The 56,367-nt window shown below is 67.2% G+C and carries 52 protein-coding genes and 1 tRNA gene (2 of these 53 cut by a window edge); 32 read left to right on the top strand and 21 right to left on the bottom strand.

Translation table 11 applies throughout. The features are described from left to right. On the bottom strand, positions 1–1,323 hold the 5' portion of the coding sequence (locus GV161_RS16210; protein WP_152016669.1) for an ABC transporter substrate-binding protein. Its footprint begins 57 nt before the window's first position; 1,323 of the gene's 1,380 nt are visible here — the first part of the coding sequence; it begins with the start codon at positions 1,321–1,323; its stop codon lies beyond the left edge, outside the window. A gap of 300 nt (positions 1,324–1,623) precedes the next feature. Here GV161_RS16210 and GV161_RS16205 point away from each other — a divergent pair, with 300 nt between their 5' ends. The 3 genes from GV161_RS16205 (at position 1,624) to GV161_RS16195 (ending at position 5,881) form a co-directional block, all read left to right on the top strand. Further along, complete coding sequence (locus tag GV161_RS16205; RefSeq protein ID WP_152016668.1) at positions 1,624–2,610, top strand: ABC transporter substrate-binding protein; 987 nt, start codon at positions 1,624–1,626, stop codon at positions 2,608–2,610. 35 nt (positions 2,611–2,645) lie between these two features. Continuing rightward, positions 2,646–4,391, top strand: coding sequence for an iron ABC transporter permease (locus GV161_RS16200; RefSeq protein ID WP_152016667.1), 1,746 nt, complete (start codon positions 2,646–2,648; stop codon positions 4,389–4,391). A 185-nt stretch (positions 4,392–4,576) separates the two neighbouring features. After that, complete coding sequence (locus GV161_RS16195) at positions 4,577–5,881, top strand: diguanylate cyclase (protein WP_152016666.1); 1,305 nt, start codon at positions 4,577–4,579, stop codon at positions 5,879–5,881. A 1-nt stretch (position 5,882) separates the two neighbouring features. Here GV161_RS16195 and GV161_RS16190 read toward each other — a convergent pair whose 3' ends face one another. Further along, the gene (locus GV161_RS16190) at positions 5,883–6,821 is read right to left on the bottom strand and encodes a LysR family transcriptional regulator (protein ID WP_152016665.1); all 939 of its coding nucleotides are present in this window, start codon (positions 6,819–6,821) and stop codon (positions 5,883–5,885) included. Between the two features lie 121 nt (positions 6,822–6,942). On the opposite strand from GV161_RS16190, the gene GV161_RS16185 reads away from it, so the two are divergent. The 6 genes from GV161_RS16185 (at position 6,943) to hpxZ (ending at position 13,281) form a co-directional block, all read left to right on the top strand. After that, positions 6,943–8,439, top strand: a complete 1,497-nt coding sequence (locus tag GV161_RS16185; protein ID WP_152016664.1) for a CoA-acylating methylmalonate-semialdehyde dehydrogenase — start codon at positions 6,943–6,945, stop codon at positions 8,437–8,439. A gap of 25 nt (positions 8,440–8,464) precedes the next feature. Then, positions 8,465–9,613 carry an isobutyryl-CoA dehydrogenase gene (locus GV161_RS16180; RefSeq protein ID WP_152016663.1) on the top strand — a complete coding sequence of 383 codons (1,149 nt, stop codon included), beginning with the start codon at positions 8,465–8,467 and terminating at the stop codon, positions 9,611–9,613. A 12-nt stretch (positions 9,614–9,625) separates the two neighbouring features. Next, on the top strand, positions 9,626–10,612 hold the full coding sequence (mmsB, locus tag GV161_RS16175; protein WP_152016662.1) for a 3-hydroxyisobutyrate dehydrogenase: 987 nt from the start codon (positions 9,626–9,628) through the stop codon (positions 10,610–10,612). 93 nt (positions 10,613–10,705) lie between these two features. Next, a complete protein-coding gene (nudC, locus tag GV161_RS16170; RefSeq protein WP_152016661.1) occupies positions 10,706–11,662 on the top strand; it encodes an NAD(+) diphosphatase in 957 nt (318 codons plus the stop codon). A 45-nt stretch (positions 11,663–11,707) separates the two neighbouring features. Continuing rightward, positions 11,708–12,880 (top strand): amidase, encoded by a 1,173-nt coding sequence (locus tag GV161_RS16165; RefSeq protein ID WP_152016660.1) that lies wholly within the window; start codon positions 11,708–11,710, stop codon positions 12,878–12,880. Beyond that, positions 12,877–13,281 carry an oxalurate catabolism protein HpxZ gene (gene hpxZ, locus GV161_RS16160; protein ID WP_244624233.1) on the top strand — a complete coding sequence of 135 codons (405 nt, stop codon included), beginning with the start codon at positions 12,877–12,879 and terminating at the stop codon, positions 13,279–13,281. Before GV161_RS16165 ends, hpxZ begins: the two co-directional genes overlap by 4 nt. Positions 13,282–13,323: 42 nt before the next feature. On the opposite strand, the gene GV161_RS16155 is transcribed toward hpxZ, so the two are convergent. Continuing rightward, the gene (locus GV161_RS16155; protein ID WP_152016659.1) at positions 13,324–14,178 is read right to left on the bottom strand and encodes a prephenate dehydratase; all 855 of its coding nucleotides are present in this window, start codon (positions 14,176–14,178) and stop codon (positions 13,324–13,326) included. Positions 14,179–14,187: 9 nt separating this feature from the next. Beyond that, the gene (locus GV161_RS16150) at positions 14,188–14,931 is read right to left on the bottom strand and encodes a 3-deoxy-manno-octulosonate cytidylyltransferase (protein ID WP_152016658.1); all 744 of its coding nucleotides are present in this window, start codon (positions 14,929–14,931) and stop codon (positions 14,188–14,190) included. A 173-nt stretch (positions 14,932–15,104) separates the two neighbouring features. On the opposite strand from GV161_RS16150, the gene GV161_RS16145 reads away from it, so the two are divergent. The 8 genes from GV161_RS16145 to GV161_RS16110 all read left to right on the top strand — a co-directional run bounded on the left by GV161_RS16145 (position 15,105) and on the right by GV161_RS16110 (position 23,489). After that, on the top strand, positions 15,105–15,650 hold the full coding sequence (locus GV161_RS16145; protein WP_152016657.1) for a cytochrome c family protein: 546 nt from the start codon (positions 15,105–15,107) through the stop codon (positions 15,648–15,650). A gap of 291 nt (positions 15,651–15,941) precedes the next feature. Beyond that, positions 15,942–17,810 (top strand): extracellular solute-binding protein, encoded by a 1,869-nt coding sequence (locus GV161_RS16140; protein WP_152016656.1) that lies wholly within the window; start codon positions 15,942–15,944, stop codon positions 17,808–17,810. A gap of 48 nt (positions 17,811–17,858) precedes the next feature. Further along, positions 17,859–18,149, top strand: a complete 291-nt coding sequence (locus GV161_RS16135; RefSeq protein ID WP_152016655.1) for a nucleotidyltransferase family protein — start codon at positions 17,859–17,861, stop codon at positions 18,147–18,149. Then, positions 18,146–18,385: a hypothetical protein gene (locus GV161_RS16130; RefSeq protein WP_152016654.1), complete on the top strand. Its 240-nt coding sequence runs from the start codon at positions 18,146–18,148 to the stop codon at positions 18,383–18,385. The genes GV161_RS16135 and GV161_RS16130 overlap by 4 nt, the downstream gene beginning before the upstream one ends. Continuing rightward, a complete protein-coding gene (locus GV161_RS16125; RefSeq protein WP_152016653.1) occupies positions 18,379–19,470 on the top strand; it encodes a microcin C ABC transporter permease YejB in 1,092 nt (363 codons plus the stop codon). The genes GV161_RS16130 and GV161_RS16125 overlap by 7 nt, the downstream gene beginning before the upstream one ends. Positions 19,471–19,540: 70 nt before the next feature. Further along, positions 19,541–20,647, top strand: coding sequence for an ABC transporter permease (locus tag GV161_RS16120; RefSeq protein ID WP_152017485.1), 1,107 nt, complete (start codon positions 19,541–19,543; stop codon positions 20,645–20,647). After that, positions 20,644–22,272, top strand: a complete 1,629-nt coding sequence (locus tag GV161_RS16115) for an ABC transporter ATP-binding protein (protein ID WP_152016652.1) — start codon at positions 20,644–20,646, stop codon at positions 22,270–22,272. Before GV161_RS16120 ends, GV161_RS16115 begins: the two co-directional genes overlap by 4 nt. Next, complete coding sequence (locus tag GV161_RS16110; RefSeq protein WP_152016651.1) at positions 22,272–23,489, top strand: phosphopentomutase; 1,218 nt, start codon at positions 22,272–22,274, stop codon at positions 23,487–23,489. Before GV161_RS16115 ends, GV161_RS16110 begins: the two co-directional genes overlap by 1 nt. Here the strand turns inward: GV161_RS16110 and GV161_RS16105 are convergent, their stop codons facing one another. After that, positions 23,490–24,947 carry a methyl-accepting chemotaxis protein gene (locus tag GV161_RS16105; protein WP_152016650.1) on the bottom strand — a complete coding sequence of 486 codons (1,458 nt, stop codon included), beginning with the start codon at positions 24,945–24,947 and terminating at the stop codon, positions 23,490–23,492. Then, a complete protein-coding gene (locus tag GV161_RS16100) occupies positions 24,944–25,117 on the bottom strand; it encodes a hypothetical protein (RefSeq protein ID WP_159650273.1) in 174 nt (57 codons plus the stop codon). The genes GV161_RS16105 and GV161_RS16100 overlap by 4 nt, the downstream gene beginning before the upstream one ends. A 371-nt stretch (positions 25,118–25,488) precedes the next feature. On the opposite strand from GV161_RS16100, the gene GV161_RS16095 reads away from it, so the two are divergent. Next, entirely contained in the window at positions 25,489–25,917 is a 429-nt protein-coding gene (locus GV161_RS16095) for a TadE/TadG family type IV pilus assembly protein (protein WP_152016649.1), read from the top strand. Between the two features lie 34 nt (positions 25,918–25,951). Further along, entirely contained in the window at positions 25,952–27,631 is a 1,680-nt protein-coding gene (locus GV161_RS16090; protein WP_152016648.1) for a pilus assembly protein TadG-related protein, read from the top strand. A gap of 3 nt (positions 27,632–27,634) precedes the next feature. Here GV161_RS16090 and GV161_RS16085 read toward each other — a convergent pair whose 3' ends face one another. The 6 genes from GV161_RS16085 to GV161_RS30935 form a co-directional block, all read right to left on the bottom strand. Then, positions 27,635–28,042 carry a low molecular weight phosphatase family protein gene (locus tag GV161_RS16085; RefSeq protein ID WP_152016647.1) on the bottom strand — a complete coding sequence of 136 codons (408 nt, stop codon included), beginning with the start codon at positions 28,040–28,042 and terminating at the stop codon, positions 27,635–27,637. A gap of 46 nt (positions 28,043–28,088) precedes the next feature. After that, positions 28,089–28,562, bottom strand: coding sequence for a UPF0262 family protein (locus tag GV161_RS16080; RefSeq protein WP_152016646.1), 474 nt, complete (start codon positions 28,560–28,562; stop codon positions 28,089–28,091). Between the two features lie 46 nt (positions 28,563–28,608). Further along, complete coding sequence (gene hisD, locus GV161_RS16075) at positions 28,609–29,901, bottom strand: histidinol dehydrogenase (protein ID WP_152016645.1); 1,293 nt, start codon at positions 29,899–29,901, stop codon at positions 28,609–28,611. Positions 29,902–29,927: 26 nt separating this feature from the next. Further along, positions 29,928–30,368, bottom strand: a complete 441-nt coding sequence (locus GV161_RS16070; RefSeq protein WP_152016644.1) for a DUF2948 family protein — start codon at positions 30,366–30,368, stop codon at positions 29,928–29,930. Positions 30,369–30,464: 96 nt separating this feature from the next. Beyond that, complete coding sequence (murA, locus tag GV161_RS16065) at positions 30,465–31,754, bottom strand: UDP-N-acetylglucosamine 1-carboxyvinyltransferase (protein WP_152016643.1); 1,290 nt, start codon at positions 31,752–31,754, stop codon at positions 30,465–30,467. A gap of 52 nt (positions 31,755–31,806) precedes the next feature. After that, on the bottom strand, positions 31,807–31,971 hold the full coding sequence (locus GV161_RS30935) for a hypothetical protein (protein ID WP_193219584.1): 165 nt from the start codon (positions 31,969–31,971) through the stop codon (positions 31,807–31,809). 508 nt (positions 31,972–32,479) lie between these two features. Between GV161_RS30935 and GV161_RS16060 the strand changes: the two genes are divergently transcribed. The 4 genes from GV161_RS16060 to GV161_RS16045 all read left to right on the top strand — a co-directional run bounded on the left by GV161_RS16060 (position 32,480) and on the right by GV161_RS16045 (position 39,002). Beyond that, positions 32,480–33,442 (top strand): enoyl-CoA hydratase-related protein, encoded by a 963-nt coding sequence (locus tag GV161_RS16060; protein ID WP_152016642.1) that lies wholly within the window; start codon positions 32,480–32,482, stop codon positions 33,440–33,442. Between the two features lie 176 nt (positions 33,443–33,618). Next, complete coding sequence (locus tag GV161_RS16055) at positions 33,619–35,970, top strand: EAL domain-containing protein (protein ID WP_159650272.1); 2,352 nt, start codon at positions 33,619–33,621, stop codon at positions 35,968–35,970. A 123-nt stretch (positions 35,971–36,093) separates the two neighbouring features. After that, positions 36,094–37,536 (top strand): NAD(P)/FAD-dependent oxidoreductase, encoded by a 1,443-nt coding sequence (locus GV161_RS16050; RefSeq protein WP_152016640.1) that lies wholly within the window; start codon positions 36,094–36,096, stop codon positions 37,534–37,536. Between the two features lie 11 nt (positions 37,537–37,547). Further along, positions 37,548–39,002: a HAMP domain-containing sensor histidine kinase gene (locus GV161_RS16045; protein WP_152016639.1), complete on the top strand. Its 1,455-nt coding sequence runs from the start codon at positions 37,548–37,550 to the stop codon at positions 39,000–39,002. Between the two features lie 186 nt (positions 39,003–39,188). Here the strand turns inward: GV161_RS16045 and GV161_RS16040 are convergent, their stop codons facing one another. Further along, the gene (locus tag GV161_RS16040) at positions 39,189–39,815 is read right to left on the bottom strand and encodes a helix-turn-helix transcriptional regulator (protein WP_152016638.1); all 627 of its coding nucleotides are present in this window, start codon (positions 39,813–39,815) and stop codon (positions 39,189–39,191) included. Positions 39,816–40,010: 195 nt separating this feature from the next. Between GV161_RS16040 and GV161_RS16035 the strand changes: the two genes are divergently transcribed. Continuing rightward, the gene (locus GV161_RS16035) at positions 40,011–40,352 is read left to right on the top strand and encodes a DUF952 domain-containing protein (protein ID WP_152016637.1); all 342 of its coding nucleotides are present in this window, start codon (positions 40,011–40,013) and stop codon (positions 40,350–40,352) included. Next, complete coding sequence (locus tag GV161_RS16030; RefSeq protein WP_152016636.1) at positions 40,349–41,437, top strand: quinone-dependent dihydroorotate dehydrogenase; 1,089 nt, start codon at positions 40,349–40,351, stop codon at positions 41,435–41,437. Before GV161_RS16035 ends, GV161_RS16030 begins: the two co-directional genes overlap by 4 nt. 3 nt (positions 41,438–41,440) lie before the next feature. Here GV161_RS16030 and GV161_RS16025 read toward each other — a convergent pair whose 3' ends face one another. The 4 genes from GV161_RS16025 to GV161_RS16010 form a co-directional block, all read right to left on the bottom strand. Then, a complete protein-coding gene (locus GV161_RS16025; protein WP_152016635.1) occupies positions 41,441–41,713 on the bottom strand; it encodes a DUF6460 domain-containing protein in 273 nt (90 codons plus the stop codon). Positions 41,714–41,797: 84 nt separating this feature from the next. Continuing rightward, the gene (locus GV161_RS16020; protein ID WP_091833927.1) at positions 41,798–42,466 is read right to left on the bottom strand and encodes a response regulator transcription factor; all 669 of its coding nucleotides are present in this window, start codon (positions 42,464–42,466) and stop codon (positions 41,798–41,800) included. 112 nt (positions 42,467–42,578) lie between these two features. After that, a complete protein-coding gene (locus GV161_RS16015; protein WP_152016634.1) occupies positions 42,579–44,213 on the bottom strand; it encodes a cisplatin damage response ATP-dependent DNA ligase in 1,635 nt (544 codons plus the stop codon). Continuing rightward, positions 44,210–45,265: a ligase-associated DNA damage response exonuclease gene (locus GV161_RS16010; protein WP_152016633.1), complete on the bottom strand. Its 1,056-nt coding sequence runs from the start codon at positions 45,263–45,265 to the stop codon at positions 44,210–44,212. The genes GV161_RS16015 and GV161_RS16010 overlap by 4 nt, the downstream gene beginning before the upstream one ends. Before the next feature lie 60 nt (positions 45,266–45,325). Between GV161_RS16010 and GV161_RS16005 the strand changes: the two genes are divergently transcribed. Further along, positions 45,326–46,264 (top strand): methyltransferase, encoded by a 939-nt coding sequence (locus GV161_RS16005; RefSeq protein WP_244624232.1) that lies wholly within the window; start codon positions 45,326–45,328, stop codon positions 46,262–46,264. Between the two features lie 14 nt (positions 46,265–46,278). Here GV161_RS16005 and GV161_RS16000 read toward each other — a convergent pair whose 3' ends face one another. Beyond that, positions 46,279–47,208 carry a LysR family transcriptional regulator gene (locus GV161_RS16000; protein WP_152016631.1) on the bottom strand — a complete coding sequence of 310 codons (930 nt, stop codon included), beginning with the start codon at positions 47,206–47,208 and terminating at the stop codon, positions 46,279–46,281. A gap of 105 nt (positions 47,209–47,313) precedes the next feature. On the opposite strand from GV161_RS16000, the gene GV161_RS15995 reads away from it, so the two are divergent. The 4 genes from GV161_RS15995 (at position 47,314) to GV161_RS15980 (ending at position 51,519) form a co-directional block, all read left to right on the top strand. Further along, positions 47,314–48,012 carry a L,D-transpeptidase gene (locus GV161_RS15995; RefSeq protein WP_152016630.1) on the top strand — a complete coding sequence of 233 codons (699 nt, stop codon included), beginning with the start codon at positions 47,314–47,316 and terminating at the stop codon, positions 48,010–48,012. Between the two features lie 46 nt (positions 48,013–48,058). Then, positions 48,059–50,545, top strand: a complete 2,487-nt coding sequence (locus GV161_RS15990; protein ID WP_152016629.1) for a ligase-associated DNA damage response DEXH box helicase — start codon at positions 48,059–48,061, stop codon at positions 50,543–50,545. Positions 50,546–50,589: 44 nt separating this feature from the next. Then, the gene (pdeM, locus tag GV161_RS15985) at positions 50,590–51,252 is read left to right on the top strand and encodes a ligase-associated DNA damage response endonuclease PdeM (RefSeq protein WP_152017484.1); all 663 of its coding nucleotides are present in this window, start codon (positions 50,590–50,592) and stop codon (positions 51,250–51,252) included. A 192-nt stretch (positions 51,253–51,444) separates the two neighbouring features. Next, positions 51,445–51,519, top strand: a tRNA-Thr gene (locus GV161_RS15980). Positions 51,520–51,613: 94 nt separating this feature from the next. Here GV161_RS15980 and GV161_RS15975 read toward each other — a convergent pair. Genes GV161_RS15975 through fepB form a run of 3 tightly spaced genes read right to left on the bottom strand, consistent with a single transcriptional unit; the run spans position 51,614 to position 54,608 of the window. After that, positions 51,614–52,645 carry an iron chelate uptake ABC transporter family permease subunit gene (locus tag GV161_RS15975; RefSeq protein ID WP_152016628.1) on the bottom strand — a complete coding sequence of 344 codons (1,032 nt, stop codon included), beginning with the start codon at positions 52,643–52,645 and terminating at the stop codon, positions 51,614–51,616. Then, complete coding sequence (locus GV161_RS15970; protein ID WP_152016627.1) at positions 52,642–53,646, bottom strand: iron ABC transporter permease; 1,005 nt, start codon at positions 53,644–53,646, stop codon at positions 52,642–52,644. Before GV161_RS15970 ends, GV161_RS15975 begins: the two co-directional genes overlap by 4 nt. Further along, the gene (gene fepB / locus GV161_RS15965; RefSeq protein ID WP_152016626.1) at positions 53,643–54,608 is read right to left on the bottom strand and encodes a Fe2+-enterobactin ABC transporter substrate-binding protein; all 966 of its coding nucleotides are present in this window, start codon (positions 54,606–54,608) and stop codon (positions 53,643–53,645) included. The genes GV161_RS15970 and fepB overlap by 4 nt, the downstream gene beginning before the upstream one ends. 258 nt (positions 54,609–54,866) lie before the next feature. Between fepB and GV161_RS15960 the strand changes: the two genes are divergently transcribed. Then, positions 54,867–55,685 (top strand): ABC transporter ATP-binding protein, encoded by an 819-nt coding sequence (locus GV161_RS15960; protein WP_152016625.1) that lies wholly within the window; start codon positions 54,867–54,869, stop codon positions 55,683–55,685. Continuing rightward, on the top strand, positions 55,682–56,367 hold the 5' portion of the coding sequence (locus tag GV161_RS15955; RefSeq protein ID WP_152016624.1) for an NtaA/DmoA family FMN-dependent monooxygenase. It continues 595 nt past the right edge of the window; 686 of the gene's 1,281 nt are visible here — the first part of the coding sequence; the start codon lies at positions 55,682–55,684; its stop codon lies beyond the right edge, outside the window. The genes GV161_RS15960 and GV161_RS15955 overlap by 4 nt, the downstream gene beginning before the upstream one ends.

Here is a 56,367-nt window from a genome sequence, read left to right as displayed (position 1 = left end):
GATCTTGTCCTGGACGACGCGGTTGATCGCCTTGGCCCAGACGTTCTCGGCATTCACCGCGGTGAACTTGTAGTTGTAGACGAACTGGAACGGCACGGTGCCGTCCGTGTACTGCTTGTAGACGATCTTGCGATGCGGATCGGCGCCCGTCCAGAACTCGGCCTTCGCCGCCTCGATCGTTGTCGGGAACCAGCGACCGACCGAGCCCTCGACGAAGGGACGCAGGTTCTCGTCCTTCATCATGAAGGCCATGAACTCCTTGCCGCGCTTCTTGTTCTTGCCGTCCGCGAAGACGACGGCGGTCTTGACCGCGGCGAGGTTGGTCATCGGCGAGCCGTCCGGCTTGTTCGGGAACTCGGCCGTGCGGATGTTGTCGTAATAGTTCTTCTTGGCCTGGTCGCGCTGCTCCTGGGTGAGCGCCTGGTTGTTCATGTCGTCGAGATGCTTGGCCGCGATCGAGATCGTGGCGTTGTGGGTCAGCACCGTCGTGCGGTTATGGAACGCGACGTTGTTGTCGGGGTCGAGCCAGTTCACCGAGGAGGGCGGCGTGCAGCCGCGCTGGGCGATATTGGAATAGTCCTTCACCGCCTTGACCATCGCCGCCTTGTTGGCCGGCTCGTCGAGCACGATCTTGCCGTTCTCGTCGACGACCTTGGCGTTGAAGGCGTTGGCGAAGGTCAGGAAGGAGTAGAAGGTGTCGGAAGCGGCGACGCCCATCGGATGGCCGACGGCGTAGATGCGCTTGCCCTTGGCGCGCAGCGCGCCCTGGACCTTGTCGCACCAGAAATCCCAGTAGCCGTCCCAGCCCTTGGGGATGTCGCTTTCCTTGAAGCCGGCCTCTTCCAGCATGTCCTTCCAGTAGGTGATGTGCATCATCTGCTGCTGGACCGGGAAGGCGTAGTAGGCCTTCTTCTTGGTCTTGTCGTTCATCAGGAAGGTCGTCGCCAGCGCCTGCGGCTGGATCTGATCCTTGATCGGCGTCAGCACGTCGGTGACGTCCTCGAGCTTGCCCTCGAAGGCCCACTGCCCGGTGGTGCGGAAGTCATAGGTGGTGCAGAATCCGACATCCGGCGGCGTGCCGGCCTGGACGGCGCCCACCGACTTGGTGACGCAGTCCTCGGTCGCATAAAGGGAGAGGTCGACCTTGACGCCGGTCGCCTTCTGGAACTTGTCTACGACGGCGAGCAGCGCGTCGTCCTCGCCCTTGTAGAAGCCCTTGGTGAACCAGACGGTCACCGTCTCCTGGGCAAGCGCCGCTCCGGACCAGCCGGCGGCGATTGCGGCCAAGGCTGCGCCGGCAGCCAGAGAGCGCACGAATTTCATGGTATCCTCCCATTTAAAACGTTTAGATTGAGCTTTTTTGCCCTGCTCCTCATAAACACTAGTCGATGAGCCATGCAACTCACAAGCGGCTGGGTTGCACGATTTTCATGCGACGCTCGATCGGACGTATCCTCGATCCCTTCCGCCGAACCTACGTGAATCGGCTTTGACGGCGTCGCCCGCTCGCGTCAAAGAGGACGATGTCACGGATGTGTCACGAGTGCAGCTTACCCCGCGCCACACGATCCATGTCCTGACGTTCGCGCGCTCTCGCCGCGCGGCAGACCTGCGGAGTTTCATATGCGCGCCCTCGCAACCACCGCCGTCCTCGCGCTCGGCCTGGCCCTGCCGGCGATCGACACCGCCGGCGCGGTCGAAGGCAAGCTCGTGCTCTATACCAGCCAGCCCAACACCGACGCCCAGCAGACGGTCGACGCTTTCAAGGCCAAGTACCCAAAGGTCGAGGTCAGCTTCGTCCGCGACGGCACGCCGCGCGTGATGGCCAAGCTCCGGGCCGAGATCGAAGCCGGCGCGCCGCAGGCCGACGTGCTGCTGATCGCCGATGCCGTGACCATGGAAGGCCTGAAGAAGGAAGGCCGCCTGCTCGCCCATGACAAGGCCGACGTCTCGGCCTTTCCCGCCGGCGTGCACGACCCCGCGAAGATGTGGTTCGCGACCAAGCTGATCACCACCGGCATCGTCTACAACACCAAGGCGGCGCTGAAGCCGGAGAGCTGGCTCGACCTTGCCAAGCCGGAGGCCAAGAACCAGCTCGCCATGCCGAGCCCGCTGAATTCGGGCGCCGCGATGATCCACACGATCACACTGACCGGCAACCTGCCCGGCGGCTGGAGCTTCTACGAGAAGCTCAAGGAGAACGGCACGCTCGCCGCCGGCGCCAATGGCGACATCCTGCGCCAGGTCGCCACCGGCGAGAAGCTCTACGGCATGATCGTCGACTTCATGCCGATCCGCGAGAAGGCCAAGGGCGCGCCGGTCGAATTCGTCTTCCCGAAGGAAGGCGTCTCGGCGGTGAGCGAGCCGGTCGCGATCCTGAAGAGCAGCAAGAATCCCGAAGCCGCCAAGGCCCTGGTCGATTTCCTGATCTCCAAGGACGGCCAGGAGCTGGCGCTGAAGCAGGGCTATGTCTCGGCCCATCCGGATGTCGCCCTGCCGGCCGGCTATCCGGCCCGCGGCGCGATCAAGCTGATGCCGTTCGACGCTGCCAAGGCGCTGGCCGACGAGCCGGCCGCGCGCAAGCGCTTCAGCGCGATCTTCGAAGGCTGAGCCCGGACGAAAATCCAGCCCCAGGCGCCGACACGATGACGCTCGCAGCCCCCGCTGAGCTCAGGCAGACCGGCATCCGCCCGGTCCTGCCCGGCTTGACCTTGCCGGCCGGCCTTGGCCTGCCGGCGCTGGTGCTGCTCTGCGCGATCCTGTTCGGTGCCCTGCCCTTCCTGCGGCTGCTCGTCGCCGCCTTCGCGCCGGGCTGGCAGTTCGCACCTGAGGGCGCGCTGGCCGAGATCACCAGCCGCGCCGCGGTCAACGCGACCCTGCATACCTTCGAGACGGCCGGGCTTTCAGCGCTTGGCGCGCTGCTGATCGGCGGCGCGGCGGCGATCTTGCTCGCCGTCACCGATGTCCGCGGCAAGCGCCCGCTCGCCTTCGCGCTGGTCTTCTCGATGATGGTCGCGCCGCAGGTGGCGGCGCTGGCTTTCCTCAGCCTGTTCGCGCCGAACTCGGCTCTCCTCGGCATGCTCGGGCTGGCGCCGGCGCCCGGCACGCCCAATCCGCTGCTCGGACGCGGCGGCATCATCCTGGTGATGGCCCTGCATCATGCGCCGCTGGTCGCGATCACGCTCTGGACCGGCCTGCGCAGCGTGCCGCATACGCTGGTCGAGGCCGCGCAGATGGAGGGGGCGGCGCCCGCCACCATCGTCGGGCGCATCCTCTTGCCGGTTCTGCGGCCGCAGATCATAGCCGCGGCCCTGCTCGCCTTCGTCGCCGGCATCGGCAATTTCGGCATCCCGGCTTTGCTCGGCCTGCCGGTGAACTACCTCACCCTGCCGACACTGATCTATCGTCGGCTGTCGAGCTTCGGTCCGGCCGGGCTGCCGGACGCAGCCGCGCTCTCGCTGCTGGTCGTGCTCGTCGCCGGCCTCGGCATCGCCGCCGGCCTGCTCGCAACCCGGCGCGGCGGCGGCAAGGTCGAGATCGAACGGCCGCTGCAGCCCTTCTGGCAGCTGGGCGCCGCGCGCCCCTTCGTCGCCGCCGGCCTCTGGCTGCTGATCGCGCTCAAGCTCGGCCTGCCGCTGCTGGCGCTGCTCGGCGAGGCGCTGACGCCGGCGCTCGGCGTCGCACTCACCTGGCAGAACCTCACCTTCGACAAGTTCGCCGAAGTGCTGCTGCGCCAGGACGTGACGGTGCGCGCCTTCCGCAACTCCTTCCTCTTCGCCGGCTCGGCCGCGGTGCTGCTGGCCTTCCTCTCGATCGCCTTCGCCTATGGGTTGGAGCGGCGCATGGGCAAGCTCCGGCGCGTGGTCGAGGTGGTGATCGAGCTGCCCTATGCCCTGCCCGGCGTCGTGCTGGCCATCGCTTGCATCCTGATGTTCCTGAAACCGCTGCCGCTGATCGGCGTCAGCATCTACGCCACGCCTTTCATCATCCTGTTCGCCTATGTCGCGCGCTTCCTGCCGCTGGCGCTGAAGGCGCCGGTCGCCGCGATGGCGCAGATCGAGGCGCATCACGAGGAAGCGGCCAAGCTCGACGGCGTCACGCTCTGGCAGATGCTGCGCTTCATCGTCGCCCCGATCCTGGCGCCGGCAGCCGCCGTCAGCGGGCTGATGGTCTTCCTCGTCGCCTTCAACGAGCTCACCGTCTCGGCCCTGCTCTGGTCCTCCGGCACCGAGACGCTCGGCGTCGTGCTGTTCAGCCTGAAGGAAGCCGGGCTCGCCGGCGAGGCAGCGGCGGTGGCGATCAGCGCCTGCGCGGTGATCCTCGCGGTTATGCTCGGGCTCGACGCGCTCGGCCGCAAGCTGCCGGCCAACATCCTGCCCTGGCGGATCTGAGCAGCAGCGCTCCCGCAACACGGATAAGCGCCCCCTATCACCCTCCGGACGACAGGGGGCTGGTTAAACCCAAATTAACGTTGCGGCAGGATGGTCTGCCGCATGGAGTTCGCCTTTTCATCGCAAAGCAGAGCTCAAAACCTGCCGCAAACCCTGCCGGCACCCACCAGGGACTCGTGAGCTCAATGGCCTATCGCGCAACCGGACGCCGTGAGAGCGAACCCATCGCCGAAGAGCTCAAGGTCCTTCTCGTCGAGGATTCACGGACCTATGCGTTGGCGCTCTCGCGCCGCCTCGAAGCCGACCTTCAGCTCCCCATCGTCGTTTGCCAGTCACTCAACGAATTGCACGAGGTCGTCACCGAGGATCGCGCCGCCTTCACCCTGGCCGTGGTCGACCTCAACCTGCCCGACGCGCCACGCGGTGAGGCGATCGACTTCACCGTCCAGCGCCGCATTCCGACCATCGTCCATACCGGCAGCTTCGATCTCGAGACGCGCAACCGGATCATGGAGCGCGACGTCATAGACTATGTCCCCAAGGACAGTGCCTTCACGCTCGAAACGGTGGTCGCCACCGCCAAACGCGCTCTCGCCAACCGGGAGACCCGGATCCTCGTCGTCGACGACACCGCCGCGACGCGCAAGCTGCTCGCCCATATGCTGAAGGTCCAGCAATACGAGGTGATCGAGGTCGCCTCCGGGGACGAGGCGCTGGCCCTTCTCAAGGACAATCCCGACATAAAGCTGGTCGTCAGCGACTATTACATGCCTGACATGGATGGTTACGAGCTGACGCGGCGCATCCGCCGCGAATTCGCCTCCGACCGGCTGCGCCTGATCGGCGTCTCCTCGTCGAGCGACCGCATGGTCTCGGTCGGCTTCCTCAAGGCCGGCGCCAACGACTTCATCTCGATGCCCTTCATCCCGGAAGAGCTGCAATGCCGGATCGCGAGCAATGTCGAGACGCTCGAACAGCTCGAGCAGCTCCATAGCCTCGCCTCGCGCGATGCGTTGACCGGCCTGTTCAATCGCCGCCATTTCTTCGCCAATGCCGGCAGGCTGATCGAGGAGGCGCAGGCCAAGAAGCGCAAGAGCACTGTCGCCATCCTCGACATCGACGACTTCAAGCAGCTGAACGACAACCACGGTCATGATTTCGGCGACCAGGCGCTCGCCAGCGTGGCGCGCTGCCTCGCCCAGTCCGTGGAAGGCAGCGGCCATCTGCTCGCCCGCATCGGCGGCGAGGAATTCGCCATCCTGTTTCCTGGTATCGACGCCAAGGCGGCGATGCGGCTCAGCGATCACATCCGGCTCGACGTCTCGCACGAGACCCTGACCGTGGGCGGTCAGCAGGTCACGCTGACGGCTTCGATCGGCGTCGCCGAGATCGATGGTGCCGGCAATTTCGACCAACAGCTGATTGCCGCAGACCGGGCGCTCTATGCGGCCAAGCGCGAGGGACGCAACTGCGTGCGCCTCGCGGGGTAGTTCAGCCTGCCGCGGCCAGGCGCGCGCCGCCGGCTGCCGCCAGCTCGCCCATCAACAATGCGCGGCTGGCCTTCGACTCCCGCACGATGAAGTCGACGACCGCCCGCACCCGGGCCACGTCCTTGAGATCGGCATGGACGAGCAGCCAGAAGGAGCGCGTGATCGAGACGCTCTCGGGCAGCACCGGCACCAGCCTGGGCTCGTCGACCGCCATGAAATGATGGATCACGCCGATGCCGGCACCGGCCGCCACGGCATTCATTTGCGCCAGCACGCTGGAGCTCTGGATATGGGCGCGCAAGCCCTTGGCGACCTCGTCGAGATAGTCGAGCTCAGGCGTGAAGATGAGATCGTCGATATAGCCGACGATGCGATGGCCGAAGAGATCCTCGGCCGCCGTGATCGGAGGCATGGTGTCGAGATAGTCCTGCGAGGCGTATAGGCCGAGCCTGTAGTCGCAGAGCTTGCGGGCGACGACCTTGCCTTCCTTGGGCGGAGCCAGCGTGATCGCAACATCGGCCTCGCGCTTCGACAATGAGAGCAGGCGCGGCATCGCGATGAGCTGCAGCTCCAGCCCGGGATAGGACCTGGCGAGACCGGCGAAACGGGAGGCGAGGAAAGTCGAGCCGAAACCATCGGGCGCGCCGATCCGGACCGTGCCGGAGAGCGCCATGTCGGCGCCGCCGATCTCGCTCTGGATCGCCAGCGCCTCGGTTTCCATGCTCTCGGCCTTGGCCAGCAACTGCTCGCCATGGCCGGTCAGCGCGTAGCCCTGCGGTCGCCGCTCGAACAGCTTGGCCTTGAGCGATTCCTCCAGCGAGGTGATGCGGCGCGAGACGGTGGCATGGTCGGCACCAAGGCGCCGCGCCGCCGCAGTCAGCCGCCCTGAGCGGGCGACGGCAAGGAAGAAACGCAGGTCGTCCCAGTCGAACCGTTCCATGGCGCTCCTCCCGTATCTGTGTTTTTGCACGACGCCGGCTGATATCCGCCTATAGCCGTGCGCAAACGATAATGATAGGGGTAGCTCAAATCAGCGTCACACGACTTTAGGGGAGGATGCCATGCGTCAGATCGGTCACTTCATCGGCGGCAAGCACGTCGCTGGCACCTCAGGCCGCACGGCCGACGTCTACCAGCCGATGGACGGCTCGGTGATCGGCAAGGTCGCGCTCGCCTCCGCCGCCGAGATGCGCGCCGCGGTCGAGAACGCCGCCGAAGCCCAGCCTAAATGGGCAGCGGTCAATCCGCAGCGCCGCGCCCGCGTGCTGATGAAGTTCCTCGACCTGATCGCGCAGAACAATGACGAGCTCGCCGAACTGCTCGCCCGCGAGCACGGCAAGACCATCCCCGACGCCAAAGGCGACATCCAGCGCGGCGTCGAAGTCGTCGAGTTCTCGCTCGGCGTGCCCAACCTGATGAAGGGCGAGTTCACCGACGGCGCCGGCCCGGGCATCGACATCTATTCGCTGCGCCAGCCGCTCGGCGTCGTCGCCGGCATCACCCCGTTCAACTTCCCGGCGATGATCCCGCTCTGGAAGCTCGGCCCCGCCATCGCCTGCGGCAACGCCTTCATCCTGAAGCCGTCCGAGCGCGATCCCGGCGTGCCGATGCGTCTCGCCGAGCTCTTCATTGAAGCGGGCGGGCCTCCCGGCATCCTCAACGTCGTCAATGGCGACAAGGAGGCGGTCGACGCCATCCTCGACGATCACGACATCAAGGCCGTCGGCTTCGTCGGCTCCACGCCGATCGCCGAGTACATCTACGCTCGCGGCTGCGCCAATGGTAAGCGCGTGCAGTGCTTCGGTGGCGCCAAGAATCACATGATCATCATGCCGGACGCCGACATGGATCAGGCGGTCGACGCGCTGATCGGCGCCGGCTACGGCTCGGCCGGCGAGCGCTGCATGGCGATCTCGGTCGCCGTCCCCGTGGGCAAGGCCACTGCGGACGAGTTGGTGAAGCGGCTGATCCCGCGTGTCGAGAGCCTGAAGATCGGCCCCTCGACCGACACCTCGGCCGATTACGGCCCGGTCGTCACCAAGGCGGCGATGGAGAAGATCAAGTCCTATGTCGACATCGGCATCGGCGAGGGCGCCAAGCTCCTCGTCGACGGCCGCGACTTCAAGATGCAGGGCTATGAGAACGGCTTCTATGTCGGCGGCTGCCTGTTCGACAACGTCACCAAGGACATGCGCATCTACAAGGAGGAGATCTTCGGACCGGTCCTCTCCGTGCTGCGCGCCGACAGCTATGACGAGGCGCTGAAGCTGACCAACGACCACGAATACGGCAACGGCACCGCGATCTACACCCGCGACGGCGACGCTGCCCGCGACTTCGCCTCGAAGGTCCAGGTCGGCATGGTCGGCATCAACGTGCCGATCCCGGTGCCGCTTGCCTACTACACCTTCGGCGGCTGGAAGCGCTCGGTCTTCGGCGATCTCAACCAGCACGGCCCGGACTCGATCCGCTTCTACACCAAGACCAAGACCGTGACGGCGCGCTGGCCGTCTGGCATCAAGGACGGCGCCAGCTTCGTCATCCCGACGATGGGCTGAGGCCGACGGCGAAGGAGACCAGGGCATGTTCTCCCTCACCGAAGACCAGATCGCGATCCGCGACATGGCCCAGGGTTTCGCTGCCGAAACCCTGGCGCCTCATGCCGTGCGGTGGGACGAGGAGAAGCACTTCCCGGTCGATGAGATGCGCCAGGCGGCGGCGCTTGGCATGGGCGGCATCTATATCCGCGACGATGTCGGCGGCTCCGGCCTGTCGCGTCTCGACGCTGCGGTGATTTTCGAGGCGCTTTCGACAGGCTGCCCGACGGTCGCGGCGTATATCTCGATCCACAACATGTGCGCCTGGATGATCGACCGCTACGGGTCGGACGAGCAGCGGCAAAAGTACCTGCCGAAGCTCTGCAGCATGGAGCATCTGGCGAGCTACTGCCTGACCGAGCCCGGCGCCGGCTCGGACGCCGCGGCCTTGAAGACCAAGGCGGTGCTCGACGGCGGCCATTACGTCCTCGACGGCCAGAAGCAGTTCATCTCCGGCGCCGGCGTCTCCGACGTCTATGTCGTGATGGTCCGCACCGGCGAGGCCGGCCCGTCCGGCATCTCGACCATCGTCGTCGAGAAGGGCACGCCCGGCCTCTCCTTCGGCGCCAACGAAAAGAAGATGGGCTGGAACGCCCAACCGACACGCGCCGTGATCTTCGAGAATTGCCGCGTGCCGGTGGCGAACCGGATCGGGCCGGAAGGCATCGGCTTCAAGATCGCCATGGCCGGGCTCGACGGCGGGCGGCTCAATATCGGCGCCTGCTCCATCGGCGGCGCGCAGGGCGCGCTCGACAAGGCGCTGTCCTATGCACAGGAACGCAAGGCCTTCGGCTCACGCATCGCCGATTTCCAGGCGCTGCAGTTCAAGCTCGCCGACATGGCGACCGAGCTGGAGGCGGCCCGCACCTTCCTCTGGCGCGCAGCAGCGGCGCTCGACGAGAAGACGCCGGATGCGAGCAAGCTCTGCGCCATGGCCAAGCGGGTCGCGACCGATACCGGTTTCGAGGTCGCCAACCAGGCCCTGCAGATCCATGGCGGCTACGGCTATCTCGCCGATTACGGCATCGAGAAGATCGTCCGAGACCTCAGGGTCCACCAGATCCTGGAGGGGACCAACGAGGTGATGCGGATGATCGTGGCGCGTTCGCTGGTCGGGCGCGCGAAGGGGAATTGAGGCTAAGACGTCATTCTCGGGCGAAGCGAAGCGCAGACCCGAGAATCTCCTGAGAGAGATGCTCGGGTCAGGCCCGAGCATGACGCCAATGACAGCGGGAAGGACACGACCATGAGCACCATCGCCTTCATCGGGCTCGGCAATATGGGCGGGCCGATGGCCGGCAACCTGGTCAAGGCCGGGCACAAGGTCTCCGCCTTCGACCTGTCGCAGCCTTCCAAGGATGCGGCCGCGGCACTCGGCGTCGGCATCGCCGCCTCGGCCAAGGAAGCGGTCGCAGAGGCCGAGATCGTCGTCACCATGCTGCCGGCCGGCAAGCATGTGCTGAGCGTCTGGGCCGACATCCTCCCTGTGGTGAAACCGGGCACACTGCTGATCGATTCCTCGACCATCGACGTTGAGAGCGCCCGCAAGGCGCATGCGCTCGCCACCGAGCGCGGCTGCCTCTCGCTCGATGCGCCAGTCTCCGGCGGCGTCGGCGGCGCCCAGGGCGCGACCCTGACCTTCATGGTCGGCGGCAGTGCCGATGCTTTCAACCGCGGCGAGCCGATCCTCTCCGCCATGGGCAAGAAGGTCGTGCATTGCGGCGACGCCGGCAACGGCCAGGCGGCGAAGATCTGCAACAACATGATCCTCGGCATTTCGATGATCGGCGTCTCGGAAGCCTTCGTGCTGGCCGAGAAACTCGGCCTGTCGCATCAGGCGCTGTTTGACGTCGCCTCGACCTCCTCCGGCCAGTGCTGGTCGTTGACGACCTATTGCCCGGTGCCGGGGCCGGTACCGACCTCGCCGGCCAACAACGACTACAAGCCCGGCTTCGCCTCGGCACTGATGCTGAAGGACCTGAAGCTGGCGCAGGAGGCGGCGCAGGCCGCCGGCGCCTCGACGCCGCTCGGCTCGGCGGCGGCGCAGGTCTACGGTCTGCACAATGCCTGGGGCGAAGGTGGCACCGACTTCTCCGGCATCATCCATCTGCTGCGCGGGCGCGGAAACACCTGAGCCAGCATCCCGCCGCCGGCGAACGTTCGCATACGTATAATTCTGCTTTCGACCCGGTTCCGATCGGAACGAAAGCGGAGTAGGACGGGAGGCATGAACGACGCCTCCCGCCGCACCGAACGCTCAGCCCAGACCGGCTTCGCCACCAGCTCGCTCGACCGACGCGCCGATCTGCGCGACAAGCCGGACGAGGTCGCCGCCTTGCGAGCGCGCAGCGACACGCGCTTCACCGTCGTCGCCGGCGAGACGCCGATCCTGCTGCGGACCGGCGCAGAAACCCAGACGGTCTGGTTCGACGAGAGTGGCGCCGATGGCTTGGGTTCGGCGCAAGAAGAGGTCTTCCTCGGGCTCGCTCCGGATGGCGCACCGCGCTTCGGCCGGCTGATCGACCGCGATCTGCTCGACGGCCTGCGGGAGCAGGCCGTGCTCGTTGTCACCGACCTGCGCAGCGTCGCGCTGAAGCGTCTGGTGCCGAAGGAGGAGGTCGGCCCGCTCGGCGAGGCCAAGGCCCTGCTCGACTGGCATGCGCGCCATCGCTGCTGCGCCCAATGCGGCGCGCCGACCAAGCTCGGCTCGGCCGGCTGGAAGCGGCAATGCGAGGCCTGCGGCGCGCAGCATTTTCCGCGCACCGACCCGGTCGTGATCATGCTGGCGGTGCGCGGCGACAACTGCCTGCTGGCGCGCCAGTCTCGTTTCGCGCCCGGCATGTATTCCTGCATCGCCGGCTTCGTCGAGCCGGGCGAAACCTTCGAGGACGCGGTCAGGCGCGAGACCTGGGAGGAAGCGGGCCTGCGCACCGGCACGGTGCGCTACATCGCCTCGCAGCCCTGGCCTTTCCCCGGCTCATTGATGATCGGCTGCATCGCCGAGGCGCTGAACGACGACATCGTGCTGGATGGCACCGAGCTGGAAGCTGGCCGCTGGTTCAGCCGGGCGGAGGCACTGCAGATGCTGGAGGGCAAGCACCCCGACAACCTGTTTTGCCCGCCGCACATGGCGATCGCCAACACGATCCTGAAGGCGTGGGCGGTGGACGGCGAGGAGCCCTGACCCGTCGCGCGCCTCCCCGACGATGACATCTTTGCGGAGCCCTGGATGACGGACCCGGTCAACGCCTTCGTCCCCGGGCCACGCGCCCAGATCGCCGGCACTCCGGGCGGGCCACTCTCGGGGCTGACCTTCGCCGTCAAGGACCTGTTCGATGTCGCCGGCCTGCCGACCGGTGGCGGCAACCATGACTGGGCCAAGGCGAACCCCATCCCAACCCGCCATGCCTGGGCAGTGCAGACCTTGCTGGATGCCGGCGCGGAATTCGTCGGCAAGACCATCACCGACGAGGTCTCGCTCGGCATTCTCGGCGAGAACGCCTTCGACGGCACTCCGCTCAACAGCGCCGCGCCCGAGCGCGTGCCCGGCGGCTCGTCCTCCGGCTCGGCGGCAGCCGTCGCCGCCGGGCTCTGCGATATCGCGCTAGGCACCGATACCGGCGGCTCCATGCGGGTCCCGTCGAGCTTCTGCGGGATCTACGGCATCCGGCCGACGCATGGCCGGCTCGACGTCACCGGGCTGATGCCGCAGGCGCCGAGCTCGGACACCGCCGGCTGGTTCGCGCGCGATGCCGGGACCTTCGCGAAGGTCGGCACGGTACTGCTCGGTGAAGCGCCCGGTCCGCTGCCGACAAGGCTGCTGATCGCGGTCGACGCCTTCGGCTTCGCCGATCCCGAGGTCGCCGCGGCCCTGCAGCCGATGGTGCGGAAGCTGGAGCGGATCGTCGGCCCGGCACGCGAGGAGATCATGGCGCCGCAAGGACTTTCGGTCTGGGCGCGGGCGCAGCGCAGTCTGCAGCCGGTCGAAGCCTGGCAAACCTTCAGGCCCTGGATCGAGCGACATAATCCGCGCATGGCCTTCAGCGTCGCCGCCGGGCTGATCGCCGGCTCGCAGGTTCCCGCGAGCGAGCGCAACTGGGCCGCGCTGATGCGCGAGGAAGCACGGGCGCGGCTGCGCCATCTCCTGCCGGCGGGCACGATCCTCTGCCTGCCGACGACGCCCTTCCCGGCGCCGCTGCGCGGCCTGCCGACACCGGAGCAGCAGCCGCTGCGCGATCGCATCACTTGTCTCTGCGCCCAGGGCGGCCTCACCGGCTCGCCCCAGCTCAACCTGCCCGGTGCCACGGTGGACGGCGCGCCGGTCGGCCTGTCGATCATCGGCGGACGCGGCACCGACGCCAGCCTGATTGCCGTCGCCCAAGCCATGGAGGCCCTTTCGTGAGCGACCTGACCCCGAACCTGCCCGATGTCGTCGCCGAGATCAGCGCGCTGTTCGAGCGCTACGAGCAGGCGCTGATCGACAAAGATGTCGATGTGCTCGACGCCTCCTTCTGGGCCAGCCCCTTCACGATCCGCTACGCGCTAGGCGAGAACGGCTACGGCTTCGACGAGATTCACGCCCACCGCATCGCCCGTCCGCCAGGGCCTGGCATCAAGGAGAAGCGGATACGCCTGGAGATCCTGACGCTCGGCCGCGATCTCGCCACGGTGAACCTCGAATTCAAGGTGCGCGGGCGCGAGATCGTCGGCCGCCAGAGCCAGATCTGGGTGCGCTTCCCCGATCTCGGCTGGAAGGTGGTCTCAGCCCATGTCTCGACGATGGAAGGGCCGCGTCCCTGGTGAGGGCGTGGGACTGCCTTCTCCCCTCGGGGAGAAGGAAGCAGCTTACTCCCCCGGCTCCGGGAAGCTGTCACGGAACTCGTGCGCGGGATAGACGCCGAGGATCTTCATCTCCTTGGAGAAGAAGGCGAGTTCGTCGAGCGCGCGACGCAGCGCCGCATCGTCGGGATGGCCCTCGACGTCGCTGTAGAACATCGTCGCCGAGAAATGGCCATCGACCATGTAGCTTTCGAGCTTGGTCATGTTGACGCCGTTGGTGGCGAAGCCGCCGAGCGCCTTGTAGAGCGCCGCCGGCAGGTTGCGGACCTGGAAGATCAGCGTCGTCACCGTCTTGCCGGCCCCCTGACGGGCGAATTCCGGATATTTCGAGAGCACGACGAAGCGCGTGGTGTTGTGCTTCTCGTCCTCGATGTCTTCCATCAGGATGTTGAGGCCGTAGACCTCGGCGGCGATGTGCGGCGCGATCGCGGCACGCGTCGGATCGCCGGCCTCGGCGACCTGGCGGGCGGAGCCGGCCGTGTCGGCCGCGACCTCGGCCTTGAGGCCGAGTTTGCGGATGATCTTGCGGCACTGGCCGAGCGCATGGATGTGGCTCTGCACCGTCTTCAGCGTCGCCAGCGTCGCGCCCTCGACCGCCATCAGATGGAAGCGGATCGGCAGGAAATGCTCGCCGATGATGTGAAGCCCGGAGCGCGGCAGCAGATGATGGATGTCGGCGACGCGGCCCGCGATCGAATTGTCGATCGGAATCATGCCGTAGCGGGCAGCGCCGTCCGAGACCGCGGCGAGCGCGTCCTCGAACGTCCGGCAAGGCAGCAGCTCGCAATCCGGGAAGACCTGGAGGGCGGCCTGCGAGGAGAAGGCTCCGGGCTCACCCTGATAGGAAACGACGACTGACATTTTAGGTCTTCAGGCTCCGGCACTGGATGTCAGGAACGCGCGGGCGCGGTCCAGATCGGGGGGCGTATCGACGCCGCGCGGGACGTGATCGATGATCATCGCGTCGATGCGCATGCCGTCCTCGAGCGCCCGCAGCTGCTCGAGCTTCTCGCGCAGTTCGAGCGGCGATTGCGGCAGCGAGACGAAACGGTCGAGCGCACGGCGGCGGTAAGCGTAAAGGCCGACATGGTGATAGAGCGGGCCGTCGCCATAAGGCGCGGTTGCGCGGGTGAAATACAGCGCGCGCATCCGGCCGGGCGAAATCTCGCTGCCGATCAGCTTGACCACGCTCGGCGCGGTCTTCTCCTCGTCTTCGGTAATCTCGCCGGCAAGTGTCGCGATGTCGACGGCCGGATCGGCCAGCGGCTCGACCGCAGCCGCGATCGCAGCCGGCGCCAAGGTGGGGAAGTCGCCCTGGACGTTGACGATGATGTCGTGCTCGCCCTTCGGATCGACGATGTCGGCGGCTTCCTTGATCCGGTCGGAGCCGGTCTGGTGCGCGGGGCTGGTCATCACCGCACGGCCACCAGCCTGCTCGATCGCCGCGAGGATGCGCTCGTCATCGGTCGCGACCACGACATCGCCGACGCGCGCCTCGATCGCACGGCGCCAGACGCGGACGATCATCGGCTCGCCCAGAATGTCGGCAAGCGGCTTGCCCGGCAGGCGCGTCGCCTGCATGCGGGCCGGGATCAGGATCAGCGGATTGGGCATTGGCTGGGGAAAGCTCGCAGGGCGGCAAAAGGTCTCAAAGCGGTGCGTGCTTATACGAGTTGCAATGCAGCGCGCAAAGCGGTTAAGCAGCGCAGACGTGCCGGCTCCCGCAAGGGTCCGGCCGCAGCGCTGTCTTGCTTCGCCGACGGGCGGGCCGGGGGTTGTGAGAGACGATGAATATCGAACTGAACAAGATCGCTGGCGCGGGTCTGTCGACCCTGCTCGTCGTGATGGCCCTGAACATGGGCGCCGGCATCGTCTTCGCCCCGAAGAAGCCGGCTGTCCCGGGCTATGACCTGCCGAGCCTCGAGCCGGCGGCTGCGGGTGGCGCGGGCGCCCCGGCGGCTGCGGTCGAGGAGCCGATCGCGGTGCGCCTCGCCAAGGCCGACGTTGCCAAGGGTGAGAAGGCCGTCGGTGCCTGCAAGGCCTGCCACACCTTCGAGAAGGGCGGCGCCAACAAGGTCGGCCCGCATCTCTATGACGTCTACGGTCGCAGCGAGGGCTCGGTCGCCGGCTTCGGCTATTCGGCCGCCATGAAAGGCCGCAACGACAAGAGCTGGGACGCCGACGCGCTCGACCACTTCCTGAAGAACCCGAAGGCCTACGTCCCCGGCACTGCCATGGCCTTCGCCGGCATCGCCCGGCCCGAGGCCCGCGCCGATGTGGTCGCCTATCTCAACAGCCTCGCCGATTCGCCGAAGCCGCTGCCGAAGCCCTGATTTGGCAGCGCGTCTCGCGCCGATGTGACGTCATGAGCCGGGCCGAAAGCCCGGCTTTTGCTTGTCGGCGCCATGCAATTGCCGTCACCATCGCTGTGAATGCCGGTTGCTCTGGCTTTAGCGAGAGCCGGATGCTTTCATACGAAATCGCCGGGCGATTGCGTATGAAAGCTGAATCCGTCTCTCATCTAGGAGTTAGAGCAGGATCAATGCGAAAAACCGGTTCCCACTTTTTCGCATCCTGCTCTGGCGCAACGACATAATCGGACGACGAATCGCAAGGGGTATCGCATGGCGATCCGGATCACTCGCCGCAGGCTGCTCGAAGCCGGCGGCGCGCTCGCAGGCGCGGCCGCACTGCCGGCCTCGCTCACGACGGTGCTGGCGCAGGAGAACGAGGCCCATGGCCTCTCGACCTTCGGCGAGCTGGCACTGCCGCCGGACTTCCCGCATTTCACCTATGTGAACCCGAAGGCGCCGAAAGGCGGTTCGATCACCATCCAGATCAAGCGTGCCGGCGGCAATCAGAGCTTCGACACCTTCAACACGCTGAACACCTATGTGCTGCAGGGCGACGGCGCGGCCGGTATGGATGCCTGCTTCGACAGCCTGATGGCCGGCTCTGGCGACGAACCCGGCGCGCTCTACGGACTGATCGCCAGGAGCGTCGTGGTCTCCCAGGACAAGTTGACCTATCGCTTCCGCCTGCGGCCGGAGGCGAAGTTCCATGACGGCTCACGGGTCACCGCCGGCGACGCCGCCTTCTCGTTCAACCTGCTGAAGAGCAAGGGTCACCCGACCTACCGGCTGATCCTTGGCGAAATGGAATCGGCAGTCGCCGAAAGCGACGACATCCTCGTGGTCAAGCTCACGCCGAAGCGCAGCCGCGACCTGCATCTCGTCGTCGCCGGCCTGCCGGTGTTCTCGGAGAAATACTGGTCGACCCGCAATTTCGAGGCCTCGACACTGGAGCCGCCGCTCGGCTCGGGCGCCTACAAGGTCGGCAAGTTCGAACAGGGCCGCTTCATCGAGTTCGACCGGGTGCCGGACTACTGGGCGAAAGACCTGCCGGTGACTATCGGCCAGAACAATTTCGACCGCGTCCGCTGGGAGTATTTCCGCGATCGCCAGGTCGCGTTCGAAGCCTTCAAGAGTGGCGTCATCACCTTCCAGGAGGAATTCACCTCGCGGATCTGGGCGACGGGCTACGACTTCCCGGCCATCCACGAAGGCAAGGTCAAGAAGGAAGCCCTGCCGAAGACCGAGCCGATCGGCAGCCAGGGCTGGATCTACAATCTACGCCGCGAGAAATTCGCCGACCCGCGCATCCGCGAGGCGCTCGGCCTCGCCTTCGACTTCGAGTGGACCAACAAGAACATCATGTTCTCGTCCTTCTCGCGGGCGACCTCCTATTTCGAGAACTCGGATTCGAAGGCGGTCGGAAAACCCTCTCCGGAAGAGCTGAAGCTGCTGGAGCCGTTCCGCGGAAAGGTACCCGACGAGGTCTTCGGCGAGCCTTTCCTGCCGCCGGTCTCGGACGGTTCGGGCAGCGATCGTGCCCTGCTGCGCCGCGCCGACGAGATGTTGCGCGCCGCCGGCTGCAAGCGCGACGGCAATGTGCTGAAGCTGCCGAACGGCCAGCCCTTTGAGATCGAGTTCCTCGACTCGACCCCCGCCCTGCAGCCGCATACCCAGCCCTTCCAGGCCAATCTCAAGCGGCTCGGCATCAACGCGACCTCGCGCATCGTCGACGGCGCCCAGTACCAGCGCCGGCTCGACGAGTTCGACTTCGACGTGATCAGCCGGGCGATGACCGGCAGCTCGATCCCGAGCGACACGATGCGCGTGATCTACGGCTCGGAAGCGGCCAAGACGCGCGGCTCGCGCAATGTCGGCGGCATCGCTGATCCGGCGATCGACGCGATGATCGAGGCAATCGGCCAAGCCAAGAGCTATGCCGACGTGGTCGTCGCCGCCAAATGTCTCGACCGGCTGCTGCGGGCCGGGCGCTACTGGATCCCGATGTGGTGGAACGCCAGCGAGTGGCTGGCCTATTGGGACATGTACGAGCGCCCGCAGACCAAGCCGAAATTCAGCTCCGGCGCGCCAGGGACATGGTGGTACGATCCCGAAAAGGCCAAGCGGATCGGGAAGGCATAAGCGATTGCGGAGCGTTACGCGTAGACATCGAAGCGAGTAGAAGCCGTCATGAAGCCATCGACAGCCCTTGCTCTGAACCGCGACGCGGTGCGCGAAGCGATGGGCCGTTTCCGGGCCAGCAATCCTCGCGTCTTCGGTTCCGTCCTGCACGGCACGGATCGACAGGGCAGCGATCTGGACATACTGATCGACCCTCTGCCAGGGGCCACCCTGTTCGACATCGGCGGTCTGCAGGTTGCACTGGAGGAATTGCTCGGCGTCAACGTGGATGTCCTGACCGCCGAAGATCTGCCGCCCAGCTTCCGCAATCACGTGCTGGCCGAGGCGCGGCCGGTATGAATCGCCATCAGAGGCTGGCTGACTATTTGCGACATATGTTCGATGCAGCGCGGAAGTCGGGCGTTTATATCGACGGCATGGAGAAAGCCGACTTCATGGCCGATCGTCGCGCGCTTGCCGGAGGTCATTGCCGCCGCCGAGGAGAAGCCATGATCATCATCACGCGGCAACCAGATTCGCCCCTTTCCACGTTGCAATTTCCCACCCTTGTCTCCAGCATCTGCCGCTCATGCTGAACTACATCGCCCGGCGTCTGGCGCTGATGGTGCCGACCCTGTTCGGCATCCTGCTGATCTCCTTCGTCATCGTGCAGTTCGCCCCGGGCGGGCCGGTCGAGCGGATCATCTCACAGCTCAACAATCCCAACAGCGGCGCGGCCGAACGCGTCGGCGGCGGCTCCGGCGGCGATGCCGGCGCACAGGCGATGGATTCAGGCTCGGCCTATCGCGGCGCGCAGGGGCTCGACCCCGCCTTCATCAAGGAGCTGGAGAAGCAGTTCGGCTTCGACAAACCGGCGCATGAGCGCTTCCTGAAGATGCTGAAGGATTATGCCACCTTCGATTTCGGCCGCAGCTATTTTCGCGACGCCCCGGTGCTGCAGCTGATCAAGGAGAAGCTGCCGGTCTCGATCACGCTCGGCCTGTGGATGACCCTGCTCTCCTATGCGATCTCGATCCCGCTCGGCATCCGCAAGGCGGTCAAGGACGGCTCGCGCTTCGACACCTGGACCAGCGCGGTCGTGATCGTCGGCTATGCGATCCCGAGCTTCCTGTTCGCGATCCTCCTGATTGTGCTCTTCGCCGGCGGCTCGTTCTGGCAGATCTTCCCCTTGCGCGGCCTGACCTCGGAGAACTGGGCGCAGCTCAGCCTGATAGGGAAGATCGGCGACTATTTCTGGCACATCGCCCTGCCGGTGCTGGCGATGGCGCTTGGCGCCTTCGCGACCTCGACGCTGCTGACCAAGAACTCCTTCCTCGACGAGATCCGGAAGCAATACGTGCTGACGGCGCGGATGAAGGGGTTGTCCGAGCGCGGCGTGCTCTATGGCCATGTCTTCCGCAACGCCATGCTGATCGTAATCGCCGGCTTTCCCGGCGCCTTCGTGCATGCGCTGTTCGCCGGCTCGCTCTTGATCGAGACGATCTTCTCGCTCGACGGGCTCGGCCTCCTGTCCTTCGAGGCGATCGTCAACCGCGACTATCCCGTCGTCTTCGCCAATCTCTACATCTTCTCGCTGATCGGCCTCCTCGTGCACCTGATCACCGACCTGACCTATGCCTGGGTCGATCCGCGCATCGACTTCGAATCGCGGGAGGCCTGAGGTGAGCGACACGCTTCTCGCCCCTCCGCCGGCCTTGCGCTCCGCCGAGCCCGTCGCCGCGCCCCCGCAGATGAAGCAGGGCTGGCTCAAGCTCTCGCCGATCAACCGGCGCCGGCTCGACAGCTTCAAGGCCAACAAGCGCGGCTGGTGGTCGTTCTGGATCTTCCTGACGCTGTTCGTCCTCTCGCTCTTCGCCGAGTTCATCGCCAACGACCGGCCACTGATCGTCCGCTACAAGGGCGAGACTCTGTTCCCGGTCGCGGTGAACTATCCCGAGGAGAAGTTCGGCGGCTTCCTCGCCACCACCGATTACCGCGACCCGACCATTGCCCGGGAGATCGCCGCGAATGGCTGGGCCTTGTGGCCGCTGATCCGCTACTCCTACCGCACCCATAATCTCGACCTGCCGGTGCCGGCCCCTGCCCCGCCGACCTGGATGCTCAAGGACGAGCAGTGCCGGCCGATCGCCGAGCGCACCGGCGGCATGACCTGCCGCGAGCTCGAATGGAACTGGCTCGGCACCGACGACCAGGGCCGCGACGTGGTCGCGCGCCTGATCTACGGTTTCCGGATATCGATTCTGTTCGGTTTGATCCTGGCCTCGATCTCCTCGGTGATCGGAATCGCCGCCGGGGCGATCCAGGGCTATTTCGGCGGCTGGACCGACCTGATCTTCCAACGCGTCATCGAGATCTGGACTTCGATTCCCGCGCTTTATCTGCTGATCATCGTCGCCGCGATCATCACGCCCAGCTTCTTCGTGCTGCTCGGCATCCTCCTCTTGTTCTCCTGGGTGGCGCTGGTCGGCGTGGTCCGCGCCGAGTTCCTGCGGGCGCGCAACTTCGAATATGTCCGCGCCGCCCGTGCGCTCGGCCTTTCCAACCGGGCGATCATGGTCAAGCACCTGCTCCCCAACGCCATGGTGGCGACGCTGACCTTCCTGCCCTTCATCCTCAACGGCTCGATCACCACCCTGACCTCGCTCGACTTCCTCGGCTTCGGCCTGCCGCCCGGCTCGCCCTCGCTCGGAGAACTGCTGGCGCAGGGCAAGGCGAACCTGCAGGCGCCCTGGCTCGGCCTCTCCGGCTTCTTCGTGATCGCGCTGATGCTCTCGCTGCTGATCTTCATCGGCGAAGCCGTCCGCGACGCCTTCGACCCGAGGAAGACCTTCGCGTGACCGCTCCCCTCCTCTCCGTCCAGGACCTCTCCGTCGCCTTCCGCCAGGGCGGGCAGGAGACGCTCGCGGTCGACAAGGTCTCGTTCGAGATCGCCAAGGGCGAGACGCTGGCGCTGGTCGGCGAATCCGGCTCGGGCAAGTCGGTCTCGGCGCTGTCGATCCTGAAGCTCCTGAACTATCCGGCAGCTCATCATCCGACGGGCAAGGTGCTGTTCAATGGCCAGGACCTGATCGCGGCCGACGAAGACGCCATGCGCAAGGTCCGCGGCAACGACATCACCATGGTGTTCCAGGAGCCGATGACCTCGCTCAACCCGCTGCAAACCATCGCGCGGCAGATCGGCGAAATCCTCGAACTGCACAAGGGCCTGCGCGGCGAGAAGGCGCGCGCCCGCACGCTCGAACTGCTCAACCTTGTCGGCATCCGCGATGCGGCGAGTCGGCTCGACGCCTATCCGCACCAGCTCTCCGGCGGCCAGCGCCAGCGCGTGATGATCGCGATGGCGCTCGCCAACGAGCCCGACCTTCTGATCGCCGACGAGCCGACAACGGCGCTCGACGTCACCGTGCAGGCGCAGATCCTGACGCTGCTGAAGGAGCTGCAAGCGCGGCTCGGCATGGCGATCCTGTTCATCACCCACGATCTCGGCATCGTCCGGCGCATTGCCGACCGGGTCTGTGTCATGCTGAAAGGCAAGATCGTCGAGCACGGGCCGGTCGCCGAGATCTTCGGCAATCCCCAGCACGCCTATACGCAGCGCCTGCTCGCTGCCGAGCCGAAGGGCCGGCCGGAGCCGGTGCCGGAGGGCGCGCCGATCCTGCTGGAGGCGGGGCCGGTCAAGGTCTGGTTCCCGATCAAGACCGGGCTGCTGCGCCGCACGACCAGTCATGTGAAGGCGGTCGACGGCATTTCGGTCAAGGTGCGCGAGGGCGAGACGCTCGGCATCGTCGGCGAATCCGGCTCGGGGAAAACCACGCTCGGCCTCGCCATCCTCAGGCTGATCTCCTCGGAAGGGCCGATCGTCTTCCTCGGCGACCGCATCGACGGGCTGAAGAGCAAGGCAATCCGGCCGAAGCGCCGGAATCTCCAGGTCGTCTTCCAGGACCCTTACGGCTCGCTCTCGCCGCGCATGTCGGTTGCCGACATCGTCGCCGAAGGTCTGACAGTCCAGCAGAAGGGCCTGAGCTATCTGCGCCTGCGCGAGATTGTGGCACAGGCGCTCGCCGATGTCGGGCTGGATCCTGCGACCATGGACCGCTATCCGCACGAATTCTCCGGCGGCCAGCGCCAGCGCATCGCCATCGCACGCGCCATGGCGCTCGACCCGAAATTCGTCGTGCTCGACGAGCCGACCTCGGCGCTCGACATGTCCGTGCAGGCACAGATCGTCGACCTGCTGCGCGGGCTGCAGACCCGGCGCAAGCTCGGCTATCTGTTCATCAGCCACGACCTCAAGGTGGTCAGGGCGCTGTCGCACCGGGTGGTGGTGATGCAGAACGGCAAGGTGGTCGAGGAAGGGCCGGCGGAGGAGATCTTCCAGCGTCCGCGCGAGGCCTATACGCAGGCGCTGCTCGCGGCCGCCCTCAACCTCGAGCCGGCGAACAGCGCCGCGGTGCGCGACTGATGGCGCGCGCCATCCTGATCGTGCTCGATTCCGTCGGCTGCGGCGGCGCCGAGGATGCGGTCGCCTATGGCGACGAAGGTTCCGATACGCTCGGCCATATCGCTGAAGCCTGCGCGGAGGGGCGCGGCGACCGCGACGGCCTGCGCAGCGGACCGCTCCACATCCCCAATCTCGCGCGGCTCGGCCTCAGCCATGCCTGCGAGGCCTCGACCGGCAAGCCGCTCGCCGGCGTGGCGCGGCCAGAGGCACCGCAGGGGCGATACGGCTATGGCGTCGAGATCAGCCAGGGCAAGGACACGCCATCGGGCCATTGGGAGATCGCCGGCTGTCCGGTGCCGTTCAAATGGGGCTATTTCACCGCGCTGGAGAACACCTTCCCGCCCAATCTCATTGCGGCGATCATCCGCGAGGGCGCCCTGCCCGGCATCCTTGGCAACAAGCATGCCTCGGGCACGGCAGTGATCGACGAACTGGCCGAGGAGCATATCAGGACCGGCAAGCCGATCTGCTACACCTCGGTCGACTCGGTACTGCAGATCGCGGCGCATGAGGAGCATTTCGGCCTGGAACGGCTCTATGCGCTCTGCAAGAAGGTCCGGGTGCTGGTCGACCCGCTGCGGATCGGCCGCGTCATCGCCCGGCCTTTCGTCGGCACGACCGAGACTGGCTTCACCCGGACCGGCAACCGCAAGGACTTCGCGATCCCGCCGCCGGACGAGACCATCCTCGACCGGATGGCGGCCAAGGGCCGGCCGATCGTCACCGTCGGCAAGATCGGCGACATCTTCGCCCATCGCAACACCGGCGAGGAGATCAAGCCCTTCGGTAACGCCGCCATGTTCGCGGCGGCGCTGGAAGCGTTCGAGCGCCTGCCCGATGGCGGCTTCTGCTTCGTCAACCTCGTCGATTTCGACACCGAATATGGCCATCGCCGCGACATACCCGGCTATGCGGCGGCGCTCGAAGCCTTCGATCGCGAACTGCCCAGGCTGGAGGCCCTGCTGCTGCCGGGCGACCTTGCCGTCATCACCGCCGACCATGGCAACGATCCGAGCTGGCCCGGCTCCGACCATACGCGCGAGCATGTGCCGATCCTGGCCTTCGGGCCGGATGTGTCGGCCGGTTTGCTTGGCCGCCGCGAGAGCTTCGCCGACATCGCGGCGACGCTCGGAGATTGGCTGAAGCTTGGTGCGACCGGCCCCGGCCGCGCCTGGTAGTCAGGCTGCCGCGACGCGCTCGCAGAACTCGGCGACTTCGCGGCGGATGCGCTGGGCCTGCGTCGCCAGATCGCTGGAAGAGCTCTGCAGGCTGTCGGCAGCGGCATAGGTGCGCTCCGTCACCGTCTCGAAGCTCTGCAGGCTCTGGGCACTGCGACTGACGCCGTCGGAGGAAATCTGGACCTCCTTGGCGATCTCTGCCGTGGCGCGATCCTGCTCGCCGACCGCATAGGCGATCGCGACCGAGACCGTCTCGACCTCGCCGATCGCCGCGACGATCTCGCGGATCGACTTGAGCGAGCGTTGCGAGGCGGTCTGGATCGCCTCGATCGAGCGCGCGACCTCGTCGGTTGCGCTCGCGGTCTGGGCCGAGAGCGTCTTCACCTCGCTGGCGACGACGGCAAAGCCCTTGCCCATGGCGCCGGCGCGGGCCGCCTCGATCGTCGCGTTCAAAGCCAGCATGCTGGTCTGCGCTGCGATGCCGCGAATGATCTCGACGACCGCACCGACGCTTTCGCCGGTGCGCGCCAGCGCCTCGATCTCGGTGCTGGCAGCACGCGCCAACCTTGCCGCCGACTGCGAGCTGTCGGCGGTCTGCGAGACGTTGCGGCCGATCTCAGCGATCGAAGAGGCGAGTTCCTGGCTGGCTGCCGCCGTCTGTTCGATACTGGTCGTCATCTCGTTCGAATTGCGCGAAACGGACGCGATCTGCTGCCGCGCCCGTTCGGACGCGCCAGTGAGACCGCGGGCATCGACCTGCATCGCCTCCGACGCGTTGTCGAGAATGGCCATGGCGCCATCCATCTCGTCGCGGAAGTTCTCCACCATGGCGCGCAGGCGCCGGGCCCGGGCCTCCGCATCATCGGCGAGCGCCCGTTCGCGTTCACCCGCCAGACGCTCGCGCTCGGCAACCTCCTCGGCGCGGTGCAGGTTGGCCTCGGTCTGCGCGAAGATGCGCGCGGTCATCAACGCGATCACCGCGAGGAAGGCGGTCTCGACCACCACGATCACCGCGTGCAGCAGCACCCGCAGCAGGTTGCCGCCCTGGTAGAAGACGGCAGCAGGCAGGACGAATTGCAGGACCAGGTGATGCGCCGCCGTGAGCGCAGCGCCGAGGATGATCGGCCGCCAATCGCAGAAGCCGGCGAGCAGCGCCAGCACAGCGAAGTAATACATATGCATGTCGGGCTGCCAGGGATGCCCGGAGAAGACCGCGACCAGGATCGAGACCTGGCCGATCAGGGCAATCGCGATGGCGAATTGCGCGATCAGCGTGGCCCCGGCACTGCGATAGGCGATCAGTGCCGCGAGCGCGAGCATCAGCGCGCTGAGCCCGGGTATCAGGCCGTCGCCGGCCTGGGCCAGAGACGCCAGTGCGAGCAGCGGGGCATGGAGGAAGGCAAGGCCGAGGAGGCAGCGCGCAACCAGGTCCCGCAAGCCGGGCAAAGTCAATGTCATGAGCGGCTCGCTTCGGCCTCGGGTGAGATGATGCAGCCGGCAAGGCCGTCGAGGCGCAGCATCAGCAGGGCTCCGACGGGTCTTGCTGTCGTCTCCGGCGCGAGAACGACGACGAAGGGGACGCTCCCCTGCCGCAGGATCCTGGCGCCGGTCGCCAGGCTGCGCGCCACGGCCTCTTCGCCCCCGACCCAAGGCGGAAAGATAGCAGCCAGCGGAGCGGGCGGCCCCGCGACGGGCCCGGGCAGGCTCGCGAGGGCCAAGAGGCCGGAGCAGAGTGCCAAACCTGCGATCAGGCCGATGTCACGCCATTGCCGGAGCCGAAAACGGGATGCGGTCGATATCGCGACGGGGCTCATCCTCGGCTCTCAGCATGGCTAACGCAACGTTGCCTTCAGCAATGTTCCTGATCTGCGTCTCTTAAATTTCTGTTAAGCGCCTGCGCGAGCCTCACGATCTGGAACAGGTCGAGAGTACAACTTTTACGTTTCGTCAATTGCTCATCTATACAACTTATAGTTGTTAAAATGATGAGCAGCACGCCATGCGCCATAGTCCTCTTGCGTTCGGAACCGACCAATCGGCCAGCACGGCGGTCGAGTTCGCCTTCATCGCTCCCATCCTGCTGATGCTGCTGTTCGGGATCATCGGCTACGGCCACGCTTTCGGCGTCTACCACGGCGTGCAGCAGCTTGCCGCGGAAGCAGCACGGGCATCCGTCGCCGGCCTCGACGATGCCGAGCGCGAGCGGCTGGCCCGCTCCTTCATCACCCGCAACATCGGCTCCTACGCTTTCCTCGAACCGAGCAAGCTGACCATCCGGACAACCGCGCTGGGCGCCCCGGCGCCAAGCTTCGAGGTCACGGTCGTCTATGACTACTCGGACAGCGTCTTCAACCGGCTCAGCTCGATGGTTGCGCTGCCGATGCCGGTCGTCGAGCGCCGCGCCGTCGTCCAGCGCGGCGGCTACTGATGCGATCCCCGAACCGACCGGACAGGAGGCCCTCATGATCCGCTCGTTCCGGAAGCTCCTGGCCGACCGCCGTGGCCTCTCGACCATCGTCTTCGCCGGCACCTCCCTGGTCCTGTTCGGGTTCGGTGCGATGGCCGTCGATGTCGGGAGCATCTTCTACCAGAAGCGCCGGCAGCAGACCGCGACCGATCTCGCGGCGCTCGCTGCCGCCGCTGATCTCGAGCGTGCCACGAACGCAGCCCGGGCCAGCGCGAGCCGCAACGGCTTTCCGGCCGGCGCCGTCGGTACGGTCCAGACGGGCACCTATACGCCCGATGCACGACTGGCTCCGACAACGCGCTTCCAACAAGGCTCGGGACCCGCGGCCAACGCGGCCCGGGTCGAGATGCGAGCGACCACGCCGTTGATCCTCGGCCGCGTCCTGGCCTCCAGCCTGGGCGGCGAGAGCGGCGAGGTCGCCATCGTGACGCAGGCCATCGCCGCGCAGGATGCGCAGGCAGCCTTCGCCATCGGCTCGCGGCTGCTCCGCGTTGAGAACGGCGCGCTCAACGGCCTGCTCGGCAGCCTGCTCGGCACGAGCCTGTCACTGTCGGTGATGGACTATGAGGGGCTGGCGCGAGCGCGGATCGACCTGTTCGGCTTCGCCCGCCGGCTGGCGACGCGTGCCTCGATCTCCGCCTTGACCTTCGAGGAGGTCCTCCGTGCCAATGTCCGCATCGGCGACATCGTTCTGGCCGCCCAGGATGCGGCTCGCGATCAGGGAGCCGGCAGCGATGCAATCGCGGCACTGGGGCGTCTCTCCAGCGCCCTCGGCGGCTCGAGCCAGCGCATCAACCTGCAGAGCCTCGTCTCGTTCGGCGTCTACGGCGGCCGGCAGCTGGGTGACGAGGTACCGCTCAAGGCCTCGCTGGCGGCGCTCGACCTGATCTCGGCCGCGGCCCAGATTGCCAATGGCTCACGCCAGCTCGATCTCGGCCTCGCGGTCAACGTGCCCGGCCTCGCGGCAGTCTCGCTCAAGCTCGCCATCGGCGAACGGCCGGTCGGGACCAGCCTCGTCCGGGTCGGCCGCGCCGGAGCGAGCGTCCACACTGCCCAGATACGCCTGCTGCTCACGCTCACCCTGGTCGGCAGCGGCCAGGCCTCGCTGGTCAAGTTGCCGCTCTATCTGGAGCTCGCTTCCGCGACAGCTCGTCTGACCGCGATCTCCTGCGGCGCCGGCGACGTCACCAGCTCGCGCGTGACGCTCGGCGTGACGCCGGCCGTCGTGGATGCCTGGATCGGGCAGGTCTCCAATGCCGAGTTCAGCAATTTCAGCACACGGCCGAATCCACCGGCTGCAACGGTGCTCGACCTGCTCGGTCTCGCCAAGGTGACGGCTCGGGCGCATGTCACGATCAGCAACACCAGCGAGACCCCGGTCAGCTTCAGCTATGCCGAGATCCAGCGAGCCGACAAGAAGACGACCTCGACGCAGAACTTCGTCGCAAGCCTGCTGTCACGACTGGTCGGGGATCTCAACCTGCGCGTCGAGCTGCTGGGGCTGGGTCTTCCCATCCCCGGACTCGACGGCGCCGTTTCCGGCGTCATCGCCGGCGCGGCCGCCCCGCTCGACCAGGTGCTGACGAGCCTGCTCAACACGCTCGGCATCGGCCTCGGCCAGGCCGACAGCTGGGTCAGCGGCGTGCGCTGCGGCGGCGCGGTCCTGATCCAGTAGGGTTCAGGACCGCAGCCGCACCTTGATCCTCTGCATCAGCCCGTCGCGCACGGCGCGATAGGCGTCGAGCACCTGTTCGCGGGAGCCCTGGATGATGGTCGGGTCCGGGGTCGGCCAGTACTCGACCTCGGCGGCGAGGGTGCGGGTGAGTTCCAGCGCCTTGTGGTGCGCCTCGGGCGAGAGCGAGACGATCAGGTCGAAATTGAGCCCCTCCCATTCCTCCAGCTCCTCGACCGTCTTCGGCTTGTGCTTGTGCGCGTCGATGCCGATCTCGTCAAGGACCGACAGCGCGAAAGGGTCGAGCTCGCCCTTGCGCTTGCCGGCGGCGGACTGGACATAGATCGACTTGCCGAAGAAGTGCTTGGCCAGCGCCTCCGCCATGGGCGAGCGCACCGCGTTGTAAGCGCACATGAACAGTACGCTCTGGAGCTTGCGCGGTACGGGCGACTCCAAGCGTTCAGCCCTTCCAGTGCAGCGCGTAAATCAGGGTGAACAGGCGTCGGGCCGTCTCGTTGTCGATCTCGACCTTGTTCGACAGCCGCTCGACCAGCAGAACCGCGGCCTCGTCGTGCAGGCCGCGACGGCCCATGTCGATCGCCTCGATCTGGGCGGGCGTCGCCGTGCGGATGGCCGCGTAATAGCTGTCGCAGACCAGCTCGTAGTCCTTGATGATGCGCTTGAACGGCGTCAGCGAAAGATGATGGGTGACGAGCGCCGCTCCCTCGGCGCTCCTGACCTCGAAGGCGAGGCGCCGCTCGACCAAAGCGAGATGGACGGCATAGGGGCCGCCATCGAACTCCGGCAGGGCGAAGTGGTTGCGCTCGATCAGGTCGTAGATCGCAACGGCCCGCTCATGCTCCTGGTCGGCGCTGCCGCGCCCGAGCGAGGCTTCGTCGAGCGTGACGGCGACCAGATGGCTGCGTTCCGACATATCCCCTCCGCCAGCTCCGTGCAGGCGCAGAATCGCCAGCCTGCCGTCAGCCGTTGAGTCGGATCGTCACGGAACGCGCATGCGCCTGCAAGCCCTCAGCTTCAGCGAGCTCCGTCGCGGCGCCGGCAAGCGCCCGCAACGACTCGGGATCGCATTTCAGCAGCGAGGTGCGCTTCATGAAATCGAGGACGCCGAGCCCGGAGGAGAAGCGGGCCGAGCGCGCTGTCGGCAGGACATGGTTCGAGCCGCCGACATAGTCGCCAATCGCCTCGGGCGTGTGCCCGCCGAGGAAGATCGCGCCGGCATTGCGGATACGCCCCGCCAGCCCTTCGGCATCGGCGGCGATGATCTCGAGATGCTCCGGCGCCAGCCGGTCGACCAGAGGGATCGCGCTGGCGAGCGTCTCGACCAGGATGACCGCGCCGAAGTCGCGCCAGCTTGCGCCTGCGATCTCGGCACGCGGCAGGGTGCGGAGCTGGCCTTCGACCGCGCGCTCGACCGCGTCAGCCAGCGCGGCGTCGTCGGTGATCAGGATCGACTGGGCGGCGGTGTCGTGCTCGGCCTGGGCGAGCAGGTCGGCGGCGATCCAGTCGGGATTGGCGTCGGCATCGGCCAGGACCAGCACCTCGGAGGGGCCGGCGATCATGTCGATGCCGACAGTGCCGAAGACACGGCGCTTGGCCGCAGCGACATAGGCGTTGCCGGGGCCGACGATCTTGGCGACCGGCGCGATCGTCGCGGTGCCATAGGCGAGCCCGGCCACGGCCTGCGCCCCGCCGATCCTGTAGATCTCGTCGATGCCGGCGAGCTTCGCCGCGGCGAGCACCAGCGGATTGCCTTCGCCACGCGGAGTCGGCGCGACCATGACGAGGCGCTCGACCCCGGCGACCTTGGCCGGCACCGCGTTCATCAGCACGGAAGACGGATAGCTCGCCGTGCCGCCCGGTACGTAGAGGCCGACCGCCTCGACCGCGCTCCAGCGCCAGCCGCTCTCGACGCCAAGCGCATCGCGGGACCAGGAATCGGCCGGCTTCTGACGCAGGTGATAAGCCTCGATCCGGGCGCGCGCCGTCTCCAGCGCGGCGAGTTGCTCGCGCGTGCAGGCCGACTGCGCCGCCTCGATCTCGCTTTGCGTCACACGCAGGGTCTGCGGCGTCAGGGAGAGCTTGTCGAAGCGCTCGGTGTAGTCGATCAGCGCCGCATCGCCACGGGCGCGGACATCGGCGATGATCGCGGCCGCGACCTGATCGACATCCTCGGAAACCTCGCGCTTCATCGCGAGCAGGGTAAAGAACTCCCGCTCGAAACCGGCATCGCGTGCGTCAAGCCTGATCGGCATGGTGCTATCCTGACCGCAGGTGTGGTTCAGCCGGCGTCCGGGTGGGCCGGCGTCGCGACCGCTTCCCAGATCGGGCCGAGATCCTTCATCTGCGCCTCGATGCACTCGACATCGAGGCGGATGGCGGCTCCGTCGGAGAAATGCAGGGTCACCTGCCCGGCAGGGCCGTCGGTCTCAACGAAGGTGACGGCGAGCAGACTGAGCACCACATCACCAGCCGCGACCTTGCTGCTGCGCGCGGCCGTCACCCGTTCGAAATGGAGAGCGGCGAGCCGCCGGCGCTTTTGCCCTTGTGCCGCGCCTTCCCAATCGAAACGACGCAGCGCCAGGGCAAAACGTTTCTCGGCGGGCCGATAGGCGATGTCGCCGCGCTTCAGCACCGCGTCCTGCAGATGCGCCGAGATCACCGACAGATCGTCGGCGTCCAGGGCGATCAGTTTCAGCGGCTCAGCGGCGAGATCGGACATGTAGACTCTTACCTCATCGCATTTTCTTCGCGCGAACCGGTGTCCACCGCGCTCGAAAATGCTCTCGGCCCTATCTGGCGGCGACGTTGCCTATCGTCAACCGCTGATGCGCTCGACCTGGGCGCCGCAGCGGCTGAGCTTGGCCTCGAGCGCCTCGAAACCGCGGTCGAGATGGTAGACGCGGTTGATCATCGTCTCGCCCTCGGCGACGAGGCCGCCGATCACGAGCGAGACCGAGGCGCGCAGATCGGTCGCCATAACCGGGGCGCCAGTGAGCTTCTCGACGCCGTCGACATAGGCCGCATCGCCGTCGAGCCGGATCTTGGCGCCGAGCCGGGCGAGCTCCTGCACGTGCATGAAGCGGTTCTCGAAGATGGTCTCGCGGATGCGCGAGGTGCCTTTGGCCTTGGTCATCAGCGCCATGAGCTGGGCCTGGAGATCAGTCGGGAAGCCCGGGAACGGGTCGGTGGTGACATCGACCGGCTCGAGCGCGGCGCCATTGCGGCGGACGCGGATGCCCTCATTGGTCTCGGAGACGTCGACGCCGGCCTGACTGATCACATCCAGCGCTGCCTGCAGCAGATCGGCACGCGCGCCTTCGAGCAGGACGTCGCCGCCGGCCATCGCCACCGCCATGGCATAGGTGCCGGTCTCGATCCGATCCGGCAACACGGCATGATGCGCGCCGCCAAGGCGCGAGACACCGCGGATGGTGATGGTAGAGGTGCCGGCGCCCTCGATCTTGGCGCCCATCTTCTCGAGGCAAACGGCGAGATCGACCACCTCGGGCTCACGCGCCGCGTTCTCGATCACCGTGGTGCCGTCGGCGAGGACAGCGGCCATCAGCGCGGTATGGGTGCCGCCGACCGTGACCTTCGGGAAGACGATCTCGGCGCCCTTCAGCCCCTTCGGAGCCCGTGCCAGCGCGTAACCGCCCTCGATGGTGATGGTGGCGCCGAGGCGCTCCAGCGCCATCAGCAGGAGGTCGACCGGGCGCGTGCCGATGGCGCAGCCGCCGGGCAGCGAGACCTTGGCCTCGCCCATGCGGGCCAGGATCGGCGCAATCACCCAGAAGCTCGCCCGCATGGTCGAGACCAGCTCGTAGGGCGCGCAGGTGTCGACGATCTGGCGCGCGGTCAGCGCGACGGTCTGGCCGGTTTCGGCGCTCTGGCCGATGCGCTTGCCGGCGACCGAGCGGTCGACGCCCTGATTGGAGAGGATGCGCGAGAGCGCGCTGACGTCAGAGAGCCGCGGGACATTGGTCAATGTCAGCGTCTCGTCGGTAAGGAGGCTCGCGATCATCAGCGGCAGGGCCGCGTTCTTCGCGCCGGAAATCGGGATCACGCCATTGAGGCGCTGGCCGCCGGTGATGCGGATACGGTCCATCGGGCTCGTCCTGCAGGACAGCCGGCGGAGGCGCCGGCCGGAAAGGGTGGGATCAGGACCGGGGAGGTTCGGCCTGGGCGGGCGGTAGCGTGTCCTCGGCCGCCGTGTCCGAGGCGCGCCGGGCCCTTGCCTGCGCCTTGCGGCGCTTCAGGTTCTCGCGGAGGGCGGCGGCGAGGCGCGCCCTTCTCTCATCCTCGGCTTCGGTCTGGCGGCTCAAGGCGTCAGCTCGTCGGAATGCCCGCAACCCTGCGGCGGCGGGCGTTGGTTCATGGTTAGCCGCTCAACCCGCCCCGGACAAGACCAGGGCGGCGGCACAACATTCCTTGCACGGTCGATTGCGGCACAACTGCGGCGTCGCCGGTCTCCCGATGAAACAGCCCTGCTCCAAGGCGGCCTGCAGCCGCATCGGCCCACCCGATCGACAGGCTGCGCCGCTCCGGCCGGGAGAGGCCGCAAGGTCCTGCTGCGATTGGTAAAATTTTTATTATCTCGGCAACCCTGACCGACGAGTGTTATGCTGGCACGCCCATTGCGTGCATCGACGGCAACGACAGCGGCAACGGCAGGGCAACCGATGGATGCGTTTTCAGACCGTGAGCCGACTTCGGCACTAACGAATAAAGCCTAACGAAATTAACCATTTCCGGCAGTTTGCGTTTACAGATTATTAACTTTCTCTACCCTCGGCGGCGTCGAGGGGTGCGGGACTAGGCGGAGACGACACGATGTTTCAGAGCTATGCACCGACGGTGGGCGGCCAGGCCGCTGCCGAGCTCGCCGACGGAGAGGTGATCGAGACGATCCGCCGTCACGCCGGCTTCCTGCCGGAGGTCCAGCTCGCCTACGAGCAGGAGCTGCGCCTGCTCTGGGTCACCATCAAGCCGGAGCTGAAGCCGGTCTTCACGCTGCAACTGCTCGAAAGCCTCGGCAAGGTGCAGCAGGCGATCATCGATCTCTGGGGCGCGCCCGAGCAATACCATAACGCGCCGGTGCGCTTCCTCGCCTTCCGCGGCACCGGGCCGTTCTTCACTCTCGGCGGCGATCTCGACTTCTATCTCGACTGCCTCGCCAAGAACGACCGCCCGGCCCTGGCGGAATATGCCCGGCTCTCGGTCGAGGGCGCGCTGCGCAATGCCAGCGGCCTCAACGGCATGGCCGTTACGCTGTCGACGATCCATGCCAAGGCGATCGGCGGCGGCATCGATGCGCCGCGCTCATGCAACGTCATGATCGCCGAGGAGCAGGCCTCGTTCGTCTACCCCGAGATCAAGTTCAACCATTTCCCGATCACCGCCGTCGGCGTGCTGTCGCGCCGGATGGGCCCGCGCGCCGCCGAGCACATGCTGCAATCGGGCGAGGAGATGAGCGCGGCCGAGTTCCTGGCGGCCGGCGGGCTGGAAGCGGTGGTGCCGACCGGCACGGGCGAGGACTGGATCCGCAAATACGCCTCCGACTCGCTGCCGATCCACGCAGCCCGCACCGCCCTGTTCTCGGCCTTCAACCGCCGCGCCGGCAATCTGCGCGAGGAGCTCGAATATCTCGGCCAGCTCTGGACCGACTGCATGCTGCGCCTGCACCCGAGCGCGATCTCCAAGCTGCAGCGCATCGCCCAGACGCAGGACCGCATGCTGGCCCGCGTCTACCAGCGCGGCCCCGAGGAGGCGTTCGCCCGCGCCGGCGCCGCCTGAGCGGACAAAGGAAAGCCCGGGCACGGTCGGCGTTCGCGTCGATCGTGCGACTCCGCCGCGTAACCCTCATGAAACTTTTACCTTTCCCTCTTAAAGCCGTTAGATGATGCGGCAAAGGAAGGGGTCGTACACCCGCCTCTCCAGTGACCGTCACAAGGCAGGAGTGGATGGCGGGAGTGGCGAACCGGTTGCATAGCGCCAGCGCCGATAGAGCGATCGCAGAGCAGCCGGCCGGACATGACGGCCGGAGCGCGGTCGATCTCGCCGATTATCGCCTGCTGGTCTCCTCGCTGTTCTCTTCGCCGGGCTCGATCATCCCAGGCGGCATCGCCGGCATCCTCACGCCCTTCCTGTGCTGGGTCTCGACCAGGGCCGAGCTGTTCATGGTGCTGACGATCTGCGTCGCGCTGGTCGTCGTCATGCGGATCATCACCGTGGTCCGCTATCGCCGCCTCGACCATGCCGATGACACGCTCGCCCAGACCACGCGCTGGGACCGGGAGTATTTCTTCGGCGCGACCGTATTCAGCGCCGTACTCGGCTTCAGCTGCTATGCGGCGCTGGCCTGGACGGACGACCCTGCCGCCCACATCACCTCGGTATCGTCGACGATCGCGCTCGCCTCCGGCTATGTCGCGCGCAATGCCGGACGGCCGAAATTCGTCGCCGTCCAGCTGCTGACCTTTTGCGTGCCGATGGCGGTCGGCCTGATCCAGGCGCACAATCCCTACTACCAGTACATCGGCTATTTCGCCTTCCTCTATGTCGTCGCCAATATCGCGATCACCAACTCGCTGCACCGCAACCTGCTGGCGCTGAGCGACGCGACCAAGCAATCCAAGGCGCTGGCCACGGCCCTGCGCTCGCAGAACCTGACGCTCGACGCCGCGCTCAACACGATGATCCACGGCCTGGCGATGTTCGACCGTAAGCTCGACCTCGCGGTCTCGAACGCGCCGCATGCAGCCCTTTACGGCATTCCCGAGACACTCGCCTTGCCAGGCACGCCGATCAGCGCGATCGCGCGTTTCCTGGTCGAGCGGCAAGTGATGACGCCGGAGCAGGTCCGCGACATCAAGGCGGCCCTCGACGGCGTCCAGGCGACGCAGCAAGCGGCCATCTACGAATTGCAGTCGCGTAACGGCCGCATGCTCGTCGTCACCATCGCGCCCGCGGCCGAGGGCGGCGTGCTGATGCTGACCGAGGATGCGACCGAGCGGAAGGCGACCGAGGCGCGGATCGAGCAGATGGCGCGCTTCGACGAGCTGACCGGGCTCGCCAACCGCTTCGAGTTCAACTCGCATCTCGCCGAAGCTTTCCGCCGGCAGGAGCGGACCGGCGAGACCTTCGCGCTGCTCTATATCGACCTCGACGGCTTCAAGCAGGTCAACGACAATCTCGGCCACGACATCGGCGACCGGGTGCTGGTCCAGACGGCGGCGCGGCTGAAGAGCGCGATCCGCCACAACGACCTTCTCGCCCGCTTCGGCGGCGACGAGTTCGTCCTCATCCTGCCGGCGACCGATGTCGCGACGGTCAGGATGATCGCGCAGCGCATGATCGAGGCGATGGATCGCGCCTTCGAGCTCGAGACCAAGACCGTCTACGTCACGGCCAGCATCGGCATCGCGCTTGCCCCGGTGGACGGTGCGACCCCGGCCGACCTGCTGCGCCATGCCGACACCGCGCTCTACAAGGCCAAGGCAGCCGGCCGCAACACCGCGACGTTCTTCGACCCGACCATGGCCGAGGAGATGCTCGAACGCCACGAGATCGAGGTCGATCTGCGCCAGGCCAGCGCCGAGGGCGCGCTCGAGCTGTACTATCAGCCGATCATCGACCTGCGCACGCAGGAGATCGTGACGCGCGAGGCGCTGATGCGCTGGCGGCACCCGACGCGCGGCATGGTGCCGCCCGGCATCTTCATCCCGATCGCCGAGCAGTCCGGCCTGATCGCCGGCATGGGCGACTGGGCGATCCGCCAAGCTTGCCGCGACGCGGCGAAATGGCCGGGCGGCATCGGCGTCTCCGTCAACATCTCGCCGCTGCAGTTCCGCGAGCCGGGCCGGATCGTCGAGACCGTCAAGAATGCGCTGCTGCTCGCTCATCTCGCGCCGGGCCGCCTGACGCTCGAAGTGACGGAATCGCTGCTCATCGAGGACAACAAGACGACGCTCGAAGTCATCAACGAGTTGCGTGCGATCGGCGTGAAGTTCGCGCTCGACGATTTCGGGACGGGCTATTCCTCCCTCGCCTATCTCTCGACCTACCCGTTCTCGCAGGTGAAGATCGACCAGAGCTTCAGCCGCGACGTCAACAGCGACGAGGCCTCCAAGGCGGTGATCGAGGCGGTCTGCCAGCTCGCCCGGCGCCTGTCGATGAACGTCGTCATCGAGGGCATCGAGACCGAGGCGCAGCGCATGGCGGTGCAACTGCTCGGCGCCCAGCGCGCCCAGGGCTATCTGTTCGGCCGGCCACAGCCGGTGGCGGAGTTCAGCAAGGGCGACGAACCGCGCAAGATCGCCTGACTAGGGCTCGACCATCGTCCCGCCCGAATTGACTGCTTCCACCCGGTTATCGCAGCAGCGAGCTTGATTCCGCCGCAACGGCAACGCATCTGCACGAGCTAGACAGCGACCGGGAGATGCGGCGTGAGCCAGACCGCCAGCCCTGCAGCCAGCAAGGAGCCGTTGACGCCGGATATCTGCGTCATCGGCGACACCCCCGGCGGGCTCGCAGTCGCGACCGCGGCCGCACTACTCGGCGTCCGGACGATGCTGATCCGGCAGAGTGGGAATGCGTTTTCCGTCAACGAGGGCGCACGCGGCCAGGCCCTGCGGGCGGCGGCCGAGCGTGTGCGAGCCAGCGCGGGCGCCCAGGCCTTCGGTATCGCGGCGGCTGGCGAGGTCGATTACGGGCGCGTGCGGGCCCATCTCGACCAGGTGTCGGCCAGACTGGCCGCGAACGACTCGGATGAGCGCCTCGCTGCCCTGGGCGTCCTCGTGCTCAAGGGCGAGGCGCGCTTCCAGAACCGGCATCAGATCGCCCTCGGCGAGACCGTGATCAAGGCGCGGCGCTTCGTCGTCGCGACCGGGTCGTTGCCAGCGATCCCCGACATTGCGGGCCTGGCCGAGTTGCCCAGCCTGACCGAGGACAGCATCTTCGACTTGGCCAAGCGACCGGAGCGACTGATCGTGCTCGGCGGCACGACCGCGGCCGTCGAGCTGGCGCAGGCGATGCGTGCGCTCGGCAGCGAGGTCGCGCTGATCGCCCGGGAAGGCCTGCTGCCCGACGAGGATCCGGAAGCGGTCGGGGTGCTCCGTCGCGCCGTGCTCGGCGACGGCATCGCATTGCATGAGGGCCGGCCCATTCTGCGCGCCGAAAGCTACCGCCAGCGGCCGCGGCTCGTGCTCGACGGCGAGATCCGGATCGATGGCACGCATCTGCTGGTCGCCAGTGGGCGCACGCCGAACATTGCAGGCCTCGAGCTCGATCTCGCCGGCGTCCGCAGCGATGATACCGGTATCATCGTCGACGCCTCGCTGCGGACCGCGAATCGCAGCATCTACGCCGTCGGCGGCTGTGCCGGTGGTGCGGCCGCCAGGTCGATGTCCAGTCAGGCCGCGCAGCATCAGGCCGGCCTCGTGCTCCGCAACGCGCTGTTCCGCCAGCCGACCCGCTTCAGGCACGAATGGGTGCCGCGCACCGTCCATGGTCGGCCCGAGCTGGCGAGCGTCGGCCTGAACGAGGCTCAGGCGCGCGCGCAGGGCGAGATCCGGGTGCTGCGCTTTCCCTATGCCGAAAGCTCACGCGCTCAGGCCGAACGGCAGAGCGAAGGGCTGATCAAGCTCATGACCAACCGCAAGGGCGGTATTCTCGGCGTCGTAATCGCTGGGGCCCAGGCGGCCGAATTAATCGTGCCCTGGAGCCTCGCCGTCCAGAAACGGATGAACGTAACGGAGATGGCAGGACTGATCGCGCCATCCCAAAGCCTGTCGGAGCTGTCGCAGAAAGCGGCGCTCTCCTTCCAGGCGCCGCTCGCGGGAAAGCCGGGCATCCGCCGCCTCATCGGCTTCCTGAGCCGTTTCGGATAGACTGGCTGTTGATGTCAGTAAGACGGTTCGATCCCAACACCCTGTCGATCAGCGTAGCGCGCGGGCCGACGCAGCTCGGCCTGTCGGCCAAGCTGCTCGTGCTCACCATCCTGTTCGTGATGCTGGCCGAGGTGCTGATCTACCTGCCCTCGGTCGCGAACTTCCGACGCAACTGGCTGAACGACCGGCTGGCTGCGGCTCAGATCGCCGTGCTCGTCCTGGAGAACGCTCCGGCCGAGGGCCTGCCCGAGGGCAGCGAGGAGCGGCTGCTCGCCGGCGTCGGCGCCTCCGCCATCGCCGCGCGCGTCGGCGGCGCGCGCCGCCTGCTCAGCCTCGATTCGATGCCGCATGAGGTCGCCAGGACCGTCGACTTGCGCGACCAGAGCTGGATGCAGTCCATCGTCGAATCGGTGGCGACGCTGGTCAGCCCCTCGCATGAGATGCCGATCCGGGTGGTCGGGCAGGCGGTCGGCGCTGCCGACTTCGTCGAGATCGTCATCGACGAGCGACCGCTGCACCGCGCCATGCTGAAATTCTCGGTCAACCTGACGCTGGTCACACTGATCATCTCGATCCTGACCGCCGGGCTGGTCTATCTCTCGCTGAACTGGCTGATCGTGCAGCCGATCCGGCATCTCGCCGCCAATGTGATGGAGTTCGAGCACGATCCGGAGAATCCGCGCCGGATCATCGAACCGACGCAGCGCGCCGACGAGATCGGCGAGGCGCAGCGGGCGCTGGCACGCATGCAGGCGACGCTCGCCGACGACCTCAGGGCCAAGAAACACCTCGCCGAACTCGGCCTCGCCGTCAGCAAGATCAATCACGACCTGCGCAACATGCTGGCGGCGGCGCAATTGATGTCGGACCGGCTGACCGAGACGCGCGATCCGAAGATCCGGCGCTTCGCGCCGCGCCTGATCGCGACGCTCGGGCGCGCCATCGATTTCTGCCAGGCGACGCTCGCCTATGGCCGCGCCACCGAGGCGACGCCGGCGCTGCGCGATGTGGCGCTGCGCCAGCTCGTCGCCGAGCAGGCGGAGCTGCTCGGCCTCGGCGAGAACGGCGCGATCGCTTTCGCCAACGAGGTGCCAGCCGAGGTGATCGCCCCTTGCGATCCCGACCAGATGGCGCGGGTGCTCTCCAACCTGATGCGCAATGCGATCCAGGCGCTCGACGGCGTCACGGAAGCCGGCGAGCGCACCCCGATGCTCAGGATCAGCGCCGGCCGGCGCCATGAGGAGATCGTCCTGCGCATCGCCGACAACGGGCCGGGCGTACCGCCACGGGCGCGCGACAACCTGTTCCAGGCCTTCCGCGGCTCGGTCAATCCCGGCGGCACCGGGCTCGGCCTCGCCATCGCCGCCGAGCTGGTGCGGCTGCATGGCGGCATGATCGCGCTGGAGCCGTCCGAGATCGGAGCGGTGTTCACGGTGTCGCTGCCGGCCCGGCGCGCGGCGGCGTGATCTTCCAACCCTCATCCATCACGGTGTCATCCCGGACAAGCGGCGCAGCCGCGCCGATCCGGGATCCATTCCAGAGCCTTTCCGAAAGAGGTTCCGGAATGGGTCGCGGGTCTTCGCTTCGCTGCGCCCGGGACGACTCGCGTTTTTTTGGCAAGGAAGCGCCCTTGGCTCCACCTGGAACGGAGATTACTGGCTCGCCCAGATCACCCGCGCCATGAAGGCGATCTCGGCGAGCGCGAGCACGCGATCGGCATGCTCGGGATTGAGCGAGGCGAGCTCGACCGTCTTCGCGGTCTGGCGCCTGAGCTGCTTGGCCAGCACCTCGCCCTCGACGGTCTTGACCACGACCCGGTCGCCGCGGCGGATCGCAGCACCGGGCGAGACGATGATGGTGTCACCATCACGATAGAGCGGCAGCATCGAATCGCCGGCGATCTCGAGCGCATAGGCCTTCTCGTCCTGCAGGCCGGGAAAGGCGACCTCGTCCCAACCGGAGCCGACCGGAAAGCCGCCATCGTCGAAGAAGCCGCCGGACCCGGCCTGGGCAAAGCCGATCAGCGGAATCGTATGGGTCGGCGGTACGCCGCGGCGCAGCACGTTCATGAACTCGTCGAAGGAGGCGCCGGTGGCGGAGAGGATCTTGGCGATCGATTCGGTCGAGGGCCAGCGCTCGCGCCCGTCGGCGCCGACGCGCTTCGAGCGGTTGAAGGTGGTGGCGTCGAGCCCAGCCTTGCGGGCGAGGCCCGACGGCGTCAGGCCATAACGCTGGGCGAGCGTGTCGATCGCGCTCCAGATCTGGTCATGGGACAGCATCGCGGAGAGGCCTCGTTCCTGATGGTGCCGGCGCGGCGCAAAGCGGGGATTGAAATAGGAAATATCCCCTATTCGATAAGAATTCAATCTGATTCGCGTTTGCAATCGGCCGCTGACTGAAGAAATTCGGGAGCCGGCCCGGTGCGGCACGGTTTCCGCTTTTGCCGACGGCCGTCAGGCGATATGTCCGGCACCATGCCGCTCATCTACAAGATCTGTCCCGAGGCGCTCTGGCGCGAAGCCGAGGCCGCAGGCCTCTTCCAGGGAGCGCCGGTCGACCTCGCCGACGGCTTCATCCATTTCTCGACCGGCGCGCAGGCCCGCGAGACCGCCACCAAGCATTTCGCCGGCCAGGACGGGCTGCTGCTGATCGCCATCGACGATGCCGTGCTCGGCGAAGCCTTGCGCTACGAGCCATCGCGCGGCGGGGCGCTGTTCCCGCATCTTTATGCCTCGCTCGACCCGAAGCAGGCGCGCTGGATCGCACCGCTGCCGTCGGGCGAAGCCGGCCATGTGTTTCCGGAGGATGTCGCGTGATCGGAGCGCTGTTCGGCCTGGCGCGGCCGCTGATCCACAAGCTCGACGCCGAGCAGGCTCACCGGCTGACGATCGCGGCGCTGTCCGCCGCGCCGCCGCTGCGGCCGGCGGCCGATCCGCCGTCGCTGGCGGTCGAGGCCTTCGGCTTGCGCTTTGCCAATCCGGTCGGGCTCGCCGCCGGCTTCGACAAGCATGCCGAAGCCGTCGACGGCGCGCTGGGTCTCGGCTTCGGTTTCGTCGAGGTCGGCGGGGTAACCCCGCTGCCGCAGCCGGGCAATCCGCGCCCGCGCGTCTTCCGCCTGCCGGAGGACGAGGCAGTGATCAACCGCTATGGCCTCAACAGCGAGGGCATGGAAGCGGTCGCCGCGAGGCTCGCCGCGCGGCGCAGGAAAGGCGGCATCATCGGCGTCAACCTCGGCGCCAACAAGGACTCGATCGACCGCAGCGCCGACTACGCGACGCTGGCAGGAAGGTTCGCGCCGCTCGCCGATTTCCTGACCGTCAACGTATCCTCGCCGAACACGCCCGGCCTGCGCGACCTGCAGGCCGAAAGCGCGCTCGACGACCTGATCGCGCGCACCCTCGCCGCCCGCGACGAAGCCGCCGCCGGTGGCAAGCCGACGCCGGTCCTGATCAAGATCGCTCCCGACCTTTCCATGGCCGAGCTCGACGGGATGATCGCGGTCGCCCGCCGCCGCAAGGTCGACGGCATGATCGTCTCGAACACCACGATTGCGCGACCAGACAGCCTGCGCAGCGCAAGCAAGGCCGAGACCGGCGGCCTCTCGGGCAAGCCGCTCTTCTCGGCCTCGACACGGATCCTTGCCGAGACCTTCCTGCGGGTCGAACGCCAGTTCCCGCTGATCGGCGTCGGCGGCATCGATTCGGCGGAGACTGCCTTCGCCAAGGTCCGGGCCGGGGCGAGCCTGCTGCAGTTCTATTCGGCGATGGTGTTCAAGGGTCCGGGGCTGGTCGGCGAGGTCAAGCGCGGGCTCGACATGCAGATGCGCAAGGCCGGACTGCCGCGGCTCGACGTGCTGGTCGGGCGTGATGCCGAAGCAATCGCACGCGGCGAGACTCTGTGAGACCTACCGCTTCGAGGCGAACAGACGGCTGAGCAGCCAGAGCGGTACGACGACCAGCGCGCCCGCGAGGGCCCAGCCGCCGACCTCGCGGACCGCGTCGAAGCCCATATCGGTGATCGAGCGGACGAAGCGCAGCGCCGAGTCGAAGAGGCCCCGCGGCGACAGGCCAAGAAAGGCCATGGCCGCGCCGACCAGGAGCGAGATGAAGAACAGGCGCACGAGGACGCTGAGGAGAGAACCGCCCAGGAAGCGCTCGGTGCCACCGCCATTGGCCATGGAAATTCCCTTCGGATCGACAGCGATAGACAAATCAGACCCTGCTTGAACCGGGCCTGAACGCCGCCGTCAACCGCCGAGCGTTCAGCTCGTCGCCGAAGCGCCCTGCGCTGCCCAGCCAGCGCCGGCGATCTTGGCGGCGGCGATCACCGCCTGGGTGCGGCTGTCGACATTGAGCTTGGTCAGGATCGCCGAGACATGCGCCTTGACCGTCGCCTCGGAGACACCCAGCTCATAGGCGATCTGCTTGTTGAGCAGCCCCTCCGACAGCATCATCAGCACGCGCACCTGCTGCGGCGTCAGCGTCGCCAGGCGGCGGACCATGTCGGCCGTCTCATGATCGACCGGAGCGGAGAGATCGACTCCGGGCGGGGTCCAGACACCGCCGTCGAGCACGGCCTGGATCGCCTCGCCCATCTGCGCGACCTCGGCGGTCTTGGGCAGGAAGCCGAGCGCGCCGAACTCGATGCAGCGGCGGATCACGGCCGGATCGTCATTGGCCGAGACGACGATGACCGGGATCTCGGGATAGGACGCCCGCAGGAAGAGCAGGCCGGAAAAGCCCTGCACGCCGGGCATGGAGAGATCGAGCAGGATGAGGTCGATATCCGAGGCTTCGGCGAGCGCCTGGCCGAGCGCCTCGAGCGAGCCGACCTCGCTGACCTCCGAGCCGGCCAGCGCATGCGAGACCGCCTGGCGCAAGGCGCCGCGAAAGAGCGGATGATCGTCCGCGATCACGATCCGTGTCATCATGCCCTCCGCGCGCCAAAGCCCGGCAAGATGCCGCGCGATTCCCCCTGGAAAGTTCAAGCGCCCGGCATCTTGCCCTGTCAATGCTCCAATCGCAGGGAGACACAGCGGATCGCTAGTTCAGAGGCAGGAGCGCCTCCAATGTCTCGATCCGGTCGGCCTCGCCCGGTGGCTTGTCCCAGCGGATACGGTTGATGCGGGGAAAGCGCATGGCGACGCCGGATTTGTGCCGCGTCGAGCGTTGCAGACCCTCGAAGGCCACTTCGAAGACGAGGCCGCTTGAGAGCGTATGCGTGACCTCGCGCACCGGGCCGAAGCGGTTCAGCGTATTCTTGCGGACATAACGGTCGATCTCGACCAGTTCCTCGTCGGTAAAGCCGAAATAGGCCTTGCCGACCGGCACGAGCTCGTCCGTGCCCGCCTCTCCGACCCGCCAGACGCCGAAGGTGTAGTCGGAATAGAAGGAGGAGCGCTTGCCGTGGCCGCGCTGGGCATACATCAGCACGCAGTCGACCAACCGGGCATCGCGCTTCCATTTGTACCAATAACCCTTGGGACGGCCGGGCAGATAGGGTGAATCGAGCCGCTTCAGCATGCAGCCCTCGACCGCTTCGGCATCGGCGCCAGCTCCGGCAGATGCCGGATCGGCGCGGGCCTCGGTCAGCTCATCCCAGCTCGAAAAGGCGATGCGCGGCGAGAGATCGAAGCGGGCACTGTCGAGTCTGCCGAGGAAGGTCTCCAGCCTGGCGCGCCGCTCGGTGTAAGGGAGCGCACGCAGATCATCGTCGGCGTCGGCCAGCAGGTCGTAGGCGCGAATATGCGCCGGGAACTCGGCCAGCATCCTGGCCGTCACCTGCTTACGGTTGAGCCGCTGCTGCAGCGTGTTGAAGCTCTGGACGACACCATCGCGCATCACCAGCAATTCGCCGTCGATCGTGCCGTCCTGCGTCAGAGCCTCGGTCAAATCGGGAAAAGCGCCGCCGATCTCCTCGCCTGTGCGGGAATAGAGCCGGACAGTGCGGCTGCCATCGGCCCGCATGCCGGCAACGGCCTGGACGCGGATGCCGTCCCATTTCCACTCGGCAGCGAACTCGCCGGCAGCAAGCTTGTCGAAATCGCCTTCCTCGACCGCATGCGAAAGCATGACAGGGCGGAACGGCGCCGGGTCGGTCGCCTCGGGACGCGCCGCCCTGCCCTCCAGCCAGGCGAAGAGCGCGGTATAGGGCGGCTCCAGCCCGTGCCAGACCTGCTCGACCTCATCGGCCGGAATGCCGCCGAGGCTCGCGGCAGCGGTCTTGGCCAGACGGGCCGAGACGCCGATGCGCAGAGCCCCGGTGATCAATTTGAGCAGGGCCCAGCGGCCGGTCTCGTCGAGCGCATCGAGCCAGGAGGCGATCAAGCGCGGCATCTCGGTCTTGCCGGACTTTTGCAGGCCGGCGACGACATCGGGAAGGTGTGGCACGTCATTGGCACCATGCCGGGCCGGCCACATCAGCGCGACTGTCTCGGAGAGATCGCCGACATAATCGTAGGAGAGCGCGAACAGCACCGGGTCGGTGCGCTCGGCGATCAGAGCGCGGATCAGGCCGGGCTTGGCATTCTGGAACACCAGCCCGCCGGTCATCGCCGCCAACGCATAGCCACGATCGGGGTCGGGCGTGGTGCGCAGGTAGTCGGCGATCAGCGCAAGCTTGCCGTTGCGGCGCGGCTCATAGGCGAGGCGGTCGAGCAGCCAAGCGAAGCGGTTCATGGCGAGACCTCTGCCGGCTTGGTCTCGGGCTCGGCTTCACCTTCGTCGCCATAGCCGACGAGATGCAGCGGCATGCCCTTGAGCCCGACCGTGCCGCACCAATGCGCCAGCGCCTCGGCCTCGCCATGGGTGATCCAGATCTCGTTCGCCTCGACCTCGCGGATCGTCGCCTGCAGATCGTCCCAGTCGGCATGATCGGAGATGATCAGCGGCAGCTCGACACCCTTCTGCCGGGCCCGTGCCCTGACCCGCATCCAGCCGGAGGCAAAGGCAGTGACCGGATCAGGGAAGCGGCGCGACCAGAGGTCCTGGATCGCGCTCGGCGGGCAGATGACGATCTCGCCGGCAAGTGCCTTGCGTTCCTCGGCCTTGCGCTCGCCAGGTTCGATCTTGCGGATCTCGCCAAGCGGAATGCCTTGCGCCTGGTAGAACTGGGTAATCTTCTCGACAGCGCCGTGGATATAAATCGGCCGCTCGTAGCCGGCTTCGCGGATCAGCGCCATCAGCCGCTGCGCCTTCCCCAGCGAATAGGCGCCGACGATGTGGGTGCGATCGGGAAAGAGGCGGACGGAATCGAGCAGCTTGGCGGTTTCGGCATGGGCCGGCGGATGGCGGAAGACCGGCAGGCCGAAAGTCGCCTCGGTGATGAAGACGTCGCAGGTCACCGGCTCAAAGGGCGCGCAGGTCGGGTCGCGCTCGCGCTTGTAGTCGCCGGAGACGACGATGCGCAGGCCCTTGTGCTCGACCACGATCTGGGCGGAGCCGAGGACATGGCCGGCCGGGACGAAGCGGAAATCGACCGCGCCGATACGCACGGTTTCGCCGGGCACGGCCGCCTGTTCCGAGCCGGCGAAAGCCTCGCCATAGCGCAATGCCATGATCGCCAGCGTCTCTGATGTCGCCAGCACGGCGCCATGGCCGGCACGCGCATGGTCGGAATGGCCATGGGTGATCAGCGCCCGCGCCACCGGCCGGACAGGATCGATGTAGATATCGGCCGGTGGGCAGTAGAGCCCGGCCGGTGTCGGCGTCAGCAGATCGGAAGGCTTCATCGTCTGGCCAGTGTCATCTGCCTTCGTTAAACCCGCAGCATGATCGAAAAGGGCAGCAACGTGTACTCCGCCAGTTCCGGGGATGAGCGCCTCGACCGCCGCTATGCCTGGGCCGAGGCGGCGCTGAAGGATGGCGATCCGCAGGCGGCGATCGACATCCTCGATCAAACGCTTACCGAGAACTACGGTTTCACCGCCGCCTGGCATCTCTACGGATTGGCCCAGGAGGCGCTGGGGCACAATGAGGAGGCGGCGACCGCCTGGCGGCAATGCCTCGACCTCGACCCGAACGACCATGTCGGCGCCAAGCTCGACCTCGCCCGCATCGGCGCGCTCGCGGCCGAGCAGGCGACCTCGGAGAATTTTTCGGGCGCGCTGTTCGATGGCTATGCCGAGCGCTTCGACAGCCATCTCGTCGGCACGCTGCAATATCAGGCGCCGGCACTGCTGAAGGATGCGCTCGCGCGCCTTTGCGCACAGATCGGCCGCCCCTTCCATTTCGAGACGGCCTACGATCTCGGCTGCGGCACCGGGCTGATGGGCGAAGCGATCCGCGCCGAGGTGGAGTTTCTCGCTGGTTGCGATCTCTCGCCGCGCATGATCGCCAAGGCACAGGCCAAGACGCGCGAGAGCGGCGGACCGCTCTACGACAAGCTCGCCACCGCCGGGCTCACCGCCTTCCTGGCGAGCCGGCCCGACATCTCGGCCGATCTCGTCATCGCCGCCGACGTCTTCGTCTATCTCGGCGACCTCGCGCCCAGTTTCCATCAGAGCGCGCGGGTGCTCAAGGCGGGCGGGCTCCTCGCCTTCACCGCGCAGAGCCATGACGGCGAGGGCATCACCGTCGGCCAGGACCGGCGCTTCGCCCATGCCGAGAGCTGGATCAGAGAGGCGCTCGTCGAAGCCGGGCTGAAACCAGTACTGGTCGAGCCGCAGAGCACCCGCATCGACCGCGGCCAGCCGGTACCGGGGCTGATCGTGGTGGCGGAAAACGGCTGAAGAACCAGACTGGCCTAAGTCGCCTCCAGACGCATATCTCCGACATCGACCCCGTCCACGGCGCGCAAGGCCGGGATGGCGAAATCGGTGAAGGCGCGCACGACGGGGCGCATGAAGCGTACCGAGGGGAAGGTCCAGAAGGCCTCCGTCGGCTTGACCTCGTAATCCGGCAGGATGCGGACGAGCCGACCTGTCGCGAGCTCATCCGAAACGAGAAGCTGCTGCACCGGTCCGGCGGCGCGTCCCGACAGCAGCGTCGCGACGATCGTCTCGGCGGCGTTCGTGCGCATGATCGGCCGCACCGGCACGTCGATGCTCTCGCCTCCTCGACGCAACGGCAGCACGTCGCGCGGCGAGAGCAGCGTCGGCGTGGTCACGATATCGATCTCGGAGAGGCGCGCCGGCGTCTCGATCGGCTCCGAGCGCCCGAGGAAACTCGGCGCCGCCACCAGGATCCGACGTACCAGGCCAAGGCGCCGGACGATCAGTTCCTGTCCGTCCGGGCGGCCATATCGGAGCGCGAGATCGAAGCCCTCATAGACCAGATCGATCGCGCGATTTTCCAGGACGAGATCGATCGCGACGTTGGGATAGCGCTCCTGGAAGGCGAGCGCGATCGGATGCAGATGCCTGGCACCAATGCAGGACGGCGCATGCACGCGCAACAACCCTTCGATCGCCCCCATCTCATGGCGCACGCCCTCAAGCGCCGCATCGATGGTGGAAAGCGCGCTGCGGCTGGCCTCATAGAGCGCCTTGCCCTGCACGGTCGGCCGAACCATGCGGGCCGAGCGCTCGAGCAGACGGGCGCCGACATGCCGCTCGAGATTGCGCAGGTGCTTGGTGACGGCCGGTTGTGACACGGAGAGATCGCGCGCCGCAGCGGTGACCGAGCCGCGCTCGACTGTCTGTACGAAAGCCCTCAGGGCAGCAGCGATATCCATGCATAGCCATTGGTTATGGAAGCCATCACCTCATAACGGATCGACGCTATCGCAGCAAATTGCTCTATCGCCTCAGCAATTCCGTTACGCGAGCCGATAGACCGAATGCCCATCGACAGACGCAGCCTGCTGCTCGGCAGCCCGTTCCTTCTATCCGGTTGTGTGACGAGACCCGCAGCCGAGCTTTCCAGCCAGTCGTCGGCCAAGCGCCTCGACATGTTCGAGGCGGACTACGCTTCGATCTACGCCGCCGCCGATGGCGAGCCTTTTCCGGTGCCGGCCGTCGATCTCAGCGAGATCGAGCCCGAATTCCTGCGGCGCGAGGTCGGCTACCGTACGACCGAACGACCCGGAACCGTCGTCGTCGATCCCGAGGAACGCTACGCCTATCTCGTCGGCGAAGGCGGTCGCGCGATCCGCTATGGTATCGGCGTCGGCAAGGAGGAAGGCTTCAACTTCCGCGGTGCCGCGACGATCGCGCGCAAGGCGCAATGGCCGCGCTGGACGCCGACACCGGACATGATCCGCCGCGAGCCGCAGCGCTATGGCCGCTATTCAGGCGGCCTCGCCGGCGGCTCAGGCAATCCGCTCGGTCCGCGCGCGCTCTATCTCTATCGCGACGGGCGCGACACGCTCTACCGGCTGCATGGCACCGTCGAGCCGTGGACGATCGGAACGATGGTCTCGTCCGGCTGCATCCGGTTGCTCAACCAGGACATCATTGACCTCTATCGACGCGTGCCTGTCGGCAGCAAGGTCGTGGTGCTGGGGCTGAGTGCCGGCAGGGCCGTCAGAAAGACGTAAAGCCGCCGTTCCCTTTTCGTTCGACAGAGCCTATCTCTGTCGCTCGATGGATGCGCCCTCGCCTCTTCCCCTTGCCTTCTCCGCCTGGTTCGCCAGTCGCGGCTGGAGCGTGCGGGCGCATCAGCTCGCTTTGCTGGAAGAGGCCCGGGCCGGGCGCTCGACCCTCTTGGTCGCGCCGACCGGGGCCGGCAAGACGCTTGCCGGCTTCCTCCCCTCGCTGGTCGAGCTGACCCAGCGCGGCGGCGAACGCGACGGGCTGCACACGCTCTATGTCTCGCCGCTGAAGGCGCTCGCCGTAGACATCGCGCGCAATCTCGAGACGCCGATCCGGGAAATGGGGCTGGCCGTGAAGGTCGAGACCCGCACTGGCGACACCTCACCGGCCAAGCGCGCGCGCCAGATCGAGCGCCCGCCGGACATATTGCTCACCACCCCGGAGCAGCTCGCGCTGCTGGTCTCGCATCGCGATGCCAAGCCGTTTTTCGCCGGCCTGCGCCGCGTCGTGCTCGACGAACTGCACGCGCTCGTCACCTCCAAGCGCGGCGACCTGCTCTCGCTCGACCTTGCCCGCCTGCGCGCGCTGGCGCCGCAGATGAGTGCGGTCGGCCTCTCGGCCACAGTGCGCGAGCCGGCCGATCTGCAGGCCTATCTCGGCGGGGCCGGCACGCCGTCCGGCCTCGTCACCGTCAAGGGCGGCGCGCAGGCGCAGATCGGCATCATGCACACCAAGCGACGGCTGCCGCTGGCGGGGCACATCACTGCCCATGCCGTCGACGACATCTATGCCGCGATCCAGGCCCACAAGCTGACCCTCGTCTTCGTTAACACCCGCATGCAGGCCGAGTTCATGTTCCAGGCGCTGTGGAGCGTAAACGAGGAGACGCTGCCGATCGCCCTGCATCACGGCTCGCTCGATGTCGGCCAGCGCCGCAAGGTCGAGGCGGCGATGGCGGCGGGAAAGCTGAAAGCCGTAGTCTGCACAGCGACGCTCGACCTCGGCATCGACTGGGGCGATGTCGACCTCGTCATCAATGTCGGCGCGCCCAAGGGCGCGAGCCGCCTGATGCAGCGTATCGGCCGCTCGAATCACCGCATGGACGAGCCCTCGCAGGCGCTGCTGGTGCCCTCAAATCGGTTCGAATTGCTCGAATGCCGGGCCGCGCTCGATGCGGTGGCGGAGGCGGCGCAGGACACGCCCCCGCCGCGAAACGGGGCGCTCGACGTGCTCGCCCAGCATGTGCTGGGGGTCGCCTGCTCCGACGGTTTCGAGCCCGATGCGCTCTATGAGGAGGTCCTGACCGCCTCGCCCTATGCCGACCTCGCCCGTGCCGATTTCGACGCCGTCGTCGATTTCGTCGCGACCGGCGGCTATGCGCTGAAGAGCTATGAGCGCTTCGCCAAGCTCCGGCGCAGCAAGGACGGCATTTATCGCGCCAGCAATGCCCGCGTCATCCAGCAATACCGGATGAATGTCGGCACCATCGTCGAATCGACCATGCTCAAGGTCAGGCTCGGCCGCTCGCGGCCGGCTCGCCCCGGCGGTCAACAGATGCTCAGCCGCGGCGGGCGCGTGCTCGGCGAGCTGGAGGAGTACTTCGCCGAGACGATGACGCCGGGCGACACCTTCGTCTTCGCCGGCGAGGTGCTGCGCTTCGAGGGCATCGTCGAGAACGAGGTGGTCTGCTCGCGCACCAGCGCCGGCACCGACCCGAAGATTCCCTCTTATGCCGGCGGCAAGTTCCCGCTCTCGACCTTCCTCGCCGCCCGTGTCCGCGCCATCCTGGCGACGCCGAAGGAATGGGCGAAGCTGCCGGACGAGGTCTCGTCCTGGCTGCATGCGCAGCGGCTGAAATCGCGCCTGCCCAAGCCGGGCGAACTCCTGGTCGAGACCTTTCCGCGCGCCGGGCGCTTCTTCCTCGTCGCCTACCCATTCGAGGGCCGCCTCGCCCACCAGACGCTCGGCATGCTGCTGACGCGCCGGCTGGAGCGGGCACGATTGAAGCCGCTCGGCTTCGTCTGCAATGATTATGGCCTTGGCGTCTGGACTCTCGGCGACATGGCGGCGGCGATCGCGCGCGGGGCGCTCTCGCTCGACGAGCTCTTCGCGCAGGACATGCTCGGCGACGATCTCGAGGAGTGGCTGGCGGAATCGGCGCTGATGAAGCGCACCTTCCGCTCCTGCGCCGTGATCGGCGGCTTGATCGAGCGCCGCTTCCCCGGCCAGGAGAAGAGCGGGCGGCAGGTGACGATCTCGACCGACCTGGTCTACGACGTGCTGCGCCGGCATCAGCCCGACCATGTGCTGCTGCGCGCCGCACGCGCCGATGCCGCGACCGGCTTGCTCGACATCGGCCGCCTGGGTCAGATGCTGACACGGATCAGCGGCCGAATCGTGCATCAGCCGCTCGATCACGTCTCGCCGCTCTCGGTCTCGGTCATGCTGGAGATCGGACGCGAGGCGGTCCATGGCGAGGCGGCCGACGAGATCCTGGCCGAGGCGGAAGCACAGATGCTCGAAGAGGCGATGGCGTGAACCTGGCGGCGAAGGAATCGAGCGACGTGGCGGCCGAGGCGTTCATGCTAAGCCGGCTGGCTGTCGTGCCCGACCTCTCCGGCGCGCTGTACCTCCCGGACGAGCGCACGCTCGTCGTTGCCGACCTGCATCTGGAGAAGGGCTCGGCCTATGCGGCGCGCGGCGTGCTGCTGCCGCCCTATGATTCCGCCGCGACGCTGCGGCTGCTCGGCGCCGCCATCCTGCGCTACCAGCCGGCGCGCGTGATCGCGCTCGGCGATTCCTTCCATGATCGCGGCGCCGAGGCGCGCATCGACGAGTGCTGCTTGGCGACCCTGCGCGCCTATCAGGCCGGCCGCGACTGGCTCTGGATCTGCGGCAACCACGACCCTGCGATCTCGGCCGCGATGGGCGGCACCGTAGCCGACGAACTCGATCTGCGCGGCGTCAGGCTGCGGCACGAGCCGAGCCCTGCCGGTGCGCTGCCGGAGATCGCCGGGCATCTGCACCCCGCCGCCAAGGTCCGCATGCGCGGCCGGGCGCTGCGCCGACGCTGCTTTGCCCTGTCGCCGAGCCGCTGCGTCATGCCGGCGATGGGCGCCTATGCCGGCGGGCTCAATGTCCGCGACGCCGCCTTCCGGCCGCTGTTCGGCCTCGGCTTTTCCGCCCATCTCCTTGGCGATGGCAGGCTTTTCCGCATCGACCAGCGCCTGCTGCTGCCGGACTGAAACGGACGGCCGCAGCGAGGTCGAGCACTCCATTGGTCATGGAGATGTCGAGCGCCCTTCATTTTCATGTGCAGGGATATGTGCGTAACAGGTTGCGTCGGGGCGGGGCTTGTGGCATCAGGACGCCGCTTCGGAACGGCGCGGCGCCTTCCGGTCCTCAAGTGACCTGAAACGCCAGCATATCCCGGTCCTGCTGCGGTAGCTCAGTGGTAGAGCACTCCATTGGTAATGGAGAGGTCGAGAGTTCAATCCTCTCTCGCAGCACCAGCCTTTCCGGTTCGCCTTCTATCAATGCAGCGAACCTCGGCAGGCCCCCTGCCCTATCCAGCCGCTCGCTATCCCTCGCTGGCCTGATCGCCGCTCAGACTCTCTCGTCTCGCGCTAGCCGCCAGAGCAGATAGACCCCGCTCAGGAGACCGGTCGTCAGGCCGATCGGCAGGTTGAGTCCGGACGGGACGCGCTGGCTGATCAGGTCCGCCGCCAGCAGCAGGACTGCCCCCATCGCCGCGCCCGGCAGCAGCGGCACATCCGGCGCGCGGCACAGGCGCCGGGCAAGCTGTGGGCCGGCCAAAGCGATGAAGGCGATCGGCCCGGCCGCTGCGGTGGCCATCGCGGTCAGGCCGACAGCCGTCATCACCATGGCGAGCCGCGTGCGCTCGACGGGGACGCCGAGCTGGCTGGCGGCATCGTCGCCCATTTCGAGCAGAGCGAGGCGCCGGGCATGCAGGAGCGCGATCGGCGCGATCAGGATGAGGCCGAGCCCGGCCGGAATCGCATGCACCCAGCTGCGCGCCGTCAGCGAGCCCGCCAGCCAGATCTGGGCGGAGATCGAACGGTCGAGATCGCTCGCCACAAGCAGGATCGTGTTGACGCCGGAGAGGGTCGCGCCGACGCCGATGCCGACCAGCACGAGCCGGTAGCCGCCGGTGACGCGCCCCTTCAGCGCCAGCAGGAAGACGAGCGCAGCCGTCGCCATGCCCGAGAGCACCGCCGCCAGCGCGACGGCAAAGGGATCGGCGCCGAACAGGATGATCTGCACGATCGCGCCGGTGGCCGCGCCGGTGGTGAAGCCGATGATGTCGGGTGAGCCCAGCGCATTGCGCGAGATCGACTGGAAGATCGCTCCGGCCATGCCGAGCGCCGAACCGACGCAGGCCGCGGTGACAACACGCGGCAAGCGCAGGCCCCAGATCACACGCTCGGCCATGGGGTTGTCGCCCCTGCCGAACAAGGCGGCGACGACTTCGGCGGGTGCGAAAGCGAGCGTGCCCGTGCCAAGCAGGACGACAGCGAGGACGAGGGCGATTCCGGCGAGCACCGCGCAGACCAGCGCAGTGCGCGGCCGCCAGCGCAACGAGAACGAACCTAGCCTGAGTGTGGAGAACGCGCTCATGGCCGGCTCACCTTGAAGCGGCGCACGGCCATGATGAAGAAGGGCCCACCGAGAAGGGCGGCGACGATCCCGACGGCGACCTCGGAAGGCGCCGCGACCACGCGCCCGATGATATCGGCGCCGAGCAGGAGGAGCGCGGCGAACAACGCCGAGCTAGGCAGGATCCAGCGGTGATCCGGGCCGACGAGTGCCCGCGCCAGATGCGGCGCGATCAGGCCGACGAAGCCGATCGGCCCAGCCGCGGCGGTGGCGGCGCCGGCCAGCAGCATCACCGCCAAGCAGGCCGAGAGCCAGATCGTACGCGGCGCAGCTCCGAGGGCCTGACCGAGCTCCTGCCCCAGCGCCAGGACGTTGAGACCACCGACGATCGACAGGGCGATGGCAAAGCCCGCCGCGACGCCGATAGCCAGCACGACAGCCGCCTCGAAGCTCGCGCCCTCGACCGAACCCGCGGCCCAATGGCGGAAATTATCGAAGGCGATGGGCGAGGCGTTGATCACCATGATGCCGGTCATCGCACCGAGCACGATCGAGAGCCCGGCACCGGCGAGGACGAGCCGGACGGGATTGGTCCCGGTCTCATGTGCCCGCCCGAGCAGGAACACGGCGGCGCCAGCGAGGCCCGCTCCGAACGCGGCGAGCCAGACATAGTGGATGGGCCGCGTCAGGCCGAGCAGGGTCACCCCGAGCACGACGGCCACCGCCGCGCCGGCATTGATGCCGAGCAGGCCGGGCTCGGCCAGGGCATTGCGGGTGACCGCCTGCATGATCGCTCCAGCAAGGCCGAGCGCCGCGCCGGCGAGGACGGCCGTGATCAGCCGCGGCACGCGCAACTGCCAGACGACCAGATGCAGATCGTTGCCGGGATCATAGGCGCGCAGCGCGGCGAGGACGGTGGTAGGCGGGATCGGCCGCGAGCCGATCACCAGGCTCGCCAGCGCCAAAAGGCCGAGCGCGATGATGCCGGTGGCGAGCCACCACCGGCGCCTATGCCATCTCATCGTCTGGCGAAGCTCTCGCGCAGCCGCTCGATGATCTGGCGCCCGGAATAGGGATCGATACGGAAGGAGGTCAGCCCGAGCGGATAGACCCGCTTGCCGGTGACGGCCGGGTGATTGGCCAGCACCGGCTCGGCCAGGAAGGCCTCGACGTCGTTGTCGGTCGCGCGCAGGAGCAGGACGGTGTCGGCGGCGATCGCAGCCGAAAGATTCTCGCGCGAAAAGAACTCGAAGTCCGAGGGACGCGCCGAGCTCTGCTTCAGCTCCGCCGGTAGGCCCACCACCTCGAAGCCCAGCGCCGAAACGAGCTTGGAAACCGGGCTCGCGGTCCGCGCCACCGAATAGCTGCCGGCGATGTTGTAGCCGACGATGCTGGCCTTCCTGCCCTTCGCGGCGATGGCGGGTGCTGCGGCGGCGAGATCGGCATCGAAGCGCGCGATCGCAGCGGCAGCCTCCTTTTCCAAGCCGGTCGCCTGGCCGAGTTCGGTTGCGAGTTCCTGCCAGCTCCGGCTGGAATAATCGACCACCAGGGTCGGCACGCCGAGCGCCTCCAGCTCGGCCCGATGCTGGAGGATGCTGTCGGCGCCGGTGGTCGAGGCGATCACCAGGTCCGGCTTCCAGCCGAGCACCGCCTCGATGTCGAATTTCAGGTTGGGATAGAGCACCTTGACGCCGCGCTTGTCGGCGTCGGCAGCCCATTGCGAGAAGAAGCCCTTGGCGTCGGTGAGCGGGCTCGGCGTCGTCGCCGTGCTCGCCAGCAGGGGCGCCTCAATCGCCAGCAGGATGCCGGTGACGCTCGGCGTGGTCGAGACGATGCGCAGCGGCTTCCTGGCCAGCGTCAACTCGCCGGCAGCGTGCCTGATGGTGCGGGGCCAGCCCGCCTCCTGGCTCCAGGCCGGCTGGCCAATCCCGCTCAGGGTAGCCGCGATGGTGATGATGGCAATGAAGAGCTTGATGAGGGGCATCGTCGATCTATCTGGCCGGTGTCGTCCTGCGGACCGGGAACCGGGCTCCGCCACGCGCTGCACGTCGAAGTGCATGCACACCATCCCTCATGACGGATCGTATCCCGCGATGCAATATGGACTAGGATAAGGGAGTCAGTTATCGAGCGTAAAACCGTCAGCGGTGACTGACTTATCACAACTAGAGCCGAAAGGGATGCCGTCGAAAGCCACGAATTCGACAGCATCGACTGTAGTTTGGAAGAATTGAAAAGTACTATGCAGCCTGATTCTCGCCTCCACGCGGATGCGCTGACGCTCTGCTACGAGGCGCGCACGATCTCGACCGGCCTCTCGGTCGCGATCGCCGACGGCTCGTTCACCGTGATCGTCGGGCCCAATGCCTGCGGCAAGTCGACCCTGCTGCGGGCCCTGTCGCGCTTGCTTACGCCCGCTGCCGGCCAGGTGATCCTCGACGGCAGGCAGATCGGCGAGCGCTCGGCCAAGGAGGTCGCGCGGCGCCTCGGCCTGTTGCCGCAGAGCGCGATCGCCCCGGACGGCATCACCGTCGCCGACCTCGTCGCCCGCGGCCGCTATCCGCATCAGTCGTTCCTGCGGCAATGGTCGAGGGCAGATGAAGCCGCGGTCACGGCCGCGATGCGGGCGACGCGCGTCGACGCGCTTTCGACCCGCCCGGTCGACGAGCTCTCCGGCGGCCAGCGCCAGCGGGTCTGGGTCGCGATGGTGCTGGCGCAGGAGACGCCGATCCTGCTGCTCGACGAACCCACGACCTTCCTCGACATCGCCCACCAGATCGAGCTGCTCGACCTGCTCGCCGAGCTTAACGTGCAGGGGCGGACGATCGTCGCGGTGCTGCACGACCTCAACCAGGCCTGCCGCTACGCCTCGCACCTCGTCGCGATGAAGGACGGCGCGATTGTCGCCGAGGGCGGCCCGGCGGGCATCGTCACGGCCGAGCTGATCGAAGAGGTCTTCGGCCTGCCCTGCATCGTCATACCCGATCCGGTCGCGGGAACCCCGCTGATCGTACCCAGGGGACAAAGGCGGGCAGCGCACTCCAGCGACCGGTCGAACTGACCATGGCAAAGCAGCTGCACATCGGACTGAGCCTGACGCCGACCTGGCTGAAAGGCAGGACGGCGGATGATCCGGACGCCCAGCCGGCCCGCGACCCCGTCGAATTCAACCTTGCACTGGCCCGGATGGCCGAACAGGCCAAGCTCGATTTCGTCTTCAAGCCCGACTATCTCCTGCTGCATCCCGGCGCCGCCGGCAGCGGCTTCGTCGGCCTCGACCCGACGCTGCTGCTGACCGCGCTCGCTTGCCAGACCGACAGGATCGGCCTCGTCACCACCGTCTCGACCAGCTTCAACCCGCCCTTCGTGGTGGCGCGCCAGATCCAGTCGCTGCACTGGATCAGCAAGGGGCGCGTCGGACTCAACATCGTCACCTCGATCGAGGGCGCGGAGAATTTCGGCGATGCGCCGATGCCTCCGCCGGAGGTCCGCTATCGCAAGGCCGCCGAGTTCACTGAGGTCATGCGCAAGCTCTGGCAGAGCTATCCGCATGAGGCATTGACGGGCACGGGGCCGAGTGCCGCAATCGACCACCGCGGCGAGTTCTTCAGCGTGAAAGGGCCGCTCAATGTGCCCGGCCACGCGGCGGGACCGCCGCCTTTGTTCCAGGCCGGCGCCTCCGATGTCGGGCGCGACTTCGCTTCCTCGATCGCCGACGCGACCTTCGCCGCCATGCCCGACCG

Source organism: Bosea sp. 29B (assembly GCF_902506165.1).
GTDB lineage: Bacteria > Pseudomonadota > Alphaproteobacteria > Rhizobiales > Beijerinckiaceae > Allobosea.
The sequence above is the reverse complement of the archived record's forward strand: the minus strand, read 5'-3'. Positions and strand labels throughout refer to the sequence as shown.

Excerpts from the sequence above, each read along its gene's own strand:
- GV161_RS16110 (WP_152016651.1), top strand. The coding sequence starts at position 22,272 with ATGGCGCGCGCCATCCTGATCGTGCTCGATTCCGTCGGCTGCGGCGGC.
- GV161_RS15990 (WP_152016629.1), top strand. The coding sequence starts at position 48,059 with ATGGATGCGCCCTCGCCTCTTCCCCTTGCCTTCTCCGCCTGGTTCGCC.
- GV161_RS16040 (WP_152016638.1), bottom strand. The coding sequence starts at position 39,815 with ATGCTGTCCCATGACCAGATCTGGAGCGCGATCGACACGCTCGCCCAG.
- GV161_RS16070 (WP_152016644.1), bottom strand. The coding sequence starts at position 30,368 with ATGTCCGATCTCGCCGCTGAGCCGCTGAAACTGATCGCCCTGGACGCC.
- GV161_RS15960 (WP_152016625.1), top strand. The coding sequence starts at position 54,867 with ATGCAGCCTGATTCTCGCCTCCACGCGGATGCGCTGACGCTCTGCTAC.
- GV161_RS16200 (WP_152016667.1), top strand. The coding sequence starts at position 2,646 with ATGACGCTCGCAGCCCCCGCTGAGCTCAGGCAGACCGGCATCCGCCCG.
- hisD (WP_152016645.1), bottom strand. The coding sequence starts at position 29,901 with ATGCCGATCAGGCTTGACGCACGCGATGCCGGTTTCGAGCGGGAGTTC.
- GV161_RS16010 (WP_152016633.1), bottom strand. The coding sequence starts at position 45,265 with ATGAAGCCTTCCGATCTGCTGACGCCGACACCGGCCGGGCTCTACTGC.
- GV161_RS16180 (WP_152016663.1), top strand. The coding sequence starts at position 8,465 with ATGTTCTCCCTCACCGAAGACCAGATCGCGATCCGCGACATGGCCCAG.
- GV161_RS16205 (WP_152016668.1), top strand. The coding sequence starts at position 1,624 with ATGCGCGCCCTCGCAACCACCGCCGTCCTCGCGCTCGGCCTGGCCCTG.
- GV161_RS16130 (WP_152016654.1), top strand. The coding sequence starts at position 18,146 with ATGAATCGCCATCAGAGGCTGGCTGACTATTTGCGACATATGTTCGAT.
- GV161_RS16085 (WP_152016647.1), bottom strand. The coding sequence starts at position 28,042 with ATGTGCGCTTACAACGCGGTGCGCTCGCCCATGGCGGAGGCGCTGGCC.
- GV161_RS16145 (WP_152016657.1), top strand. The coding sequence starts at position 15,105 with ATGAATATCGAACTGAACAAGATCGCTGGCGCGGGTCTGTCGACCCTG.
- GV161_RS16135 (WP_152016655.1), top strand. The coding sequence starts at position 17,859 with ATGAAGCCATCGACAGCCCTTGCTCTGAACCGCGACGCGGTGCGCGAA.
- GV161_RS15970 (WP_152016627.1), bottom strand. The coding sequence starts at position 53,646 with ATGAGATGGCATAGGCGCCGGTGGTGGCTCGCCACCGGCATCATCGCG.
- nudC (WP_152016661.1), top strand. The coding sequence starts at position 10,706 with ATGAACGACGCCTCCCGCCGCACCGAACGCTCAGCCCAGACCGGCTTC.
- GV161_RS16015 (WP_152016634.1), bottom strand. The coding sequence starts at position 44,213 with ATGAACCGCTTCGCTTGGCTGCTCGACCGCCTCGCCTATGAGCCGCGC.
- GV161_RS15975 (WP_152016628.1), bottom strand. The coding sequence starts at position 52,645 with ATGAGCGCGTTCTCCACACTCAGGCTAGGTTCGTTCTCGTTGCGCTGG.
- GV161_RS16125 (WP_152016653.1), top strand. The coding sequence starts at position 18,379 with ATGCTGAACTACATCGCCCGGCGTCTGGCGCTGATGGTGCCGACCCTG.
- GV161_RS16120 (WP_152017485.1), top strand. The coding sequence starts at position 19,541 with ATGAAGCAGGGCTGGCTCAAGCTCTCGCCGATCAACCGGCGCCGGCTC.
- GV161_RS16090 (WP_152016648.1), top strand. The coding sequence starts at position 25,952 with ATGATCCGCTCGTTCCGGAAGCTCCTGGCCGACCGCCGTGGCCTCTCG.
- GV161_RS16185 (WP_152016664.1), top strand. The coding sequence starts at position 6,943 with ATGCGTCAGATCGGTCACTTCATCGGCGGCAAGCACGTCGCTGGCACC.
- GV161_RS16045 (WP_152016639.1), top strand. The coding sequence starts at position 37,548 with ATGTCAGTAAGACGGTTCGATCCCAACACCCTGTCGATCAGCGTAGCG.
- GV161_RS16000 (WP_152016631.1), bottom strand. The coding sequence starts at position 47,208 with ATGGATATCGCTGCTGCCCTGAGGGCTTTCGTACAGACAGTCGAGCGC.
- GV161_RS16155 (WP_152016659.1), bottom strand. The coding sequence starts at position 14,178 with ATGTCAGTCGTCGTTTCCTATCAGGGTGAGCCCGGAGCCTTCTCCTCG.
- GV161_RS16150 (WP_152016658.1), bottom strand. The coding sequence starts at position 14,931 with ATGCCCAATCCGCTGATCCTGATCCCGGCCCGCATGCAGGCGACGCGC.
- fepB (WP_152016626.1), bottom strand. The coding sequence starts at position 54,608 with ATGCCCCTCATCAAGCTCTTCATTGCCATCATCACCATCGCGGCTACC.
- murA (WP_152016643.1), bottom strand. The coding sequence starts at position 31,754 with ATGGACCGTATCCGCATCACCGGCGGCCAGCGCCTCAATGGCGTGATC.
- GV161_RS15995 (WP_152016630.1), top strand. The coding sequence starts at position 47,314 with ATGCCCATCGACAGACGCAGCCTGCTGCTCGGCAGCCCGTTCCTTCTA.
- GV161_RS16080 (WP_152016646.1), bottom strand. The coding sequence starts at position 28,562 with ATGTCGGAACGCAGCCATCTGGTCGCCGTCACGCTCGACGAAGCCTCG.
- GV161_RS16165 (WP_152016660.1), top strand. The coding sequence starts at position 11,708 with ATGACGGACCCGGTCAACGCCTTCGTCCCCGGGCCACGCGCCCAGATC.
- pdeM (WP_152017484.1), top strand. The coding sequence starts at position 50,590 with ATGCTAAGCCGGCTGGCTGTCGTGCCCGACCTCTCCGGCGCGCTGTAC.
- GV161_RS16020 (WP_091833927.1), bottom strand. The coding sequence starts at position 42,466 with ATGATGACACGGATCGTGATCGCGGACGATCATCCGCTCTTTCGCGGC.
- GV161_RS16195 (WP_152016666.1), top strand. The coding sequence starts at position 4,577 with ATGGCCTATCGCGCAACCGGACGCCGTGAGAGCGAACCCATCGCCGAA.
- GV161_RS16105 (WP_152016650.1), bottom strand. The coding sequence starts at position 24,947 with ATGACATTGACTTTGCCCGGCTTGCGGGACCTGGTTGCGCGCTGCCTC.
- GV161_RS16095 (WP_152016649.1), top strand. The coding sequence starts at position 25,489 with ATGCGCCATAGTCCTCTTGCGTTCGGAACCGACCAATCGGCCAGCACG.
- GV161_RS16190 (WP_152016665.1), bottom strand. The coding sequence starts at position 6,821 with ATGGAACGGTTCGACTGGGACGACCTGCGTTTCTTCCTTGCCGTCGCC.
- GV161_RS16140 (WP_152016656.1), top strand. The coding sequence starts at position 15,942 with ATGGCGATCCGGATCACTCGCCGCAGGCTGCTCGAAGCCGGCGGCGCG.
- GV161_RS16060 (WP_152016642.1), top strand. The coding sequence starts at position 32,480 with ATGTTTCAGAGCTATGCACCGACGGTGGGCGGCCAGGCCGCTGCCGAG.
- GV161_RS16035 (WP_152016637.1), top strand. The coding sequence starts at position 40,011 with ATGCCGCTCATCTACAAGATCTGTCCCGAGGCGCTCTGGCGCGAAGCC.
- GV161_RS16025 (WP_152016635.1), bottom strand. The coding sequence starts at position 41,713 with ATGGCCAATGGCGGTGGCACCGAGCGCTTCCTGGGCGGTTCTCTCCTC.